This is a genomic window from Corynebacterium sp. AOP12-C2-36 (genome assembly GCF_052379185.1).
Taxonomy (GTDB): domain Bacteria; phylum Actinomycetota; class Actinomycetes; order Mycobacteriales; family Mycobacteriaceae; genus Corynebacterium.
Window position 1 is genome coordinate 56,593 of sequence record NZ_JBQSYJ010000002.1, and the last position, 54,096, is coordinate 110,688.

Consider the following 54,096-nt stretch of genomic DNA (forward strand, 5'->3'; position numbering starts at 1 on the left):
CTCCAGCAGACGGTCGCGGTGGGCGTCGATGCGTGCGGTGACGTTCTCGTTCATGGGTGCTCCTGGGCGGTACGGCGGTGGGGCGGTGTTACGGGGCTAAGGTAGTGAACACGATCAATTCTGGCGGTACGGGGCAGGGAAGTGACGAAAATGGACGACAACACGCAGGAAATGGGTCTCAGCACCCTCGACGAGCGCATTGTTCACGCGCTCCAGGTCGCCCCGCGCGCACCGTGGGCGGCGTTGGCGCCGGTGGTGGGCGCGGACCCGGTGACCCTGGCTCGGCGGTGGGCACAGCTGCGCGCCGACGGGGTGGTGTACGTGACCGGCTACGGCGGCGACGCGGACGCGGTCATCGCCCTGATCGAGATCGAGTGCCGTCCGGAACGCACCGTCGACGTCGCCGACGCGCTGGTCGCCGAGCGCAGTGCGTTCACCATCGACTTCACCGCCGGCGCGCGCGACATCATGGTCACCCTGCAGACCCAGGGCACCACGGGCCTGGCGGACTGGACGCTGGACCGGGTGCGCCGCCTCGACGGGGTGCGGCGGGTGCGCACCCACCTGGTGTCGCAGATCGTCACCGATGCGCGCGAGTGGCGGCTGCGGGCACTGTCGAAGGACGAGGTCGCCGAGATCCACCGGCGGGTGCGTCCGGCGAGCTCGCCGACGATGCCGCGGCTGAGTTCCGCCGAACGCGCCGGCGTGCTGGACGCCCTGGCGGTGGACGGCCGGGCGTCCACCGCCGACATCGCCGCGGCGGCGGGCATCACCGCGCGCAAGGCCCGCGAGGCCGTCGCCGCGCTGACCTCGACCGACCGCTACATCATCCGGGTCGACGTGGCCAGGGCCCGGACGCCGTGGCCGGTGTCGGTGTGGTACTTCCTGCAGGTCTCCGCGGACAAGCTGGCGAAGGTCGGCCCGCTGCTCAGCCGGATCGACGAGGTACGTCTGGTGGTCACCGCGACAGGTGAGTACAACGTGATCATGGCGGCGTGGCTGCGGTCCCTGCTGGACGTCAACCGGCTGGAGGCGGTGCTGGAGGAGCGGCTGCCCGGGGTGCGCATCGTGGACCGGTCGGTGGTGCTGCGTTCGCTGAAGCATCTCGGCCACGTGCTCGACGCCGACGGTGACGCGACAGGGCGTACCGTCCCCGTCCCGTGAGGAGTTTTCCGCCTGATCCTGCATATGGCCCCAGATTGGTGGTCATATCCTGCATGACGGACGCATGCGGGGGCATGGTCGAGTACTTTCGCGCCATCCCCGCGCGTCGGGGACGGGCGGCCGCAAGGATGACGACCACGGCCCTCACACCGCAGGAACTCACCACGAGAAGAGACCGAAGCCATGAGCGAGACACCACCGACACCACCGGTAGGCACGACGACGCAGGACACCACGCAGGACGCCGCGGCGCCGCCGCGCATCATCGCCCCGGGGCTGCGAGACCGCGGCCTGTGGCTGGTCGGCGGGCTGATCGTGGTCATCGCCGCGCTGACACTGCTGCCGATGATCTGGGCGCTGGCGATGGGGGTGGTGGTGTCGGTGCAACGTGTGCGCCCGCTGCCGGTCGACCTGCAGCACGTGGCGAACGTGATCATGGGTGTGGCGGTACTCGTCCTCGTCGCCCGGTTGTCCTTCACCCTGGGCCCGAACATCCCCTTCCTGCTGGACGCCGGCCCGGCGCTGCTGCTGCAGGAGGTGGGCAACATCATCGGCCCGATCTGCCTGGCCCTGCCGCTGGCGGTGATGCTGCGCATGGGTTCGGCGACGGTCGGGGCCACGTTCTCCATCGACCGTGAGGGCGCCTTCGCCATGGTCACGGAACGTTTCGGAACGAACTCGCAGCAGTACCGCGGCGTGCTGTCGATGTACATCTTCGGCTCGGTGTTCGGTGCGGTGATCATCAGCATGATCGCCTCGTTGGCGTCCTCGCTGGGCATCTTCGACTGGCGGGCGCTGGCGATGGGCGCGGGCGTGGGGTCGGGCTCGATGATGGCCGCCGGGTCGGCCTCGGTGACCGCGGCGCACCCGGAGTTCGCCGACCAGATCCTGGCGTTGAGCACCACGGCGAACCTCATCGCCTCGATCGCCGGGGTGTACCTGGGGATGTGGGTGGCCCTGCCGCTGGCGGACCGTTTCTACCGCTTCCTCACGCGGCGCCAGGGTGACGGGGAGACCGGCGCGACATCGGCGCCGTCGTCGAAGGCCCTGAAGTCCTCCGAGGTGCTGTCCACCGCGGTGACCGACGCCCCGCTGGTCAAGCTGCCGTTGTGGGTGTCGCTGCTGATCATCAGCGTCGCCGGTGTGGTGGTGTCGGTGGTGTCCTCGGGGAGTTTCTCCTGGGACATGGTCCTGACCTTCGTGGCGATCAGCCTGTTGACCGCCGCGGGTATCGGGGTGGCGAAGCTGACGCGCGGCAAGCTGTCGGCGATCATCGTGGTGATCACGGTGGGCACGTTGCTGACCGTGCCGGCCTCCCCGGTGGCACCGTGGTTGCTGGAGGTGTCCTCCAGCGTGGACTTCCTGTCGGTGATCACCATGATGCTGGCGGTCGCGGGCCTGAGCATCGGCAAGGACATCCCGCTGCTGCGCCAGATCGGCTGGAAGATCATCCCGGTGGGCATCGTCGTGATCGTCTCGACCTACCTGGCCTCGACGATGATCGCCGAGGGCGTCCTGCGCTTCATCGGGTAGGGAAGGACCCCCGTCAGCCCCGCGCCGTGACCACCACGTGCGGGCGTGACTCGTGTCCGGGCGCGACCCCGAAACGCCGGTCGAGCTCGGCAACCTCGGGCAGCGGGTCGACCTCCACGGAGGTAAAGCCGGCCTCGCGGAAGACCGCACCGATCTCGGCGGTGTCGGCGGCGGTGGCCAGCGGCAACGCGTCCAGGGTGGTGGGGGAGTAGGTGCGGGTGAAGGCGTCCTCCCCGTCCGCGGAGGGGACCTTCATCGACGGGTCGACACCGTGGGGGAACCAGGTGGCGTCCACGGCGACGACGACCCCGCCGGGGCGCAGCATCCGCCGCCACGCCCGGGCTGCGGTGACCGGGTCAGGCAGCGTCCACAGCACGTAGCGGCTGACCACGGCATCAAGGCGCGCAACGCCGGCAACTCCTCCAACCTGTGGGTCGTGGGCGTCGCCGACCTCGAACCGCGCACCACCGCCGGACGCCGCGGCCACCGCGATCATCCCCGCCGAGCTGTCCACCCCGGTCACCCGGTGCCCGTCGGACGCCAGCAGGTTGGCGAGGTACCCGGAGCCGGTGCCGACGTCCAGCACGTCCAGCACGCCGAGCGCACCACCATCCTGAGCGTCTCCCAGGCGTGACCCGAACACCGTCGACCACAGTTGCCGGTCCAGCGGCGCGCGCGGCCCACTGACCTGGTGGTCGTGGTAGTCGGCGGCGCGGCCAGACCAGTACGAGTCCAGGTGGGACTGCAGGGTGGAGATGCTCACGGCCGACCCACCAGTCCGCGGTCGGTGGCACGGTCGGTGCTGCGGGGGAAGATCAGGGTGATCTCGCCGTCGATGTCCACCCGTGTCACGCGCCGGCCGTAGACGGGTTCCAGGACGGCGGGCACGAGCACCTCGTCCGGAGTCCCCTCGGCGACGACGACGCCACGGTCCAGGACCACGATGTGGGTGCAGTAGCGCGCGGCGAGGTTGAGGTCGTGCAGAACGACCGCGCAGCCGGGCAGTCCGGCGACGAGTTCGAGGATCTCGTGCTGGTAGCGCACGTCGAGGTGGTTGGTGGGTTCGTCGAGCAGGATGTGGCGGGTCTGCTGGGCCAGCGCGCGGGCGATGAGGGCGCGTTGGCGTTCGCCGCCGGAGAGTTCGGCGAGGTCGCGCCGGGCGAGGTCGGTCATGCCGACGGCGTCGAGGGCGCCGGTGACCACGGCACGGTCGTGGTCGCTGGTGCGCGGCAGGCGTCCCTGGTGCGGCAGGCGGCCGAGGGTGACCAGGTCGGCGACGCTCATCGGCATGCCGGAGGACGTCGCGTCACGCTCCTGGGCGACGACGGCGACCGCGCGCGCGGCGTCCGTCTGTCGGCTGCCGTGCCGGCCGCCGCGTAGGTCGGCGCCGTCGAGCAGGACACGCCCGCTGCTCGGCGTCACCGAGCCGTAGAGCGCGCGCAGCAGGGTGGTCTTGCCGGAGCCGTTGGGCCCGACCAGGCCCACTGTGCCCTCGTCGGGCACGGTGAGGTCCACGCCGGCGAGTGCGCGGGTGGCGCCGAAGTCGACGTGCACGTTCTCGGCGGTGATCACGGGTTCTCCTGCAGGTAGGTGGTGAGTTTCTCCAGGCCGTCCACGGCCAGCGGGGTGGGCGGTTCGGCGTAGTTGAGCAGCATCGGCAGGATGTTCTGGGAGCGCCCGGCCGTGGTGCGGTCGATGCCGGGGATCTGGTTGACGGCGTCGAGCACCTGATCCTCCCCACCGTCGGAGTGCAGCGCGAGGATCACGTCCGGGTTGCGTTCCACGATGTCCTCGGCGGTGACCTCGAAGACGCGGTCGGCCTGGTCACCGTAGACGTTGGACGCCCCGGTGGAGGCGACGATCGGGGCGGCCATGGACCCGGCGCCGTAGGCGTAGGTCACGCCGCCGCCGACGGTGGGGTACAGCACGGCGACGCTGCGTCCTGCCGCGGCGTGGGAGGCGGCCTCCTCCTCGACGGCGGCGAGGCGGGCGCGCAGGTCGTCGACGGTGGACGCCGCGGCGTCCTGCCGGTCGAAGACGGTGCCGTAGAGCCCGACTTGGTCCCAGACGTCGTCCCAGGTCACGGGCCCGTCGATGGCGTCGCAGAAGGCGGGTTCCTCGATCAGCGGGATGTCGGAGCTGGCCAGGGTCTGCCGGTTGACGGTGTCGGTCTCCCCGAGCACGAGGTCGGGGGCGGCGGCGACGACCACCTCGCGGGAGATCTGCAGGTGGCCGGACTCGTCGGTCTTGTCGGTGATCGAGGGGATGTCGGCCAGCGCCCGGTTGGTGGCGTCGTCGAAGTACTCCTCGGGGTACTGGCCGGCGCGGTTGGCGACCCGGTCGAGCACGCCGAGGTCGGCGAGGGTGGTCACGGCGGCGGGTTTGAGCAGGGTGACGTTCTCCGGCGGGCCGTCGAGGGTGACGGTGTCGCCGCAGTTCTCCACGGAGATTGCGGCGTCCCCGGCGGCGTCGGTGCTGCCGTTGACGCCGCTGCCGCAGGACGCGAGCAGCAGGGAGGACGCCAGGACCAGCGTGGTGGTCACGGTGGGCGCAGTGGTTGCGGGACGTTTCATGGGGCGACTCCGTGGTGCATGCGGCGGACGAGGATGAGCAGGAAGGGGCCGCCGACGAGGGCGGTGATGATGCCGACGGGGATCTCCTGCGGGGCGAGCAGGGTGCGCGAGCCGATGTCGGCCCAGCACAGCAGGACCGCGCCGAGCAGTGCGCAGACCGGGATCACGGCGCGGTGGGCATCGCCGACGAGGCGTCGGGCGAGGTGCGGGACGACCAGGCCGACGAAGCCGATGGATCCGGCCATCGCCACCACGGTCCCCACCAGCAGGCACGACAGCACGAGCAGCAGGATGCGCATGCGCTCGGGGTTCACGCCGAGGGTGAGGGCGGTGTCGTCGCCGGCGGTGAGGGCGTCGAGGCGGGGGCCGAGGACGAGCAGCAGTGCGGTGACCACCAGCACGACCACCACCACGGCGGCCAGAGGGCCGGACCAGGACGCCAGGCCGAGGGAGCCGAGCAGCCAGAACATCACCGAGCGCGAGGACTCGGCGGAGTCGGAGGCGAAGATCAGGAAACTGGTCAGTGCGGACAGGGCGTAGCCGATGGCGACGCCGGCCATGATCAGGCGGGTCGGGGTGATGCGCCCGCCGGAGCGGGCGACGCCGAAGACGACGAAGGACGCGACGACGGCGCCGAGGAAGGCGCTGGTCTGCAGGACGTAGTCGCCGAGGCCGGCGCCCATCCCCGTCCCGACGCCGGTGAGGATGGCGGTCGCGGCGCCGACGGAGGCGCCGGAGTTCACGCCGAGGACGTAGGGGTCGGCGAGGATGTTGCGCACGGTGGCCTGCAGGACGACCCCGGCGACGGCGAGGCCGGCACCGACGGCGGCCCCGAGGACGGCGCGCGGGGCGCGGATCGTCCAGATGACGGCGTCGTGCCGGGCGAGATCCGTGCCACCCTGCACCTCCAGCCCGGTGCCGAGCAGGTGGTGGGCGAGGATGCGTGCGGAGTCGGCCGGGGAGACGGACACCGAGCCGAAGCAGACGCTGAAGACGAGCGTGACCAGCAGGGCGAGGGTGAGTGCCGCGGTCCAGGAGAGCGCGCGCCGACGTGCGGCGGCGTGGCCGAGGACGTCGGTGCCGGCGTGTGCGGCGCGTCCGGCGCGTCCGGTGGCATCGCTCCCGGGGGATTCTGTGGTGGTCACGGGGGATCACGCTACCGGCCGGGAAGCCTCATTCGCACATTCAAGGGACTATTTGAATGAAGGTTTTACCTGCGGGAAACACGGTGGGTCAGATACCCCGTGGGGTATGTTTGTTCTGTGAGCGAAAATCCATTCAGTGGTGACGGGCGGGGAGCCCACGGTGCGTCGGGGATCTCCCGGAGGCAGGCGAGGGCGATCATCGCGCTTCTCGGCGCGATCGTGGTGCTGGCGGTGGCGGGTCTGGGGGTGTGGTTCGTCCGGCAGGGCGGAGGTGGGGACGACACGTCCGCAGGGGCGGGCGCCGACGCGGGCACGGTCCGTGTCGATGAGGTGGAGGAGGTGGACGAGCGTACCGAGCCGCCTGCTGAACCGGAGGTGGACTCGGTGGCGCTCCTCGAGTCGGCGGGTGTCGAGAGCGTCAACCCTGCGCCGGTCCCGGAGGCGGTCGAGGCCTGGGGCGACTACACGACGTACCGGTCGTGGTCGGGGACGCTCCGAGTCTTCGAGAACGGCGATCCGACACCGCTGCCCGACGAGGACCACGGACGTTTCCCGGCGACGATGAACGGCTGTGGATTGGCGATGTACCTGGTGACCTTCCGCTCGGTGAACGAGGACATCCTGCTCGACGCCCAACTGCTCAACGCCGCCAACACCGTCAGCGCGAGTGAGACTCTCTCCGACGGTTGGATCCTCGCGACGAACTGCATGACGCCCCAGTTCGCCTTCTCCTCCTCGACGGACATCTCGAACCTCGGTGACGTGGCCTACGACGTCACCGAGTACCGGCAGTCGTCGGTGGCGCAGCCTGCCGCGGACGCGGCCACGGTGGATGAGCCGGTGGCCGCCGAGGTGCCGGTCGTCGCGGAGCCGACTCTCGTCGAGTGCGAGAACGGTCTGACGATCATGGGGCTGTACAGCGACGGGATCTGGCGTTCGACACCGGAGTGCGACACCCCGGAGCACAGGCGGTCTGCACAGGCTGAGGGGGTCTGTGGTGGTCTCTACGGCAGGGAGGAACAACCGGAGCTCTGGGCGGAACTCTGCCAGTGAGGCGCCCGGCGCTCTTTATGACTCTTCATGACTCGCCAACTCATAAAGAGTCATAAAATCACCCACTTAGGGGGCTGATGGTCGCCTGTAACGCCGGGGCGTGGACGGCGACGACGGCATCGACGTCCGCCTCCGCCAGTGGTGCGGCCCGGACGACGTAGCGCATCAGGCCGAGGCCGATGAGCTGACTCGCAACCGACGATGCCCTCAGGGCCGCGTCCGGACCATCCAGTCGTGCGGCGATCCGCCCCGTCACCACGTCCTCGGCGAAGTTCAGCAGCGGGGGAGAGGTGGTAGCGGCAGTGCCGGCAGCGCCGCCGAGCGCGCTGCGCACCGCAGCGGTGAATACGTCGCGGTGCGGGTCCCAGGACTCACATAATGTGCGCACCAGCCGCGCACCGAGGTCCTCCAGCGGCCCGTCCAACGCTGTCTCGATCCGGTCCACCGGGTCGAACGGCAGGGCCATCGTGGCCACGAGGAGCCGGGCCTTGTCCCCGAAGTGGTGGTTGATCAGGCTCGGGTTGACCCCGGCGTCACGCGCGATGGACCGGACGGACGCGCCACGGAAACCGTGCGCGGCGAACTGCCGCCGGGCGGCGTCGACGATGTTGCGGCGTGTCTGCCGCGTCCGCGCGGCACCGCCACCACGGGGACGGCCGCGACCGCGGCGTACCTCGGGGCGTCCCTCCTGACGTCCTTCGCCGCTCATGCGGTGCGACGCCGCAGCGTGAGGGCGGCGAGCGCCACCGAGACCACGGTGAAACCGAGCACCACGGCGAGGTCCACGGTGAAGTCGGCGTTCCAGCCGGACACGTGGGTCAGGCGGGTGAAGGAGTCGGCGGCGTAGCTCAACGGCAGGACGTCGGAGATGCGGGTCAGCACCACGGCCATGCTGTCGCGCGGGGCGAGCAACCCGCACAACAGCAGCTGCGGGATCACCACCAACGGCATGAACTGGACGGCCTGGAACTCCGTCCGGGCGAAGGCGGACGCCAGCAGTCCCAGTGAGGTGCCCAGCAGGGCGTTGGCGACGGCGAACACGACCAGCACCCACGGGGAGTCGACCTCCAGCCCGAGGAACAGGATGCCCACGGCGGAGGTCACCGTGGCCTGCACCAGCCCGGCCGCACCGAAGGCGAGGGCGTAGCCGGCGATGAACTCCCCGCGACGCAGGCGGGTGGTCAGCAGGCGTTCCAGCGTGCCGGAGGTGCGCTCGCGGACCATGGTCACAGAGGTCAGCAGGAACATGAGGATGAAGTGGAACAGTCCGAGCATCTGCGGACCCACCTGCTGGAAGGTCGCCGGGCTGTCGTCGAAGACGTACCTGAACAGGCACAACAACACCGACGGCAGGACGAGGACGAGGGCCAGCGTGCGTGGGTCGTGCAGCAGCTGCGCGGCCACGCGTCGCGCGGTGGCGAGGGTGCGTGTCATGGTGCGGTCCTTCCTGTGTCTCTTGTGCCTTCGGTGCCTTCGGCGAGTGCGAGGAAGGCCTGCTCGAGGTCGTCCTGCCCGGTGCGTCGGCGCAGTTCGTCCGGCGTGGCGTCGGCGATCAGCTGTCCTTCGCGCAACAGCAGCACGCGGTCGCACCGGGCGGCCTCGTCCATGACGTGGCTGGACACCAGCAGCGTTCTTCCCCGGTGGGCGAGGTCGGTGAACAGCGCCCAGAGGTCGCGGCGCAGGACGGGGTCCAGACCCACGGTGGGTTCGTCGAGCAGGTACAGCTCGGCATCGCCGAGCAGGGCGGCCGCGAGGGAGACGCGCGTGCGTTGGCCGCCGGAGAGGCTGCCGGTCAGGTCGCCCTCCCGGCCGGTCAGTCCCACGCTGGCGACCGCCGCGTCGACGGCGTCCTGCCCGACCCCGCTGAGCCGGGCGAAGTAGCGGAGGTTCTGGGCCACGGTGAGGTCCGGGTAGACGGAGCTGGCCTGGGTCACGTACGCCACGCGTGCGCGGTTCGTGGCGTTGCCCGCCGGCTCCCCGAGCACGGTGACTGAACCCGATTGGATGATCTGGATACCGGCGATGGCCCCGATCAGGGTGGTCTTCCCGCAGCCGCTGGGGCCGAGGATGCCCGTGATGGTGCCGGCCGGGAGTGTGAGCTCGAGGCCGGTGAGGACGCGGTGCTTCCCGCGGGTCACGTGGAGGTCGGTGACGGTGACGGCTGGTTTATTCACCATGTGTTTAATATATGGCACTCATTCATCCGGGGCAACGGTTCTTGCTGTGTCTTCTCGGTGTCTTCCCTGCGTGTACTCCGCCGGGTTTCGCTACAGTACGGAGTCATGAGCGGGGCACAGGAGAGCAGGGACACAGGCGACACCGGTGTTGCCCGCATGCGCGAACTCTCCGACGACTGGGCGGAGACCTTCCGCCTGCTCGGCGACCCCACCCGGCTGCGGCTGCTCACCGTCCTGCACTACGAGGGGCCCGGCACGTTGAGCATGTCGGAGCTCGCTGAGCGCGCCGGGGTGCGAACCGCCACGGCCTCGGCGGCGTTGCGGCTGCTCACCACGGCCGGCATCGTGACGGCCACGCGGGACGGAAGGATGATGCGCTACGCGCTCACCGACGAGCGCGTCCACCGCCTGCTGCACCACCTCGGCGGCACGCACGCGCACCACACGCACGAGGAAGACTGAGCACCTGCCGTGAGCTGGCTGCTGCTCCTCGCCGGGTTCGCCGTCCTCGTCGTGGGCGGCGAGCTTCTGGTGCGTGGGGCCTCGGCACTGTCCGCGCGTATGGGGATCTCCCCGATGGTCGTCGGGCTCACCGTGGTGGCGATCGGCAGCAGCCTGCCGGAGCTGGCCGTCGGCGTCGACGCCGCGGTGCGTGGCAGTCCCGGCCTGGTGACCGGCAACATCGTGGGCACAAACATCGTCAACCTGCTGCTCGTGCTCGGGTTGGCCGCGGCGATCCAGCCGATCATCACCGCACGCCAGATGCTGCGCCTGGACCTGCCGGCCGTCGCCGCGGCGGCGGTCCTGCTGCTCGTGCTCTCCCTCGGCGGCTCGCTGACCTGGCCCGCCGGCGTCCTCCTGCTGCTCGTCGGGGTGGCGTACACCGCCACGATCCTCTGGTACACGAAGCGGTCGCGCGCGCAGGAACTGTCGCGGCAGGCCGCCCAGGTCCAGACGGTGGAGACGACAGACACACAGGACGCGCCGCCCGCCGGCTGGCGGCGCGGCGCGGTGGACGCCGTCCTGCTGCTCGGGGGTATCGTCCTGGTGATCCTCGGTGCGGACTGGCTGGTCACCGGTGCCGTCGACATCGCCTCGGAGCTCGGGGTGTCCGACGCCCTGATCGGCCTGACGATCGTGGCGGTCGGCACCTCCGCCCCGGAGCTGGTGACCACGGTGGTGGCCACGCTGCGCGGTCAGGCGTCCATGGCGGTCGGCAACCTCATCGGATCCAGCGTGTACAACATCGTGTTCATCCTCGGCGCCACGGTGCTGGTCGCCCCGGACGCCATCCCGGTGCCGGACGAGGTGCTGCGGGTCGACATGCCGGTGCTCGTGGTGGTCTCGCTGCTGGTGGTCCTGATGTTCCGGACCGGCCGCAGGATGAGCCGCTGGGAGGGGCTGCTGCTGGTGGCGTTCTACGCCGTCTACCTGACCTACCTGCTGCTCGCAAGGGTGTGACCGGCACGGGCACACGCATGCCGGCACAGTCCGTATCCTCGAACCTGCACATCATTCTCGTACCGAGGAGGTCGAGCACCATGAGCACCATCACCACACGTGACGGGGTGAACCTGCACGTCGACGACAGTGGGGAGGCAGGTGACCTGGGACGCACCGTCGTGCTGATCCACGGTTGGCCGTTGTCCGCGGAGTCCTGGTCGGCGCAGACGGAGGTCCTGCGCAAGGAGGGCTACCGCGTGGTCGCCTACGACCGTCGCGGGTTCGGACGCTCCGGCAAGCCGGACGACCCGGAATCCGCCTACGGTTACGACACCCTCGCCCGCGACCTCGAGGACGTGCTCACCGCCCTCGAGCTCACCGACGTGACGCTGGTGGGCTTCTCGATGGGTGGCGGCGAGGTCGCCCGCTACTTCAGCGTGGGCGACCCCTCGCGGATCCGCAGCGTGGTGTTCGCCGCGGCGGTGCCGCCGTTCATGATGAACGGCGACGACAACCCGGACGGTCCGCTTACCCAGGACGCCGCGAAGGGCATGGAGGACGGCCTGCGCGCCGACCGCGACGCCTTCTTCGAGGACTTCACCACCGGTTTCTACTCCGTCGGCGACGACCTCAAGGTCAGCGAGGCGACCAGGAAGGAGGCGGTGCGCCTGGCGCAGCAGAGCGACCAGGACGCCGCCCTCGGCTGCATGGAGGCGTTCGGCACCACCGACTTCCGCGATGACCTGCCGAAGATCGAGGTGCCGGCGTTGATCATCCACGGGGACTCCGACGACATCGTGCCGTTCGAGGGGTCCGGCAAGCGCACCGCCGAGGCCGTCGCGCACAGCAGGACGACCGTGATCCAGGGCGCGCCCCACGGGTTGAACGACAGCCACGCCGCGGAGTTCAACGCCTCGTTGCTGGAGTTCCTCGCCGACTGAGCTACGCGAACTGCCGCTCCACCGACTCGACGAGCCAGCGGGTGTACTTCTCCATCGACCATCCCGAGCCAAGGACGAGCTGGCGGTGGGCTTCCGGGGCCCACAGGAAGGACAGCTCGTCGGCGAAGTCGTCGAGTTCTCGTTCGTTGGCGCGCCAGGCGACCAGCCCTCTGCTGATGAGGGAGGTCGCGAGCGCACGGTAGTCGTCGCGCCGACGGGCGAGCAGCTTGCCCACCGAGTCGGCGATCTTGTCGTCCGAGGTGGCTGCGCTGAGGAGTTCGCCCCACAGCATGCTGGTGCGTGCGTTCGCTGCGGCCACGAGGGAGGCGGCGGCCTCCAGGTACTTTCCCTCGTCGGGGTCCGCGGCGATTCGGGGTGCGTCCTCGTTGTCTGCGGGGGAGCGCTGGCCCTCGCTGCCCGCGTAGGCCTGTTGGAAGGACGCCAGAAGGAGTTCCCTCTTGCGGCCGACGCTCAGCACGGCGTCGATGGAGACCTTGGCCTCCCTGGCGATGTGCGTCAGGGTGGTTCCTGGGTAGCCGTTGGTGGAGTAGCAGGCTGCCGCGGCATCGAGGATGCGCCGCCGGAGCCTGGCTACGCGGTTGGCACGAAGGGCCGAGCCGAAACTGCGGATGCTGGGAGACAAATCGATTCACCTCAGTGGTCAATCCGGCGGGATGGTTGATTCACGAGAACGCCATCCGACGCTAGCACCGCGGAGTTACGTGCGGCGCCGCTCATCCTTTCCGCTACCCCCCTCAGCCGAGGCTTTTATACCGGCGGTCACCGCCGGGGAGTTCCTCCGGTACCTCTCTCGACGGGGCCTCCCACAGCACACCGAAAGAAGCGTTTAATGGAGAGGGCACTTAAGTTTCCCGACACAACAGGAGCTGACATGACCGACAACACCGAGAACACCGAGAACACCGAGAGCTCAGCGAACACCGGCTGGACCGGCGGGCAGAACGCCTTCGGCGACTTTGCTCCCGGCATGGTGCACTACACCGACAAGGTGCTGTTCGACGAGGTCTGGGAGCGTGAGGGGCTGTCCAAGCGCGACCGCAGCCTGGTCACCATCTCCGCGCTGACCGCGCTGGGCAAGATGGACCAGCTGCAGTTCCACCTCGACTTCGCGCGGCAGAACGGGGTCACCGACGAGGAGCTCAAGGAGGCCCTGCTGCAGCTGTCGTTCTACGCGGGCTGGCCCAACGGCATGGGTGCGACGGGCGTGCTGAAGAACATCATCGAAGGGGACAGCTGACCGCGTCCCCCGTGTTTCCGGGGGGTTAAAATTCGGCGGCCCCGTCCCCGCCGACGGCAGTGCGCCGCTACCGTTGGGTGGGTACGCAGCACGCACTGACCCCCGCATAAACCCCCGCATAAACCCCAAGGACGCACCGTGGATCTCACCCCCCGGGAGCAGGACAAGCTCCTCATCTTCACCGCCGCCGAGGTCGCCCGCAGGCGCCGGGGCCGGGGGCTCACGCTCAACGTCCCGGAGGCGACGGCGCTGATCAGCGAGGCGGTCATCGAGGCCGCGCGCGACGGCCGGACCGTCGCCGAGGCGATGGAGGTCGGCACGCAGGTGCTTGGGCACTCGGACGTGCAGGACGGGGTGCGCGAGCGCCTGTCGTTGATCCAGGTGGAGGCCACCTTCCCGGACGGGACGAAGCTGGTCAGCGTCCACGACCCGATCGGCCTGTGAGCGTGGGGATGCATTCCGTCACCGTCCTCTACGCCGGCGCCGAGGCGCCGTCCCCGGCCGTCCTGCAGGACGCCACGGGCGTGCCGGTGGTCACCGGCCCGCGCGAGCTCGCGCGCCATGCCGAGCAGGCCAAGACGCAGGACGCCGCGCTGGTCGTCGTCCCGGCGGGGACGGGCCGGGCGCTGACGTCGGTGACGCAGGCGGCGCAGGCGTTGGCGTGGGAGCGCCGCTCCGGCACGACGGTGGTGCTCGGCCCGTCGTTGATCGACGGCACGCGGGCGATCGCCGAGATGCGCCGTCACCTGCGCGCCTCGGCCAAGGACCACGACGCGGTGCTGTTCACCGCCAACACGGTCGACCCCTTCGCCGACGCCGAGCTGCTGCGCCGGGTGCGTCTGGCCCAGCAGTTCTCCGAGGACCTGCTGGTGGAGGTCGCCTTCGAGGGCTCGTGGCCGTCGGTGGACACCGCCCGTGAACGGCTGCGGCTGCTCGGGGCGACACGGGTGGCGAAGGTACGCGCGGACCTGGGGCAGGACGACTCGGCGACCCCGCTGTTCCGCTCCTCGTCGTTGGCCACGGCCGCATCAAGGGCCTCGCACACCGCGCTGCACCAGTTGGTCGACCACCACGACGACGGCGTCGCCGCCGGACTGCTCGCCGACCACGCCACCGGTTTCGCCCACTCCCACGGCGACGAGGACGGCCATTCGCACGGCCACTCCCACTCGCACGGCCACCATCACCATCACTAGGAGACCCACATGTCCGGATCCGCCAGTTACGGCCTGGCCCCCGACCAGCCGGCCACCGTCGAGCTGAACGCGGGGCGCCGCACGACCACCCTGCGGGTGTCCAACACCGGCGACCGTGCGGTGCAGGTCGGCTCGCACTACCACTTCCTCGAGGTCAACCCGGCCCTCGAGTTCGACAGGGAGGCCGCCTGGGGCATGCACCTGGCCGTGCCGTCCGGCCTGGCGGTGCGTTTCGAACCCGGCGACACCCGCGAGGTCGAGCTCGTCGACTTCGGCGGCCGGCGCGTCCTGCACGGTTTCGCCGGACTCGTCGAGGGCCCGCTGGACGACCCGGCGGTGAAGGCCCGCGCCCTGGCGGACCTGCCGGGGTTCCTCGCCACCAACGACGAGCTGGAGACACACCCATGAGCAGCATCGACCGGTCCCGCTACACGGAGATCTACGGCCCCACCACAGGCGACACCGTGACCCTGGCGGACACCTGCCTCACCGTGCGCATCGAGCACGACCACCTGGCCGGCGCCTACGGCGACGAGTCGGTCTACGGCGGCGGCAAGGCCGTGCGCGACGGCATGGCGCAGGACCCCACCGCCACGGCGGCGTCCGGTGCACTCGACACCGTGATCACCGGCACCATCGTGCTGGACGCCGTCGCCGGGGTGGTCAAGGGCGACGTCGGCATCCGCGACGGCCGCATCGTGAAGATCGGCAAGGCCGGCAACCCGAACACCCAGGACGGGGTCGACCCGGAGCTGGTCATCGGCCCGGGCACCGAGGTCATCGCAGGTGAGCACCGCATCCTCACCGCCGGCGGGGTGGACACCCACATCCACTACATCACCCCGCAGCAGGCCGAGCACGGTCTGGCCAACGGCGTCACCACCTTCTTCGGCGGCGGCACCGGCCCGGCCGAGGGCACCCTGGGGACCACGTGCACGCCCGGGCCGTCCGGCGTGCAGTTCATGCTGCGTGCCGCCGAGGGGATGCCGGTCAACACCGGTTTCCTGGGCAAGGGGTCCGGCTCGCTGCCAGAGGCCCTGGCCGAGCAGGTCCGTGGCGGGGCGGCGGGCCTGAAGATCCACGAGGACTGGGGCGCGACCCCGGCCACGATCCGCAACGCCATGGACGTCTGCGACGAGTTCGACGTGCAGCTGGCCATCCACACCGACACCCTCAACGAGGGCGGCTTCTTCGAGTCCACCGCCCGGGCCTTCAAGGGCCGCCCTGTGCACACCTTCCACTCCGAGGGTGCCGGCGGCGGGCACGCCCCCGACATCCTGCGCGTCACCGGCATGGCGAACGTGCTGCCGGCGTCGACCAACCCCACGCTGCCGTACACGGTGAACTCGGTGGAGGAGCTGCTGGACATGGTGATGGTCTGCCACCACCTGTCCCACGACATCCCGGAGGACGTCGCCTTCGCCGACTCGCGCGTGCGCGCCGAGACCATCGCCGCGGAGACCGTGCTGCACGACCTCGGCATCATCAGCATCTTCAGCTCCGACTCGCAGGCCATGGGCCGGGTGGGGGAGTCGTGGATCCGGGCCTTCCAGACCGCCCACCACTGCCGTGATCAGCTCGGCGCGCTGACGGAGGACGCCGGCAGCGGCGCGGACAATGCCCGCGTCCTGCGCTACCTGGCGAAGATGACGATCAACCCGGCCATCGCCCAGGGCATCGGCGCCCACGTCGGCAGCATCGAACCGGGCAAGCTCGCCGACCTGGTGCTGTGGCCGGTGGACTCCTTCGCGGCGAAACCACGCCTGGTGCTGCGGCAGGGGCGCATCGCCTACGCGCAGATGGGCGACCCGAACGCCTCGTTGGCGACCCCGCAGCCGGTGGTCTACCGCCACCAGTTCGCCAACTACGGCACCGCCCTGCAGGACACCCGGGTGACGTTCATGTCCGCCGCCGCCATCGAGGCCGGCGTGCCCGAACAGCTCGGCCTGACCTCCACCGTCCTGCCCGTCGCCGGCACCCGCGACATCGGCAAGAAGGACATGGTGCGCAACGACCGGCTCGCCGAGATCGTCGTGGACCCGGACACCTACGAGGTCACCGTGGACGGCGAGCCCGCCACGATCGCCCCGGCGACCGAGCTGCCGCTGGCGCAGCGGTTCTTCCTGTTCTGATGGTCGCGGTGCAACCGTTTCTGCAGGCGTTGACCTACGCCGACTCCGCCTACCCGTCGGGACGCTACACCCTGTCCCACGGGCTGGAAGGGCTGGTGCAGGCCGGACGCGTGCGCGGGACGGCCCAGGTCTCCGACGTGCTGGCCGAGCACCTGCGCCACACCGCCGCCCCGGGCGACGGGGTCGCCACCGCGGTGGCGGTGCTCACCGACGACCTTCCCACCCTGCTCACCGTCGACCACGAGCTCTCCGCGACGAAGGTCACCGGCGAGCTGCGCCGTGCGTCCACCCGCGTGGGACGCCAGCTGCTGCTGGTCACCGGCCAGGTCGAGGAGCAGCTCGGCGGAACGCAGCCGGACGTCCTGCGCGCCTACGCCGCGGCCGTCGCGGCGAAGGAGGCGCCCGGCAACCAGGCCGTCGCCGCCGGGGTGGTACACGCGTCCCACGGCATGGACGCGGTCACCGCGGTGGCCACCGAACTCACCGGCCTCGCCGTCGGCTGGGCCGGTGCCGCCCTGCGCCTGCGCCAGTGCGACCACGTGGGTGCGCAGGTCGCGATCACCGCCGCGCACCCGGTGATCGCCGAGCTCAGCGCACGCTGCGCCGACACCGCCGCCGGGCTGCTGGCGTCCGGCGACTGGCGGCTGCTGGGACGCGCGAGCCCCGGCAGCGACCTCGCCTCCGCCGCGCACGAGTCCGCCCCCGCCCGACTGTTCATGAGTTAGCAAGAGTTAGCAAGAGTTAACAAGGAGACCCACATGAGTACACCCGACCCCGTCACCGGATCCGGTTCACCGCTGCGTATCGGCATCGGCGGCCCCGTCGGTTCCGGCAAGACCGCCCTGATCGAGGCGCTCGTCCCACGGTTCGTGGCGACGGGGCGCAACGTCGGGGTGATCACCAACGACATCTACACCCAGGAGGACGCGATGCACGTCCGCCGGGAGCTCGCGGGCGTGATCGACCCGGACGTGGTCGTCGGTGTGGAGACCGGATCCTGCCCGCACACCGCGGTGCGCGACGACCCGACGATGAACCTGATGACCGCCGCGGACCTGCTCGACGAGCACCCGGAGATCGACACCTTGTTCTTCGAGTCCGGCGGCGACAACCTCACGCTCACCTTCTCCCCGGCGCTGGTGGACGTGTTCGTGTTCGTGCTCGACACCGCCGAGGGGCAGAAGATGCCGAAGAAGCGGGGCCCGGGCATCACCGAGTCCGACATCCTGGTGATCAACAAGACCGACATCGCCCAGTACGTGCGCTGCGACCTGACGGTGATGAACGCCGACGCCGTCGACGTGCGCGACGGCAACCCCGTGGTGCTCACCGACTGCTTCTCCGGGCAGGGTGTGGAGGAACTCCAGCAGAAGCTCGAGGGCTTCAGGGCGTGACACAGGGTTTGTCTCAGGGCGTGAACAGGTCGCTGGACCCGGCGGACCTGACCCCGCCGGTGCCGCACGAGGTGGCGGCGGTCGCCGGGGAGGTCAGCTCCGGCGGCGTGATGCCGGTGGGACGCCCCGGCAAGGTCGGCGTGCTCGACGTGACCTTCGGCGTGCGGGGTGGCGGCGACGGTGTCACGGGCGTGACCTCACGGTTCGTCAAGGCGCCGATGCAGGTCACCCGCCCGCTCCACATCGACCCGGGCGACCCCGGTGAGGCGTTCCTCTACGTGCGTACCACCGGTGGTGGGCTGGCCCAGAACGACCGGATCCGTCAGACCTTCCGGCTCGAACCCGGTGCGCGGGCCACGGTGACGACGCAGGCGGGCACGCCGGTGCACCGGATGAACGCCGGCATGGCCTCGCAGTGGGTCAGCCTGCACGTGGCCGACGGTGCGGTGTGCGAGTACCTGCCGGGGCAGACGATCCTCTTCGGCGGCTCCCGCCTGCTGCAGGTCACCGACGCCGAGGTGGCGCCCGGGGGCACGCTGCTGGCAGCGGAGGTGATGCTCACCGGACGCCTGGCGCGTGGCGAACGCGACGGTTTCGACGTCCTCGCCCAGGGTTTCCGGGTGACGCGGGACGCCCGGCCGCTGCTCTCTGACACGTTGTGCACCACCGGCGCGACCGCGCGCTCGGAGATGCTGCTGTCACGCTGGCCGGTGTGGGGCACGGTGCTGGTGGTCCCGGCGGAGGGGGAGGACGTCGCGGACCTGCTCACGCAGATCCGCGACGACCTGCCGGCGGCCGGCGAGGAACTCACCGCCGCGGCGTCCACCATGGTCGGTGACGCGGGCATCACCGTGCGCGTGGCGGGGGAGGACCCCGTCAGCGTGCGTGCGCTGGTGGAGCGGGTGCACAGCCGGACGCGGGAGCGTCTGCTGGGGCGTCCGGCGGTGGACCTGCGACGGATGTGACGCCCGCCAGCGCCTCCAGCAGCGCGTCGATCTGGGCACCGGTGTGCGTGGCCATCACGGTGACCCGCAGGATCGCCTCGCCACGCGGGACGGTGGGGTAGCGGATCGCCGGCACGTGGAAACCCGCCTGCCGCAGCTCCGCCGCAACGGCCATGGCCGCCCGTTCGTCGCCGACCGGCACCGGCACGATCGGCGTCCCCGGGTGTCCGACGAGGCCGAGCCCGTCGGTGAGGCGTCGGACGTTGTCCTGCAGCCGCCGCACGAGCGACTCGTCGGCACGCACCAGGCGCACCGCCGCCAACGCGGCGGCGACCGTCGGGACGGGAGAGGACGTCGAGTAGATGAACGGGCGGGCCTGGTTACGCAGCAGTTCGCAGGTGTCGCGGTCGGCGCAGATGAAGCCGCCCTCCGCGCCGAGCGCCTTGCTCAGCGTGCCGACCAGCACGTCCGGAGCTTCCGGAGCGTCCTGCGCCCCCGGTGCGGCGCAGCCGCGCCCGTCGCCGACGGTGCCGATGCCGTGGGCGTCGTCGACCATGACCGCGCACCCGTTGTCGTGGGCCAGGGAGACGATCTCGGCCACGGGTGCCAGGGTGCCGCCCATCGAGAACACCCCGTCGGTGACGACGAGTCCGTGTTCGGTGGTGCGCCGCTCCAGCAGCCGGGCCAGGGCGTCGGCGTCGCGGTGCGGGTAGACCTGCAGCCGGGCGCCGTTGGTGCGCGCGGCACGGCAGCCGTCGATGATGCTGGCGTGGTTGTGGGCATCGGAGAACACCGTCACCGAAGCGTCCGCCAGCACCGTGAGCGCGGCGAGGTTCGCGGCGAACCCCGTGTTCAGTAGCACGCAGTCCGGGTAGCCGAGCCAGTCGGCGAGCTCCTCCTCGAGTGCGCGGTGCACGGGTGTGGACCCGGTGGTGAGCCGGGACCCGCCCGACCCGGTGCCGTAGGTGAACGTGGCCTCGACCGCGGCCTCCACCACGGCGGGGTGGTGGGACAGGCCGAGGTAGTTGCTGGAGGAGAAGAGCAGCCGCGCGCCACCGTCGGTCTCGATCACGGGGTGCTGTCCGGTGGCGATGTCGGTGGTGTGGCGGCCGAGCCCGGCGTCTCGCCAGACCTGCAGGCGGGTGGCGGTGGGCAGGTGCGGTGCGCTCACGGTTGTCCCTTCATTGAACGGTGTATAGCCTGGTGTGATGACTATCCTAGAGCACTCCCCGGACGTGTGGGACGCCAACCGGGTGGCCGACGCCGACCGGCGGCACGTGTGGCACCCCTACGCCCCACGCCACGGCGCGACCGGGAACCTCGTGGTCGAGTCCGCGTCCGGCACACGCCTGCGGCTGGCCGACGGGGACCGTGAGGTCATCGACGGCATGAGTTCCTGGTGGGCGGCGTGCCACGGCCACGGTCACCCGGCGCTGCGCGAGGCCGCCCACGGACAGGTCGACCGGATGAGCCACGTGATGTTCGGCGGGCTCACCCACCGCCCGGCCGCGGAACTGGCCGAACGCCTCCTCTGCCTGATCAACAGCCCAGAGCTCACCGGCGATCCGCTGACCTCGGTGTTCTTCTCCGACTCCGGCTCGGTGTCGGTGGAGGTCGCGTTGAAGGCCGCGCTGCAGTACCAGCGGGGTGTGGGCCACCCGGAGCGCACCCGCTTCCTGACCTGGCGCGGCGGCTACCACGGGGACACGCAGGGGCCGATGGGGGTGTGCGACCCCGACGGCGGCATGCACTCGCTGTGGACCGGGGTGCTCACCCCGCAGGTCTTCGTGCCCGCCCCGCCACCGCGCGGCAGCACCCCGGAGGTGCTGGAGCGCTACCTCGCCGACCTGCGCGCGGCGGTGGAACACAACGACGTGGCCGCCGTGATCGTGGAACCGGTGGTGCAGGGCGCCGGCGGCATGCGCTTCCACGACCACGCCCTGGTCACCGGGCTACGTGAGGTGTGCGACGGGACCGGCGCACTGCTCATCCTCGACGAGATCGCCACCGGCTTCGGACGTACCGGCGACGTGCTCGTCGGCGCCGCCGCCGGGGTCACGCCCGACATCCTCTGCCTGGGGAAGGCCCTGACCGGCGGGTTCATGAGTTTCGCCGCCACGGTGACCACCGACCGTGTCGCCGCGGCCGTGGACTCGCCGGACGGCGGAGGGGCCCTGATGCACGGGCCCACGTTCATGGGCAACCCGTTGGCCTGCGCGGTGTCCCTGGCCGCACTGGACCTGGTGGAGTCCGGCTACTGGCGTCCGCGTGTGGCCCGCACCGAACAGCTGCTGCGCGAGGGGCTGGAACCCCTGCGCGGGCACCCCGGCGTGGCGGACGTGCGGGTCCTCGGCGCGATCGGCGTGGTCGAGACCGTTGACCCGCTGGACTCCCCGGCGGTCACCGCGGCCCTGGTGGAGCGCGGCGTGTGGCTGCGCCCCTTCGGCCGGCTGCTCTACACCATGCCGCCGTTCACCTGCACCGACGAGGAGATCGTGCGCATCACCGACGCGATGGTCGCGGCGGTGGACGCATGATCCTGCTCGTCACCGGCACCGGCACGGACGTGGGAAAGACCGTCGCCACCGCGGCCCTGGCGGTGAACGGGCAGGGCACAGGACGTCACGTCACCGTGGTCAAACCCGTGCAGACCGGCGAGGCGCCCGGCAACGGCGACCTGCGTACGGTCACCGCCCTCACCGGCATCACCGACACCCACTGCTTCACCTACTGCCCCGAACCCCTGGCACCGGTCGCCGCCGCACGGCGCGCGGGCGTCGTCCTGCCCGGTCTGCAGGAGACGACCCGCCGGATCCTGGCGCTGGACGCCCCGGACCGTCTCGTGCTCGTCGAGGGCGCCGGCGGCGTACTCGTCGACCTCGGCGGATTCACCGTCGCCGACCTCGCCCGGCGCACCGACGCCCCGGTGGTCGTGGTGACCACCACCGGACTGGGCAGCCTCAACCACCACGACCTCACCCTCGAGGCCCTGGCCCACCGGGGCGTGGCCTGCGCCGGCGTCATCGGCGGCTCTGTACCGGACGCGCCGGACGCCGCGACGTCCACCACGCTCGACGTCCTGCGTGGCGGTCCCCGCTGGCTGGGCGGCATCCCGTCCGGCGCGGGCGCCCTCGACACCGCGGCGTTCCGCGCCGCGGCGTGGCGGTGGATCGCCCGGCCGCAACCGTAACCTCGACGAAACGCCACGGGGAGGGTGCCGGAAAAACGGCGACCGTAGCGTCCTGTCCCATGACCCAGACAGCGACCACACCCACCACCGCGGAGGCGCAGGGCCCACAGGGCTCACCGGGCACCCCGTCGGTACAGACCCCGTCGAGCCCTGTCGGCACCGAGGACTTCTCGCTGCGCTTCGCCCCGCGGCACTACCGCAAGTGGACGCCGGCGGCCGTCGCGGCCAGTGCCCTCGGCGGCATCGCCTACCTCGCGGACTTCTCCATCGGCGCGGCCATCGGCGTGGAGCACGGCACCACCAACGCCGTCGGCGGCATCCTCATCGCCGCCGTGCTGATCTTCGTGTCCAGTGCCCCGCTGGCCTACTACGCCGCGCGCTACAACGTGGACCTCGACCTGATCACCCGCGGCTCCGGCTTCGGCTACAAGGGTTCGATCATCACCAACCTCATCTTCGTGTCCTTCACCTTCATCCTCTTCGCCACCGAGGGCGCGATCATGGCGCAGGGGCTCAAGGTCGGCCTCGGCATCCCGCTGTGGGCCGGCTACGCGGTCAGCTCGCTGATGATCATCCCGCTGGTCATCTTCGGCATGAAGCTGCTGTCCAAGCTGCACTCCTGGACCAACCCGCTGTGGCTGGTGATGATGTTCGTGCCGTTGGTGGTGCTCATCGTGCAGGAGCCCTCGTCGGTGGGCACCTTCCTGGAGTACACCGGTGAGAACGACTCGCCGGTGTCCTTCGCGGCGATGATGCTCGCCGCCGCCGTCTGCCTGTCACTGACCGCGCAGATCGCCGAGAACATCGACTACCTGCGGTTCATGCCGCCGAAGACGGACGCCAACCGCCGCTCCTGGTGGGCCGCGGTGATCTGCGGCGGGCCCGGCTGGGTGGTGCTCGGTGCGACGAAGCAGATCATCGGCGTCTTCCTCGCCGTCTACATGATCTCGGTGGTGGGGCAGGGCTCCGACATCGCCGTGGAGCCGGTCAACCAGTTCATGACCGAGTACCGCCAGATGATGCCCGGCTGGCTCGCCGTGACCCTCGCGGTGGTGCTGGTGGTCATCTCCCAGATCAAGATCAACACCACCAACGCCTACTGCGGCTCGCTGGCCTGGACGAACATCTACTCGCGCACCACCAAGCGCTACCCGGGCCGGGTGTGGTTCGTGGTGCTCAACGTGTCGATCTCCCTGGCGTTGATGGAGTTCAACATGTTCAGCGTGCTGAGCTTCGTACTGAGCTTCTACTCCAACCTCGCCATCGCCTGGATCTTCACCGTGGCCGCCGACATCGTGGTCAACAAGTACCTGCTGGGGATCTCGCCGAAGCGTCCGGAGTTCCGCCGCGGCATGCTCTTCGACTACAACCCGGTGGGCATCGTGTCGGTGCTGCTGTCCGGCGGGGTGTCGATCGCCATGTTCTTCGGTGCCTTCGGCGACACCGTCGCCCCGTTCTCCCCGCTGTTCGCCGCGGTCATCGCCGTGGTCACCACCCCGCTCATGGCCGTCGTCACGAAGGGTCGCTGGTACCTGCGCCGCGACTCCGACGGCATCGACCTGCCCATGGAGGACGCCGACGGCAACCCCTCGGACGCCCGGCTGACCTGCGCGGTCACCGGCGAGTCCTGTGAGCGCCCGGACATGCTCGCCTCCGCGGTACCCGGCCCGGACGGACGTACGCAGTACATCTCCTCGCTGGCGCTGACCCTGGACGCCTCCGGAGAACACGTCCTACCCTTGGAGCATGAGCCTGGCACAGACCGTCCGTGACGCCCGACGCATCGAGGTCTTCACCGGTGCCGGCATGAGCGCCGACTCCGGACTGGACACCTTCCGCGACGCGACCACCGGACTGTGGAGCCACGTCGACCCGCAGGCCATGGCCAGCGTGGACTCCTGGTCGCGTGACCCCGACCCCATGTGGGCGTGGTACCTGTGGCGGGCGGCGAAGGCCCGCGCCGCCGCCCCGAACGCCGGTCACCGTGCGGTGGCCGCCTGGCAGGACGTCCCGGGCGTGCAGGTGCACGTCACCACCCAGAACATCGACGAACTGCACGAACGCGCCGGTAGCCGGGACGTCTCCCACCTGCACGGCAGCCTCTTCGACTTCCGCTGCGCCGGCTGCGGTGCCACGGCCCCCGAGCCGGAACTGCCGTCACCTCAGGAAACCTCCACCGAGCCCACCACGCGCCTGCACCCGCCGCACTGCGCCACCTGCGGTGACCTCGTGCGTCCCGGCGTCGTCTGGTTCGGCGAGGCACTGCCGCAGGACGCCTTCGCCGCCGCCGAGGAGTCCATGGAGACCTGCGACTTGCTGGTCATCGTCGGCACCAGCGGGGTGGTCTACCCCGCGGCCGGACTGCCGCACGTCGCCGCGGCACGCGGCGTACCCGTCGTCGAGATCAGTCCGGCGGACACCGACCTGACACCGCTGGCGACCCGGTCGCTGCGCACCACCGCGGCGGTCGGGCTGCCTGACCTGGCAGACTTGCTTAGCTGAAGCGCACGTCGTCGATGTCGACCGCCTGCCCCGGCGACGCCTGGCCACGGGCGATCTCCACGTAGTGCCCGGCGTGGGTGACCAGGCCGGCGCGCTCCTCGTCGGTGAGCTCGCGGCGCACCTTCGCCGGCAGCCCGGCGGCGAGGACGCCGTCCGGCACGTCCTGCCCCTCCAGGACGGTCGCCCCGGCGCCGATCAACGTTCCCGCACCCACCGTGGACCCGCTGAGCAGGGAGGACGACATGCCGATCAGGGTGCCGTCGCCCACGCTGGCGCCGTGTACCAGCGCCTGGTGGCCCACGGTGACGTCGTCGCCGAGCACGTTGGAGACCCCCGTGTCCACGTGCAGCACGGAGTTGTCCTGGATGTTCGTGCGCTCGCCGATACGGATCGACCCGACGTCGCCGCGGATCACCACGCCGTAGAACACCGAGGAGTCCGCGCCGATCTCCACGTCGCCGATGATCACCGCCGTCGGCGCGACGTAGGCGGAGGCGTGGATGCGCGGCACCCGGCCGTTGAAGGGGAGGATCAGTGGTGAGTTCATGTTCCCCACTGTAATCAGTCGATCAGCCCCACGGTGCGTAACCAGCCCAGCACCATCCGGCGCGAGGGCTCGACCAGCCCCGGCCCCTCCTGCGCGGTCGCCCTGCGCAGGACGTCGACGTCCACACCCTGTTCCTGCAGGTCGCCGTGGTGGCCGATGAGCCACCGCTCGAAGGTGTCCGGGTCGACCTCCGGGTGGAACTGCAGGCCGAGGGCGTGGTTGGAGCGGAAGGCCTGCACCGGGGTGTCCTCGTCGTGGGCGAGGCGTTCCACGCCGGCGGCCGCGGCCGCCCGCCCGACGGGCAGTTCGATGCGGTCGCCGTGCCAGTGCAGGACGGGGAGTCCCTCCAGGGCGCGCAACGGGCCGGAGGCCCCTGCGTCGGTGAGCGTCACCGGCGACCAGCCGATCTGCATCGGAACCCCCTCCGGGGCGGGGACGACCCGCCCACCGAGCGCCAGCGCCAGCAGCTGCGCGCCGAGGCAGACGCCCAGCACGGGGCGTCCGGCGGCGTGACGGGCGCGGATGAGCTCGATCTCGTCGGCGAGGTACGGGTAGTCGGGGTCCTCGGCGTTGACCGGCCCGCCCATGACGACCAACAGGTCGGCCTCCAGCGGGCCCGGCGGGAAGTCCACGCCGGCGTCGACGTGGCGGGGCTGCAGCAGCTGCTCCCACGTGCCGGCGTCCTCGAAGGAGACGTGCCGCAGGACCACGGTGCTCAGGGTGTCGTCTGTCGTGCCTGTCATGTCCCCGAGGATACGTGCATCATGGGGTCCATGGCCTACCTTCTGATCGTGCACCACAGTCCGACCGGGAAGCTGCGCACCATCGCCGACACCGTGCTCGACGCCGCACGCGCGGCGGCGTGCGAGGCGTCCGGCGAACTCGACGAGGAACTGGAGGTGCGCGAACGCGAGGCGCTGGAACCCGACGCCGGCGAACTCCACGACGCCGCCGCGGTGATCCTGGGCACCAGCGCCAACTTCGGCTACATCTCCGGCGCGCTGAAGCACTACCTCGACTCCACGTTCCTGGAGAACCAGGACCGCGAGAAGCCCTTCTCCTACTGGATCCGCGGCGGCTACGACACCACCGGTGCCGAGAATGCGCTGGAGAAGATCGCCTCCGGTTTCGGCTGGACCCCGGCCGCCGACCCGGTGACCTTCACCGGCGACGTGGAACCGCACCTCGACGAGCTACGCGCCCTCGCCGAGAACACGGTGGGTGCCTACTTGCTGTCCGCCAGCAGGTAGGACGCACCGGCGACGCCGGCGGTGACGGTCAGCACGGCCGGCCAGGCCCCCATCTTCTTGGCCAGCGGGTGCGACAGGCCGAAGCCGGCGACGTAGGCGGTGCTCAGCCCGGCGGTCAGCGCGGGGCCGCCCTTGGCCAGCCAGGTACGTCCGGCGTACACGCCAGCCGCGGCGAGCAGCACACCGCCCAGCGGGCGGACACCGGTCTCGCGCGCGCTGACCCAGCCCCCGATCAGGCCGAGGGTGGTGACGGCGGCGGTGTTGACGTCCTTGGCGTTCTTCAATGTCATGTCCATTGCCGCCAGGCTACCCTGGAGGGAACAACGCGACGTAAGGAAGGACCACCGTGACACAGCTACCGCACACGCTGCTGACCCGACTGTGGGGCATCGACCTGCCGGTCATCGGCGCACCCATGGCAGGACGTGCCGGTGGTGAGCTGGCCGCCGCCGTGAGCCGGGCCGGCGGGCTCGGCATGATCGGGGTGGGGGCCTCGACGTCGCCGGAGTGGATCCTGGAGCAGGCCGAGATCGCCGGGGAGGGCGGCAACTTCGGCATCGGCCTTATGGTGTGGGCGCTGACCGACGAGGTCTTCGACGCCGCGGTGGAGGCCAACCCCACCGTGATCTCCCTGGCCTTCGGCGACCCGTCGCCGTGGGTGGCGCGGGCGCACGCCGCGGGGATCAGCGTGGTCGCGCCGGTCAACGACATGCCGCAGGTGCGCCAGGCCCTGCAGTCCGAGGTGGACGTGCTCTGCGTGCAGGGCACCGACGCCGGCGGGCACACCGGGCGCATCGGCACGATGCCGCTGATGCAGCAGGTGCTCAACCACACCGCCTCGCACGCCCCGGGCGTGCCCGTCGCCGTCGCCGGCGGGATCGGCACCGGACGCGGCCTGGCCGCCGTGCTCGCCGCGGGTGCGGACGCCGCCTGGATCGGCACGGCGCTGCTGGCGTCCCCCGAGTCGATGGGTTCGACGGACCTCAAGGCGGCCGCCGTGGCGGCCTCGGCGCGCAACACCGTGCTGACCGGCATCTACGACCGCGCCGAGCAGGTCGGCTGGGACACCACCACCTGGCCCACGCGCACCGTGCGCAACGACTTCGTCGACCGCTACGCCGACGACCGGACGGTGGACGACGCCGAACTCGTCGCCGCCCGCGCCCCGGGCGGACACCACGCCGACGACCTGAAGCTCCACGCGGGGCAGGGCGTGGGCCTGGTCCGGCAGCAGGAACCGGCGGGCGAGGTCATCGCCCGCATGGCACAGGAAGCCTACGACCTGCTGAAACGGTTCTGAATCTGTTCTAGCCCGGCAGGTCGGCGACCATCGCGGCGACGGTGGCGCGCGCAGCCTCCTCGGTGACACGTCCGGCCATCAGCAGGGAGCCGTGGCCGTGGCCGAGGGCCATCGCCGTGTCCACGATGCTGCCGGCGGTGTCCTCCCCGAGTTTCGGGATGGCGGTCAGGCAGGCGTCGGTGAACTCCGTGCCCGTGGCCGCGAGGTGACGGCGGTACGCCGAGGCCGCCGGCTCGGTGCCGGTGACGGCCATGAGCTCCATCGACACGCTGATGCGGTGGAAGGCGCAGGTCTCCTCGTCGACGGGCAGGGTGGCGGCGAAGTAGCCCTCGATGACCGCGCGCAGGGAGTCGTCCGGGTGGCGTCGCTCGCGCCACCGTCGGATGCTGCGGTCGGAGAGACGCTGCAGGGAGGCGGCGACCAGGGTGTTCTTGTCGGTGCCGTAGTACTGCACCAGGCGCAGGGACACGCCGGCCTCGGCGGCCACGGTGCGCATGCTCACCGCCGTGATCCCCTCCCGGCCGATGAGCCGGTCCACGGCGTCGAAGATCTGGTACCGGCGGGTCGTCGTACGCATGTACCAGATCGTATCCTGTGACTGGTGGGACGGGAGAGCAGGGTTGGCGTAGGGTGGAGGTTGTCATGACTGCTGCACCTGAGCACGCGCCCTGCCTCGACGTCGACCTGACCGCCACACCGTGGCTGTACCCCGGACCCTGGCCCACCGCCTCCGGGACGCTGACCGCCGAGGGCTACTTCCCCGGTGAGGTCGGCATGGTCGGCATCGCCGACGACCTGGGATTCACCCCCGTGGTGGCGGTGGGGTCGAACGCCTCGCCGGGGGTGATGCTCACGAAACTGGAGTCGCACGGCGTCTCGCCGATGGTGCCCTTCATCCGGGCGTGCGTGCCGGACACCACCACCGCCTTCACCGCGCACGTCAGCCCCCGGGGTTACATCGCAGCCGCACCGTACCGGCAGCCCGGGGCGCAGACCACGATGTGGGTGAGCTTCCTCGACGAGGAGCAGCTCGCGTGCGTGGACGGGACGGAGTCGCCGAACTACGACCGGATCCACGTGGCCGACACGGTGACCCTCGACAACGGGGAGGAGCTCGAGGGCTACGACATCTACCGCAGCTGCTGGGGGCTGATCCCGGACGTGCAGCACCACACCGGGCGCGACGTGGAGCCGGTGCCGTTCGTGCACCGTGAGGCACAGTGCCGGGTCTTCCGCCATGTCCGCGAGGGACTCGTCGGCGGGGTGCCGTCACTGCCGGACGGGGACAGTGAGTCCGTGGTCCGGATGATGTGGGAGGACCGGAACCTGGCGGGGCGCGTGTCGGAGGAGTTGCACGACATCGCCATGGCCGATGGGTTCTCGGGGTAGCTCTTCGCTGCTCTCCGGGCCCGCGCGTCCGGCCCCTGCACCTTGGTGGTGCGGGGGTTTTCGTGTGCGCGGGGGTCAGTCCTCGTCGGGAGGGTCCTCAGTGTCGGCGTCTGTGTCGTCTGTGTCGTCGAAGCTGGGGGCAGGGCCGGTGTCCTTGACTTCCGGGCCGTAGACCTGGGCTAACGGGCCGGTCGCGTGCGTGGTGTAGCGCACCCCGCCCGGGCCTTGCCAGTGGATGGTGAAGCCACCGTCGGGGGAGGAACACCGCCAGGACCCCTCGGTCTTCAGCCGGTGGTGCGGTCGGCACAGCTTCTGCCCGTTGCTCGGATGCGTGGCCCCGTCACTGGTGGGGTCGGTGTGCGGGGAGTTGACGATATGGTCGTTGTCGCACAGCGTGGCCGGCACGTCACAGTTGGGGAACCGGCAGGTCGCGTCGCGGCCTTCCATGTAGGTGCGGTGGCCCAGCAGGAACGGGTAGCCCGGCGACTCGGGGTAGTCCTGCGGGTCGATGGGGATCTCCTTAACCTTCTTCGGGTCACAGGCCCCCTCAAACCTCTGCGCGGTGGCGGGGTTGACCCAGCCGACCCCGGCGACATAGCCCGCCCCGGTACCGTGCACCCCGTCGATCGTCGCGCGGTAGAGATGCCCCCGGATGTCCATCGAGTTCGGGTTGTCGCCGAGCTGTTCGAGCATGACCTGCGCTTTGAGCTGGGAGCGGGTCGGTAGCTCGGAGCGTTCGTCGTCGGGGAGGTTTTCCTGAAGACGGCGGGCGTCGGCCAGCATGACGCGGGCTTTCTTGTCGAGTTCGTCGTCGATGGCTGCCAGGGTGATCTCGTCGCCGCCGGTGAGGATCATCTTGTTGCCCCGGCGCTTGAGGGTGACGGTGTCCTCCTGGGCCTGGGCGGTGTTGTCTGCCAGCACCGGTGCGACATCCAGGATCACCGCGCGCACGCGGTCGCGGAGCTCTTGCAGGGTGACCAGGCGGGTGGTGTCGCGCAGCCACGGGGTGACGTGGGTGTTGACTGCCGCGTCGAGGCAGGCGGTGATCTCGTCGTGGCGACCCTTGGGCACGGTGGATAGTTGGGCGTGGATCATCCGGCGGATCAGGGCGAGGTGGTCGGCGGCGAGGATGCCGGTGGTCACCACGGCGCAGAACAGTTCGAGGTTGCGTGCGGCGAGTTCGCCTGCGTGTGCGAAGCGGGTGGCGTCGTTGCGGGAGCGTCCGCGTAGGGCCAGGGCGGCGCCGAGGCGTTCGCTGGCCGGTAGTTGACGCAGGTGGATGATCAGGCCCATCTCGACGATGTTGATGTGGCGCTGCAGTGCGTCGATGTCGACAGGGGCTGGTTCGTCGGTGGTGGTCATGTCCCCGGTTCCCCCTTTTCCGTTTGTGCGGTGAAGTGTACACTGGGGTCCGGACACGAGTCAACAGCATGTTCGAATAGGATGGTGGATGATGGGCAGGATCGACATAGCCAGGGTCTACGACGTGCAGGGGGACGCACCGCGTTTCCTGGTCGACCGGCTCTGGCCGCGCGGGGTGTCGAAGGACAGCCTCGGGCTCACCGGCTGGCCGAAGGAACTCACCCCGTCGACGCGGCTGCGCAAGGACTTCCACGACGGCACCCTGGGCTGGGAGGAGTTCAGTGACGCCTACCGCGCCGAACTCGATGATGCAGATACAGAAGCCGCCGTCGCTGCCATCGGCGAGGCGCTGGCACAGGGCGACGTCGTGCTCCTCTTCGCCGGCAAGGACACCGAGCACACCCACGCCGCCGTGCTGCGCGACTGGCTGGAGGACCGGCTGGAGGATCAGCTCAGTGCGACGGCAGGCGGGTGAGCAGGTCCGCCGCCACACTGACCGCGATCTCCGCGGGGCGGCTCCCGCCCAGGTCAGGTAGCCCCACGGGGCACTGGATCGCCGCGACCGACTCCGGGGAGTGACCGGCCTCGGCGAGCTTCGAGCGGAACCTGGCCCACTTCGCCGAGGAGCCGATCAGGCCCACCGAACCCAGGTCGTCGCGGGCGAGCGCGGCATCGCACAGGTGCAGGTCCTCGGCATGGTCGTGGGTCATCACCAGTACGTGTGCGCCGGCCGGCAGCTCGTCGACCACCGCCTCGCCCAGCACCGCCAGGCGGGTGGTCACGGTCGCCGGAGCGTCCTGCGTCACGGCCTCCGCCTCGGTCAGCTGTGCGGGGCGCGAGTCGCACAACCACAGGTCCAGGTCATGGCGCGACAGGATCCGCGCCAACTCCAGGCCCACGTGCCCGCACCCGAACACCGCCACGCACGGCGGCACGTCCAGCACCTCCAGCAGCACCGTCACCTCGCCGCCGCAGCACTGCCGCCCGTGGTCGTAGGGGACCTTGTCGTTCAGGGCGAAGTCCATCGTCTCCGGGGAGGACGCACCGGCGGCCAGCATCTCGCGGGCGCGCCGCACGGCCCCGGCCTCCAGGTTCCCGCCGCCCACGGAGCCGGACTTGGCGTCGGCGGTGACCAGCATCTTCGCGCCCGCCTCCCGCGGGGCGTGGCCGCGACGGGCCACGACCGTCACCAGCACCGACGGCACGCGACGGGCGCGAAGGTCCGCGGCGTCCGACAACCAGCTCATACCCGAACCCGGGACCGGGCCCGCTCGACCGCCCAGTACACCGCCTCCGGCGTCGCCGGGGACGGCAGCTCCACCTGCTCGGACAGGCCCGCGCCGAAGGCGGCGACGGCCTGGCGTAACGCCTCGCGCACGCTGAAGGCCAGCATGAACGGCGGCTCACCCACCGCCTTCGAGCCGTACACCGCACCGGACTCGTGCGCCTTGTCCAGCAGCTCCACCCGGAAGTCGCCGGGCAGCTCGGAGAGCGAGGGCAGCTTGTACGTGGACGCCCCGGCCGTGGCCAGGCGTCCGGTGCCGCGGTCGCCGGGGCGCTCACCGGTGTCCCAGCGCAGGTCCTCCAGGGTCAGCCAGCCCAGGCCCTGCACGAACCCGCCCTCGATCTGGCCCAGGTCGATCAGTGGTGAGAGGGAGTCGCCCACGTCATGGACGATGTCGACCCGGCGCACCTCGTAGGAGCCGTCGAAGCGGCTGACCTCGACCTCGGCGGCGGCGACCCCGTAGGCGAAGTACTTGAACGGCTCGCCCTGCATCACAGAGGCGTCCCAGTGCAGGCCCTCGGTGCGGTAGAAACCGCTGGCGGAGAGCTGCACGCGCTGCATGTACGCCGTGGACACCAGGGACTGCCAGGTCACGGACTCCTCGCTGCCGAGGGCGGTGACCAGGCCGCGGCTGAAGCGCACGTCGTCGGCGCTGACCCCCAGCACGGAGGCGGCGACGACGCGCAGGCGCGACACGATCTGCTCGCAGGCGTCCTTCACCGCCCCGCCGTTGAGGTCCGCCCCGGAACTCGCCGCGGTGGCGGAGGTGTTCGGCACCTTGTCGGTGCGGGTGGGGGACTGGCGGACCAGCGTCATCGGCACGCCCAGCGTGGTCGCGGCGACCTGCATCATCTTGGTGTGCAGGCCCTGGCCCATCTCCGTGCCACCGTGGTTGACCAGCACGGAACCGTCCTTGTACACCAGTACCAACGCCCCGCCCTGGTTGAAGGCGGTGAGGTTGAAGGAGATGCCGAACTTCACCGGCGTCATCGCCAGCGCCCGCCGGCGCGAGGGGTGCGTGGCGTTGAAGGAGGCGATCTCGGCCTCGCGGGCCTCCACGTCACCGTGTTCGAGCACCTGGTCCCACGCGGCGACGGCGCGCTCGGGGTGGCGCACCGGCATGGAGTAGGGCGTGGACTGCCCGGCGGAGTAGAAGTTGCGTCGGCGCACCTCACGGGCCGGCAGGCCCAGCACCTGGGCGATACGTCCCAGGATGTCCTCGATCACGAGCATGCCCTGCGGCCCGCCGAAACCGCGGAAGGCGGTCTGCGAGGTGCGGTGGCACTGCGCGATGCGCCCGTGCACGGCGATGTGCGGGATCCAGTAGGCGTTGTCCACGTGGCACACCGCGCGCGCCAGTACCGGCTCGGAGAGGTCCAGCGACCAGCCACCGTCCGCGGTGAGGGTGGTGTCCAGCCCGGTGACCAGGCCCTCGTCGGTGAATCCGACGGTCCAGGTGGAGTGGAAGCCGTGGCGTTTGCCGGTCATCGTCATGTCCTGGGTGCGGTTGAGCCGGACACGCACCGGACGCCCGGTCAGCGTGGCACCCAGGGCGGCGACCGCAGCGTAGCCGTGCGGTTGCATCTCCTTGCCGCCGAACCCGCCGCCCATGCGCAGCGACTGCACGGTGACCTCGTGCGCGGGCACGCCGAGGACGTGGGACACGATGTCCTGGGTCTCGGTGGGGTGCTGGGTGGAGCAGTGGACGAGCAGCTGGCCGTTCTCGTCGAGCAGCGCCAACGACGCCTGCGTCTCCAGGTAGAAGTGCTCCTGCCCGCCGAACTCGAAGGTGCCCTCGAGCACGTGCTCGGCGTCGGCCAGGGCCGCGGCGGCGTCGCCACGCAGCATCGTCGGTTGCGCGCCGTGGAAACTGCCGGCCTCGATGGCGTCGGTGAGGCTGAGCACGGCGGGCAGTTCCTCGTACTCCACCTCCACCGCGGCCGCGCCCAGCCGGGCGGCCTCGTGCGACTCGCCGAGCACCCAGCACACCGCGTGGCCGTGGAACATCACCTCGCCGCCGGACGCCTCGGGGAACAGCGGCTCGTCGTGCTTGGTGCCTGCGTCGTTGACGCCGGGCACGTCGGCGGAGGTGAGCACGCGCACCACACCGTCGAGCGCCAGGGCGGCAGTGGCGTCCAGCGAGACGATGCGCGCGTGCGCGTGCGGCGACTGCACCGGCTCGGCGTGCAGGACGCCGGGGTACCGGTTGACCAGGTCGTCGGTGTACAGGGCGGTGCCGGTGACGTGCAGGGACGCCGACTCGTGCGGGTGGGACTCGCCGACCACGGGGTCGGCGGGACGCTGCGAGAGGACACTCATCGCGACACCTCCGCTGTTTCTGCGTGCTCTTCGTAAAAGCGTTCCAGCGAGGTCGCCAGCATCGCCGAACGGTAGTCCGCACTCGCGCGGTGATCGGACATCGGCGGGCCTTCGGCGCGCAGGACGTCCGACACGGCGGCGACGGTCTGCGCTGTCCACGGCGCGCCGACCAACGCGTCCTCCGTCGCCAGCGCGCGCAGCGGGGTGGCGGCCACCCCGCCCAGGCCGATGCGGGCGCGCGTGACCGCACCGTCCTCCACGGTGAGCGCGAAGGCGACGGCGACGGAGGAGATGTCGTCGAAGCGTCGTTTCGCGATCTTGTGGAAGGCCGTCAGCGGTGCCAGCGGCAGCGGGATCCGCACGCGCGTGATCAGCTCACCGGGCCGGCGCACGGACTGTCGGTAGCCGGTGAAGTAGTCCGCCAACGCCACCTCGCGCACGCCGTCCGCACTGGTCAGGACCAGGGAGGCGTCGAGGGCGAGCAGGGCGGGTGCGGCGTCGCCGATGGGAGAGCCGGTGCCGAGGTTGCCGCCGAGGGTGGCGCTGTTGCGGATCAGGCGGGAGGCGAACTGCGGCAGCAGCTGGCCGAGCAGCGGCACCTCGTCACCGACCTGGCGTTCGATCTCGGTGAGCGTCTGCGCCGCGCCGATGTCCACGCAGGTGTCGGTGCGCAGAATGCCGCGCATCTCCGGAACGCGGTCCACGGTGATGACGTCCGCCGGACGCTCCCCGCGCAGGTTCACGCCCACGCCGTGGTCGGTGGAACCGGCGACGACGGTGGTCGACGGGTCCTCGGCGAGGATGCGACAGGCCTGCTCCAGGGACTCCGGACGCCGGAAACGCGCCGTGCCGCCGGTGAGGTCGGTGCGCGCCGCGCAGGGCGCGGGGGTGTCGCGGCGCTGCGCGAGAGCGTCGGCGGAGCCGGGGGAGTCAGGCGTGCCGAGCGCGAGGGCGGCGTCGCGGATCGGACGGTAGCCGGTGCAACGGCACAGGTTGCCGGACAGCGAGTGCAGGTCGAAGGGCTTGTCGGCATCCGGGCGGTAGTACTCCGCGGTCATCGAGCAGATGAAGCCGGGCGTGCAGTAGCCGCACTGCGAACCGCCGCGCACCGCCATCTCGTGCTGGACGGGGTGCAGGTCACCGGCGGTGCCAATGCCCTCGGCGGTGACGACCTCCTGCCCGTCGAGGGCGGCCGCGGGCAGCAGGCAGGCGTTCACCGGCGTCCAGCGGGTCGTGGTCCCGTCGGTGGCGGTGTCAGGGCGGGCGACCATCACCGCGCAGGCGCCGCACTCGCCCTCGGCGCAACCCTCCTTGCAGCCGGTGAGGCCGTTGTCGCGCAGCAGGTCGAGGAGGTTGACGTGGGGGTCGGTGCCGTGGAGAGTCGCTCCGTTCACCGTCACCGATATGGGTGCTGAAGTCTGGGCTGAAGTCACTGGTGGATCTCCTGGTGACTCGCGGTGGGCAGGTCGCCTGGGTCCGGACGCCCCGTCACGGGGCCGTATAGCGACCGGCTGTCCACCTGTTGTCGCACAGATTATTGCACCGGGAGATTTCGCGCAGGTTTCACGGATTCTCCGGCCACGGATGCTTCGGGTAGCGCCCCCGCATCTCGGCACGGACCTGCACATACGCCCCGGACCAGAAGCCGCCGGGGTCGTCGGTCACCGCCACGGGGCGCCCGGCCGGCGAGAGCAGTTCGAAGCGGACGCGACGTCCGGCGACCTCGGGGGAGTCGTGCAGGCCGAAGCAGTCCTGCAGCCGGGTCGACACCACCGGCGGGGTGTCGGGGGCGTCGTCGACCTGCGGGTAGGTCAGCCGCACGGTGCGCCCGGACGGCAGGGTCAGCGTGGTCGGCGCGTACGTGTCGACGGGACGGTCCCAGGGGATCAGCCCACGCAGCAGTCCGGCGAGGTCCGGGCGCCGGCCCGCCGCCAGGTCCGGAACCACGAAGTCGAGCAACTCACTCTCCCCGCCGCGCATGTCCGGGTAGCCGTCGACCCCGTTGACGTGCAGGTACTGGATGCGCCGGCGCAGACTGCGCGCATTCTCCGACCAGGTCAGCACGTCCATGCCGTGGGACGCCAGGCCACGTCGCACCGCCGCGGCACGGGTGGCTTCGGAAAGGTCCGCGGTGGCCACCGGGGTGGACGACAACTCGATCGCCCCGAGACCGCGCACCCGCCGGGCCTGCAGCTTCCCGGCGGGGCCGCCGGGGGTCCAGGTGCAGGTCAGCTCGTCGGTGAGCAGCGGGGAGGCGGCCTGGAGGGCGAGCTGGCGTGACAACGGCACCGCCGTGTGCACCAGTGCCTCGGTACTGCTCGTGTTGCCGCTGTTGCGTCCCAGGTCGGCGATGGCGATCCACGCCGACGAGTGCGCCTTCGCGTCGCGCCACACCACCCCGGTGCCGGACGCGGTGAGGTAGCGGTTGGAGTCGCCCACCCGGTGCGCCACCAGGCCCGGGAACGCGCAGGCCACGGTGTACGCCACCGCGTCCTCACCACGCAGGTCCGGGGAGGACGTCCCGGCGTCCAGCAGCCGTTCGAGCCGGCGCGCGCCCTGGGAGCCACGCGCCTGACGCACCGCCGCCGGCAGGTCGCTCACACGCGACCCCTCGTCGACGACGTGCAGCACCGCGGCCACGGTGCGCACGTCGACCCGCCGGGACGCCACCGTCGCCCCGCGCGCGAGCCGCGGGTCCGTCGGCACCGCGGCGAGGCGGCGTCCGACGTCGGTCACCCGGCCGTCGGCGTCCACCGCACCCAGGGAACGCAACGTGGCCTCGGCGGCGTCGGAGGCGGGGCCCGGGAAGGCGTCCGGCAACGGCAGGTCCGCCCCGCGCGGCGAACCCCAGCACGCCACGTCCAGCATCGCCGAGGTCAGGTCGCTCGTCGTCACCGCCGGCGGGGCGAACGCGGGGGCCTTCGCGAACTGCTCGGCGGTGATGCAGCGGTACACCGTGCCCGGCCCCTCACGTCCGGCACGCCCGCCGCGCTGCGTGCAGGACGCCTGGCTCGCCACCTCCGTCACCAGCACGGACATGTCGCGGGAGGTGTCACGCCGGGCGGTGCGCGCCAGACAGGAGTCCACCACGACCCGCACACCGGGCACCGTCAGGGAGGACTCCGCGACGTCCGTGGCCACGACCACGCGCCGGGTGTCACCGCCGCCGCGCACCACGGCCGCCTGTTCGGCGGTGGACAACCGGCCGTGCAGGGCGAACGCCTCAACCCCGTCACCTGCCAGCCTGTCGGCCAGGGTCGTGCTGTCGCGGATCGTCGGCACGAAGACCAGCACGTCGCCGTGCGTCTCCGCCAGCGCCCGACGCACCGTGGCCAGCACCACGTCCTGCACGGCGGTGCGCGACCGCCGGTCCCGGTTCACCATCGAGGCGGCCGACTCGGCGTAGCGCACGTCGAGGGCGTGGATGGGGGAGGGGACGTCCACCACCGGTGCCGGCGGGTCGGCGAGCAGCCCGGCGAAGCGGGCGCCGTCCACCGTCGCCGACATCGCCACGACCACCAGGTCCTCGCGCAGTTCGCGCAGCTGGGCCAGCATCGCGAACACCAGGTCGGACTCCAGCGCACGCTCGTGAACCTCGTCGACGACGACCGCCGCCACCCCGTCGAGGTCCGGGTCGCGCAGCATCCGGCGCAGCAGCACCCCCGGCGTCACCATCTCGATCAGGGTCGACGCCCCGGCCTTCCGGTCCCCGCGCACCGTGTAGCCGACCTCGTCGCCGAGCCGGACGCCGCGTAGTTCGGCGACACGCGTCGCCGCCGCGCGGGCCGCCACCCGCCGCGGCTGGGTCACCACGACCTTGCCTGTGCTCCCCTGCATCCCCTGCACCGCCTCGGCGACGTACTGCGGCGCCAACGTGGTCTTGCCGGTGCCCGGCGGGGCCTGGACCACGGCGGTGCCGCGGGTGCGTACCGCGTGGATCAGGGCGTCGCGTCCGGCGGCGAAGGGGAGGTCGGTCACCTCACCACCGTAACCCCTCGCGCAGTCCCTCCTGCAGGGTCATGGCCAGGTACGGCACCGCGACGGCGAGGTAGCAGACCGCGGACACCGCCGCGCCGGACAGCCACGTCCACGCGTCGCCGGCGGTGTCGGCATCCTGACCGGTGTGCAGCCTGTTCAGGCCGATGGCCGCCTGCACCAGCGCGCACAGCAGCAGCACGACCTGCACGAGGACCACGTAGCCGCGCGCCGACGGGGCGCGGGGTCCGTCGTCCAGCCACTCCGGTCGCACCAGGTGCGGACGCGAGCGCGTGGCGAACAGGAACACCAGGATGATCTGCCCGACGAGCGGGATGAAGCCGTACAGCAGGCATGCCGCGGGGTAGCCCGCGTCGTGCAGGCGCCGACAGCTCAACGCCAGCACCGGGATCACCACGAGCAGCCAGGTGAGGCCGGCGACGGTGGAGTAGACCTCGTCCGGCGGTGTCCGGAGGTTTTCGCGCAGCAGGCGGTAGGCCAGCGTGACCAGGACGTACGCCAGCATGATCCACCAGAAGCCGCTCCGGGAGGTCAGCCCGCTGAAGCGGTTCCAGCGCACGAAGAAGTCGACGAGAGCCTGAAGGAGGGTGTGGGGGTGGGACCGGTGAGGGAGGGGTTCCTGAGTTTTATCTTGGAGAGAGGAAGTCGAGGATGTCACGGTCGTCCATGCTAGGTCACGACCCCCGGGGCACGGCAGGGTTCCCACAGGAGGGCTACAGTGGCCTCCTATGGGACTGAAGGAGAAAGCGGTCTCCGTCGCCGGCAGGATCACCGACGCGGTACGCATAGGAAACGGACTTGACCAGCGAGACCTCGCCCCGGTGGGGTGGTTCGCCCACGAGCAGGCGGTGCAACGCCTGAAGGACAGCTTCGACGCCGTCCCACCCGGCAGCCGGGTACGGCTGGCGAAGAAGACGTCCAACCTCTTCCGGGGACGCTCCAGCGACGCCGTCGGGCTGGACGTCTCGGGCCTGCACGGCGTGATCGCCGTGGATCCGGTGGCGTGCACCGCCGACGTGCAGGGCATGTGCACCTACGAGGACCTCGTCGACGTGCTGCTGCCCTACGGGCTCGCACCGACGGTGGTGCCGCAGCTCAAGACCATCACCCTCGGCGGGGCGGTCACCGGCATGGGCGTGGAGTCCACGTCCTTCCGCAACGGGCTGCCGCACGAGGCCGTCCTGGAGATGGACGTGCTCACCGGCACCGGCGAGATCCTCACCTGCTCGCCCACGCAGAACACCGACCTGTACCGCGGCTTCCCCAACTCCTACGGGGCCCTGGGCTACAGCGTGCGGCTCACCGTGCGGTGCGAGCGGGTGGAACCCTACGTGGACCTGCGGCACGTGCGCTTCGACGACGTGACGTCGCTGACCGAGGCGCTCGACCGCATCGTGACCGACAAGGAGTACGACGGCGAGCGCGTCGACTACCTCGACGGCGTGGTCTTCAGCCTTCAGGAGAGCTACCTGGTGCTGGGCCGCGCCACCGACGAGCCCGGTCCGACCAGTGACTACACCCGGGAGCGCAGCTACTACCGCTCGCTGCAGCACCCGGCCGGCGTGCTGCGCGACAAGCTGACCGTGCGCGACTACCTGTGGCGCTGGGACGTCGACTGGTTCTGGTGCAACCGGGCCTTCGGTGCGCAGAACCCCACGGTCCGCACCCTGTGGCCCCGCGACCTTCTGCGATCCAGCTTCTACTGGAAGATCATCGGCTGGGACCGTCGTTTCGATCTGGCCGACCGTATCGAGGCACACAACGGGCGTCCGCCGCGTGAGCGGGTGGTGCAGGACATCGAGGTCACCCCGGAAAACCTGCCGGAGTTCCTGACCTGGTTCTTCACCACCTGCGAGATCCAGCCGGTGTGGCTGTGCCCGATCCGCCTGTCGGACGATGCCTCCTGGCCGCTGTACCCCCTGTCACCGGGGGAGACGTGGGTGAACGTGGGTTTCTGGAGTTCGGTGCCGGCCGACCAGATGGGGCCGGACGCCCCGGAGGGCGCCTTCAACCGCGAGATCGAGCGCGTGGTCTCCGACCTGGGCGGGCACAAGTCCCTGTACTCCGAGGCGTTCTACACCGAGGAGAAGTTCGCCGAGCTGTACGGCGGTGAGCGTCCCGGGGAGCTCAAGGCGGTCTTCGACCCCGACGGGCGGTTCCCGGGACTGTACGAGAAGACCGTGCGCGGCGTGTGACCGGCACGGAAGACAGATACACGAAGACGAAGAAGACGCAGATGACGCAGAGGACACAGAGGAGAGAAATGAACAGGGGTTTCACGCCGCTGACGGTGGGAGAGATCGTCGACAAGGTCATCACGCCGCCGGCGCCGTTCCGGGTGACCGCCTTCGACGGGTCGACCGCCGGGCCGGCGGACGCGGAGCTGGTGCTGGAGATCACCTCGCCGGACGCGTTGGCCTACATCGTCACCGCCCCCGGTGACCTGGGCCTGGCCCGGGCCTACATCACCGGCAGCCTGCGCATCAGCGGGGACGAGCCGGGACACCCGTACCTCGTCTTCGACCACCTCCAGCACCTCTACGACCAGATCCGCCGCCCCTCGGCGAAGGAACTGCTGGACATCGGCCGGTCGCTCAAGGCGATGGGTGCGATCAAGCTGCAGCCCGCCCCGGAGCAGGAGACGCTGCCCGGCTGGAAGCGCGCCATGCTGGAGGGGCTCTCCCGGCACTCCCCGGAGCGGGACAAGGAGGTCGTGAGCCGCCACTACGACGTGGGCAACGACTTCTACGAGCTCTTCCTCGGCGACTCCATGGCCTACACCTGCGCCTACTACCCGGAGTTCGAGGGCGAGGACCAGGTCACCGGCCCCGACGGCGGCTGGGGTTACGCCCAGTGGGAGAAGGGCGCGGTGGCCAACGGGCCGCTGACCCAGGCCCAGGACAACAAGCACCGGCTGGTCTTTGACAAGCTGCGGCTCAACGCGGGCGACCGGCTGCTGGACGTGGGCTGCGGCTGGGGCGGCATGGTCCGCCACGCCGCGCGCAACGGTGTGAAGGCCGTGGGCGTGACCCTCTCCCGCGAGCAGTACGAGTGGGGCAAGGCGAAGATCGAGGAGGAGGGCCTGCAGGACCTCGCCGAGGTGCGCTGCATGGACTACCGCGACGTGCCGGAGTCCGACTTCGACGCGGTCAGCGCGATCGGCATCCTGGAGCACATCGGTGTGCCCAACTACGAGGACTACTTCTCGCGCCTGTACGCCAAGCTGCGCCCGGGCGGCCGGATGCTCAACCACTGCATCACCCGCCCGCACAACCGGAAGACCAAGACCGGCCAGTTCATCGACCGCTACATCTTCCCCGACGGCGAGCTCACCGGCTCCGGCCGGATCATCACGATCATGCAGGACACCGGCTTCGACGTGGTCCACGAGGAGAACCTGCGCCCGCACTACCAGCGCACCCTGCACGACTGGTGCGAGCTGCTGGCGTTGAACTGGGACGACGCCGTCCACCTCGTCGGCGAGGAGACGGCCCGCCTGTTCGGCCTGTACATGGCCGGTTCGGAGTGGGGTTTCGAGCACAACGTGATCCAGCTCCACCAGGTCCTGGCGGTGCGCCCGGACGAGTCCGGCCATACCGGGGTGCCGGTCCGCCAGTGGTGGAGGTCCTGACGGTAACCTCGTCACGATGAGAACGATCACGCGAGGTGCCGTCCGGGCGGGTGCTGCGGTGGTGCTGTGCACGCCGTTGCTGCTGGGGGCCTGCACCATCGGAGACCCGGAGCCCGACGACGACGCCCCCGGCGGGTCCGTGGGCACCGAACCGCCGCCGGACAAGCCCGTTCCCGAGTCCGACGCCGCCGGCGAGGAGGACGGCGCAGAGGACGGCGAGTCAGACGCCGTGCCGGACGACGAGGACCCGGACCAGCCGGACGTGGACCCGGCGGAGACCGACCCGGGCTCCCCGGGCGCCCGCGGTCTGGCCATCGGCGACTGCGTGGCGGACATGGGGCAGCTCGAGGGCACCGGCGACATCGACCTGGTCGACTGCGCCGAGCCCCACGCCGGTGAGGTGTTCGCGCAGGCGGACATCGCCGGCAAGACCCTCTTCCCCGGCAACGAGCAGCTCGGCGAGGAGGCCGGCGGCATCTGCGGCGGTGATGCTTTCACCACCTACGTCGGGGTGGGGTACGCGGACTCCGCGCTGGACGTGGTCACCATGATGCCGTCGAAGGAGAGCTGGGCGCAGGAGGACAGGACGGTGACCTGTGTGGTCACCGACCCGAACATGGACGGGATCGACGGCAGCCTAGAGCAGAGCTGGCGCTAGCGGGGACGAGGGAACAGAACCCGGGTACTGCAGATTTCGCACCTCATAAGCATCTGACTCTTGCAAAAGGCCAGGTCAGATTTAAAGAGGCTTCTTATGAGGTGCGAAATCTGCTGTGGGCCGGGTGCTGTCGGGGGACACCCCGTCCAGGAACGCGACCCTACCGCTCCAGCAGGGTCACCAGTTTCTGACGGTTGGACTCCACCAGGTGCGCGACGGTGAACTCCCACGCCTGCGTGGACGGCAGCCGCAGCCGCCGCTCGACGTCCTCGAGGAGGGCGTCCACCAGGGCGGGGACGGCCGGGGCGGTCGTGCCGTCCTGCGCGGGGATCATGGTCACCGCCTCCGGTGAGCCCCACACCGCCGGGTCGGCGATGAAGAGGTGGCCCTGCGCCGCGGCGTAGCCGAGGGCGGCGTCGCGCAGGTCGGAGAGCTGGTCGTCGGTGATCTCACCGGCCGTCCAGGCGTCCTCCACCAGCGGGACGCGGTCGACCGGCTGGTGGGCGTCCACGATGCCCTCGACGAGCTGCGTGGGCAGGGTGACCAGAGCGCGGGAGGCGGCGGAGTAGACGTCCGCGGCGTCGAGGTAGGGCCGTCCGGCCACGATGGTGCGGGCCAGCTCGCGGCTGGCGGTCATGAAGGACAGCAGGGTGGTCAGCTGCTCCGCCGGGGCGGAGTTGAAGCTGCGGACGTCGCGCACGGCCGGCGAGGACGCCGGGCGGGTGGCGAACAACGGGGAGAAGGATGGCGTGTACATGACCCCATGCTGGACGCCCGGTGTTTCCGTGTAGTTACCGTTCCGGGAAGAACTCGGACGCCAGGGCGTCCAACGCCTGGACGACCACGTCGGTCTCCGCCTCGTCGGTGATCGTGATGCGCACGCCCTCACCGTCGAAGCAGCGCACCGCCACGCCGAACTCACCGATGGCTTCCTCGAATGCGGCGGCACGGTCGTGCAGGTCCAGCCACACGAAGTTGCCCTGGGAGGGGATCCGCCAGGCCTCGGGGATGTGCTCCAGCACGCGCGTGCGCTGGGTCACCGTCTCCTCCGTGCGCTGGAGCAGCTCGTCCCGGGCGGCGATGCTCGCCACCGCGGCGGCCTGGGCGACGGCGCTGACGCTGAAGGGGATGCAGACCTTGTTGACCGCCTCGATGAACTCCGGGCGCCCCACCAGGTAGCCCACCCGCAGGCCGGCCAGCCCGTAGGCCTTGGAGAAGGTCCGCGCGATCGCCAGGTTCGGGAAGTCCGCGAGCAGGCCCAGGCCGTCGGGGAAGTCGTCCTCGCGGACGTACTCGATGTACGCCTCGTCCAGCAGCACCTGGACGTCCTCCGGCACCGCGCGCAGGAACGTGATGAGCTCCTCGCGCGACACCGTGGTGCCGGAGGGGTTGTTCGGGTTGCACACGATGACCAGCCGGGTGTGCTCGTTGATGGCCGCGGCCATCGCCGGCAGGTCGTTGCTGTGCCCGGCGGTGAGCGGCACCTCCACCGGCGTCGCGCCGGCGACGCGCACCAGGATCGGGTACGCCTCGAAGCTGCGCCACGGGTAGACGACCTCGTCCCCGGCGTCGCCGCCACGGCACGTCGCCAGCACGGCCTGCTCGATCAGGGAGGACGACCCGGCGCCGACGGCGACGTTGTCGGCGTCCAGCAGCAGCGAGGACGGCCCGGCGAGCCACTCGGAGATGGTGGTGCGCAGCTCGTGGGAGACGATGTCCGGGTACCTGTTGGCCGTGGCCAGTGCCTCGGCGGCGGCCCTGGTCACCCCGGGGAGCGGCCCCTGGGAGGACTCGTTGCTCGAGAGCTTCACGGGGTGGCCGTGGAGGCTGCCGGGGACGTACGTGGGGAGGGAGGTGAGGTCGGCGCGGATCATGCGGTCAAGAATAGTCTCCGGCAGGTTTTGATCTGGTGCGGGGGGCTGATGTATGGTTCGAGTCGTCCGTCACGCACGTGGCGGCATGGAGGCGTGCCAGAGCGGCCGAATGGGACTCACTGCTAATGAGTTGTCTGCTTAACGGCGGACCGGAGGTTCAAATCCTCTCGCCTCCGCCACTTCAGTTTCCTCAGGCTTTTCGTGAGGACGTGTCGTCAGCCGTCCGGTTCTTGTGGTGAGTTACCGGACATTCAGGGCGTGGTCCCGCTATATGGGGTGTGTGGTGTACCCCGGGATCGCGTGACACGTCCCGTCTGGTGGTGTGCCGAGGAATCTGGAGTCGCTGGAAACAGCGTCGCGCCCGTAGCTCAACGGATAGAGCATCTGACTACGGATCAGAAGGTTGGGGGTTCGAATCCCTCCGGGCGCACGCTTTTCTTGGGTGAGCCCCCGCTCACGGTGTTCTTCACCGTCGGCGGGGGCTCACTCGTTTCCGCCATAAGAGTCGTGACGTGCTGATACGGTCGGCTCATGACCTTCACCACGCTCATCACCGGCGCGAGCTCAGGCCTCGGCGCCGAACTCGCCCGCCAGTCCGCCGCCGCCGGCCACGACCTCGCGCTCTGCGCCCGCCGGACGGAGCGCCTGGACGCCCTCGCCGCGGAGATCGCGGCGTCCTGCCCTGCGGTCACCGTGCGCACCTACGCGCTGGACGTGACCGACCCCGACGCGGTGCGCGAGGTCTTCCAACGGGCGGACGCCGAGGCACCGCTGGACCGCGTGGTGGTCAACGCGGGGTTGGGCAAGGGGCGCAAGGTCGGCTCCGGCAAGCCGGAGGCCAACCGCGAGACCGCCACCACCAACGTGCTCGGCGCGCTGGCGCAGGCGGAGGCGGGCATGGAGATCTTCCGGGCCCGCGGTGCCGGGCACCTGGTTCTGGTGTCCTCTGTGACGGCGCTGCGCGGCAACCGCAAGGCGATGACCACTTACGGTGCCACGAAGGCCTTCGTGGCGAGCCTGGGTGAGGGGCTGCAGTCGGAGCTGCTGGCGTCGGGGGCTGGTGGTATTGACGTGACGGTGCTGCTGCCCGGCTACATCCGCTCGGAGATGAACGAGAAGGTCGAGCAGAAGACCCGGTTCATGGTCGACACCGAGACCGGGGTCCGCTCGATGATGGCGGCGATCGAGGCGCGGAAGCGACGGGCGCTGGTGCCCGGGTGGCCGTGGCGGCTCATCGGCCCGCTGCTGAAGGTGCTGCCGTTGAAGGTGGTTTCGAAGCTGGTGTGATCGGCGATCTACCAGGCGCTTTGCTGCTTTCCGGGGTGGCGTGTAGGCTATGGTCTCGTTGCAGAGATGCAACGGCGCGCCCGTAGCTCAACGGATAGAGCATCTGACTACGGATCAGAAGGTTGGGGGTTCGAATCCCTCCGGGCGCACCATTCAAACGGCCCCGTCATCTTCCCGGATGGCGGGGTTTCGTGCTGCGCGGGCGATCCCGCGTCGCGTGCCGGATTCGTCCCGTCGTTGACAGGGGGTCGGACGGGGCGCGGGGTTCGCGGGAGTCGCGACAGGATGGGCCCGCCGGAACCTCACCGCCGGAACTTGGCCGCGGTGTGGATGAACGCGCCGATCATGTCCGGCCAGCGCGCCACGTCCTGCGGGGAGTAGGCCGTGGCCAGCTGGGAGCCCGGCAGCAGCAAGTGCAGTTCCTCGGCCACCGCCACCGGATGCGCGGGGTCGCCGATCCAGGCCAGGATCAATGTGGGGATCCGGCGTTCCCCGAGGGCGGCGATACGCTCCCGGGAAGGCAGGTCGTTGCCCGCCGCCCCGCGGAACACCGTGGGCAGCAGATCCTCCGCCACGTCCGGCATGGTGAACGGCACCTCGGTGCTGCGTGCCGGCGGCGCGGGCTCCGCACGGGTCGTCTCGGCGAAGGCGGCCAGGCCGTGCTCCTCGACGAACTGTGCGGAACGCTCGTACATGCCCGCCCGGTCCCCGCGCAGCTCCCAGGCCGTCGGCGGGATGCACAACGTCATGGACGCGTAGTCGTGCCCGGCCGCCGCGGAGGTCAGGATCGTCGCGGCCCCCATCGACTGGCCGACCACGTGCACCGGCGCGTCCGGGGAGAACTCGGTCGCCACGTCCTCCAGGTCGCGGGCCAGGGAGGTCCACCGGTAGGCCGCCGGGTGCTCGGGCCCGGACGACCGGCCGTGGCCACGGGCGTCGTAGCGCAGCACGCGCAGTGCGTCCTGACCTGCGGTGAGGTCGAGGCCGAGGGCCACGTCGCGGGCACGGCTGGAGGTCAGCCCGTGCAGCTGGACCACCGGGGTGCCGTCCACGGGACCCCAGATGTCGTGAGCGAGGGAGGAGAGGGCGTCTGTCTTGTCAGGTGTGCGACTCATGCAGGAAATCCGTGTGTAATCCCACGGCCCTATCGTCCGTGGGTATGAGACTGACAACTGTAGCCCGTATGGAGCTCGCCGCAGGACAGGTACACGTCTTCGACCAGACGGTGTCCCCCGTGTCTGCTGTCGCGCAGGACGGCCACGCCCCGTCCTTCGACCAGGCGCGCCACGCCGCCGCGGGCTCGCGCCCGGGCAGCTGGATGGCCGTCGCCTTCGCCGTCCCGCCCGTCGGACGCGGACGCCTCGCCGCGGCGTGGGACCGGGTCGTGGCACGTCACGGCACGCTGCGCACCGTGCTCACGCAGGACGCAGGACGCATCCGCGTGCAGGACGTGCAGGTCACGGCCGGCCGTTGGCGCCGTGCGGGCGATCGCACGCAGGATCCGCGCGCCGTGCTGCGCGGGGTCTTCGACGAGGCGTGCGAGCCCTTCGGCTCCCCGTCGCACCGGCTCAGTGTGGTCGACCACGGCGACGGCACGTGCACCGCCGTCATCGGCCTGGACCACAGTCACACCGACGCATGGTCGCTGCTGGTGCTGGTGCGCGACATGCTCGCCGCACTGGAAGATGCTCCACTCCCGCCTGTGCCCTCCTTCGGTGATCACGTCCGCGCGCTTGCGGGCCGCGACGCCGCCCCGGCGCACGTGCGTGAGCGGTGGCGCCGGATCATGGAGGAGGGCGACCGCGACATGCCGGTGTTCCCCCTCGACCTGGGCGACGTCTCCGAACCCCGCGACGAGGTCGTCGAGGTGCTCGACGTGTTGGACGCCGCGGGCGTGGCGCGTCTGGAACGCGCCGCCGAGGCCCGCGACGTCCGGTTGCTGCCGTTGGCGGTGAGCGTGCTCACCCAGGTCAACCGGGACATGGGGGCGGGGCGGCTGCGCGCGGTGTTCCCCGTGCACTCCCGGCGCGGACCGGCCGACGACCCGGCGCGGTGGGCGGACTCGGTGGGCTGGTTCATCACCAACTCCGTGCTGGACTGCGACTCGGTCGACCCGGCCGCGTGCGCCACCGCGGTGCGCGACGCGATCACCCTGGGCTCCTACCCGTTGGAGCCGTTGCTGCGCCCGTGGGGCGGGATGCCGAACACGCCGGGCATGTTCGCCCTGTCGTGGCTGGACAACCGTCGGCTTCCGGTGCAGGTGCCGGACGCCGCACACCCGCAGCACGTCTCGGCGTGGATCCGCACCGACGGGGTGATGGTGTGGTTCGTCCTCAACGACGACGGCATGCACCTGCGGGTGCGCTACCCCGGCACCGCCCAGGCGGTGGCGACGGTGGGGCAGTGGGCGCGGCGGGTCGCCGACGGGCTGCGCGCGCTCGGCTCAGACGACCCCGTTCTCGTAGGCGAAGACCACGACCTGAGCCCGGTCGCGTAGGCGCAGTTTCTGCAGCACCTTGCGCACGTGGGTCTTCACCGTCTCCTCCGAGATGAACAGCACCTCGGCGATCTCGGCGTTGGAGCGACCCGTGGCGATCTGTTCGACGGTCTCGCGCTCCCGCGGCGTCAGCGAGGCCAGTTCGGTGGACGCCCGGCGTGGGGCGGAGCGCGGCGAACGCGCCACCGCGTCGGCGATGAGGCGTCGGGTGACGGTGGGGGCGAGCAGAGCCTCGCCGGTGACGGACAGGCGCACGGCGCGGGCGAGCTCGTCGGCCGGGGCGTCCTTCAGAAGGAACCCGGAGCAGCCGATGCGCAGCGCCTCGTAGACGTAGTCGTCGAGGTCGAAGGTGGTGAGCATGATGATCCGTGGGGCGGGGTCCAGCCCGGAGGACAGGATGCGCCGGGCCGCCTCGAGCCCGTCCATCACCGGCATGCGCACGTCCATGAACACCACGTCCGGGTGCAGGCGGGTGGCCTGCTCCACGGCCTGGGCACCGTCGGCGGCGTCGCCGAGCACGGTGATGCCCTCGCGTGAGTTCAGCAGCGCGGCGAAGCCCTGGCGCACCATCGCCTGGTCGTCGACCACGAGCACGGTGGTGGGTGCCGTGGAGGACGCAGGGGTGGGTGCCGGGTTGTCGGTCATGGGGGTCACGTTACCGGGTGGGTGCGGGCACGGCGGCGGTGACGGTGAAGCCGCCGTCGGCGGCGGGCAGGGCGGTGAACGTGCCGCCCACGGCGCGCACCCGGGCGGACATGCCCTGGATGCCGGCCCCGCCGCTGTGCTCAGGGGGGACGATGGCGTCCGGTGCGGCCGGGCCGTTGTCCACCGTCAGTGTGACCCAGACTTGGTCCCCGCCGTCACCGTCCAGCTCCAGCCCCACCAGCACCGCGGACCCCGGGGCGTGGCGCGAGGCGTTGGACAGCGACTCCTGCAGCACCCGGTGCAGCACCACGCCGGTGGTGTCGTCGAGACGGGCGGACACCGCCGTGACGTCCTGCGGCGACCAGGACACGTCCACCCCGGCGCGCCGGGCGGCCTGCAGCGTGGGGCCGATCTGGTCGGTGCCCACCGGGGTGGTGGCCCCGTCCTCGGCGTCGCTGCGCAGCACCCCGAGCAGTTCGCGCACCTGGTTGAGGGCCTCGCGGGCGGTGTCGGAGAGGGAGTCGAACTCCGCGTGGATCGCCGGGGTCACCCCCTGCAGGCGGTAGGGGGCGGACTGCGACTGCACCACGATCATCGACATCTGGTGGGCGACGACGTCGTGCAGGTCGCGCACCAGACGGTTGCGTTCCTCGGCCATCACCCGCATCTCCGACTGCTCGCTGGTGCGGGTCTCCTCCAGGCGCAGGTCCCGGCGGGAGGCCAGCAGCCAGCGCACCAGCAGGAACAGCACCGTCCACACGGTCACGCCCACGACCCAGCCGACGCGGGCACCGTCCGGGTTGGTGAGCATCAGGACCCCGGTGGCGGCCACGGCGAGGATGACCGAGTTGCGTGGGGCGCGCACCACCACGACCGCCAGGGTGAACGCCAGCGCCAGGTGGAAGGGCACCGGCCAGCTGAGCATGTAGGTCTCCTCAGTGCGCAGCGGGGCGCTGATGAGGCAGGCCAGCACGACCGCCAGCCAGGACGGCACCGGGTGCCACAGGCTGGTCAGCACCGGCAGCGTACCGACGGCGGCGAGCAGCGGCACGATCGCGGCATTGAGTCCGTGGGTGACGAAGTAGGTCGGCCAGGCCACCGTGAACAGGACCGCGGTGAACAGCGCCACGAGCAGCAGCACCTGCGGGGTCACGCCGGCGCGCGAGGCGGGACCGGACACGGCGCGCACCGTCGAGTCGGTGGCACGCGCGATCGCGCCGCGAAACGGTCGGGTGGGCTGGTCGCTGCGTCTCATGCCTGTGACGCTAGTCGGCGGTGCGGCCACCCGGATCCCCCTGGAGAGTGAGATCCACAATCACCCTGCGGAGGGATCCGCGCGGGGAAGGACGCTGCCTAGCGTTCCGGGGCATGTCACGTCGTAGAAGAGTCGCCGCCACCGTCCTGATGTCCGCCGCCGTCGTGCTCCTCACGGGGGCCACGTCCACCCCGACCGCCGGGTCCACGGCGGTGACCCCGCAGCCCGTGGGCGCGGTGGCCGCCGCCGAGACGCTCGCCGCGGGGGAGCCCGGGACGTCCTACCTCCCCGCCGAGCTGGTTGCGGAGCTCGGCTACCGGCCCGGGACACAGGAAGGTACGCAGGACAGCACGCAGGACAACGCCGGCTCCGCCACGAACCCCACCGGCGACTGTTCCTCGCCGGTGCCGTTGCCGGAGTCCTTCGAGCCGGCGTGCATGACCCACGACCTGGGCTACGACCTGCTGCGAGTGGCCCACCGCACCGGCGAGACCATCCCGGAGCACACCCGCGCCGCACTCGACCGGCAGATGGCCGCCCAGATGGCGGCGTCCTGCGACGGGGCGACCGCGTGCCGGGCGGTGGCGGGTGTCGCCTACGCCGGCGTGGCGGTCAACACCGTGCGCCAGCACAACGGCGCACCGGTGGAGGAGTGGTTCCCGTGGTGAACCGGGGCAGGACGCTGCTCACGGCGGCGGTGGTGCTGGCGGCGTTGTCGCAGTCCGTGGCGCCGGCCGCGGCGGCGACGTGGTGGGCCTTCGACCGGGGGCCGCTGGCCCAGCACCCGCGCGACGTGCTCACCGAGCCCGCCGCGTCCGGCGCGGTGCGTGTCTACGGCGACCACCCGGGGCAGGACGCCACGGCCGCCGCGCGCGACACCGTCGACGAACTCGTCGACGCCGGTGGTCTGGAGCGTGGCATCGTGCTGGTCACCCTGCCCACCGGTTCCGGGTGGGTGGACCCGGTGCAGGTGGAGGCCGTGGAGGACTGGGCCGACGGGGACGTGGCGAGCGTCGCGGTGCGTTATGCGCGCACCCCCTCGGCCGTGGCGTACCTGATGCGCCCGGAGCTCGCCGAGCAGTCGGCGACGGCGCTGTTGCGTGAGGTCACCGAGCGCGTGGAGGAGCTGGACGCCGCGCGGCGTCCGGCGGTGGTGGTGCAGGGGCAGAGCCTCGGCGTCGGCGCGGGGCTGGCGGCGGTACGGCAGCTGGCGCAGGACGGTGCGGCCGCGCCGGCCGCCCAGCTGTGGCAGGGCCGTCCCGGTACCGTCGCCGCGCCGGCCGAGGACCGGTGCACCGTCGACGAGATCAACGACGACGACCCGGTGGCAGCCCTCGGCCCCGGTCTGCTGCTCGACCCCGTCGCCGCGGTCGGGGTGCTGGCGGACCTGCCCGGCTCGGCGTCGTCCACGGCCGGCACGCGGCACAGCTACCGTCCGGTGCTGCCGCCGCAGGGGTGCGTGGGGGATCAGTCCCCGGACACGTCCCCGGACACGTCCCCGGACACGTCACCGAGGAAGGCGAGCTGGTCGGCGACGACGGCGTCGAAGTCCGCCCCGGAGTAGATGTCGAAGTGGCCGGCGTCGTATTCCTTGACCACACCCTGCGGCGCGCGGGCCACGTGGCGACGACTCGCCGCCACCGGGGCCACGGAGTCCACCCGGCACAGGCAGAACAGGGCGGGCACGGTCAGCTTCCGGGCGTACCCGCCGGGCCGGGAGGTGAGGATGCCGGGCACGATCCGGGCGGCCACCTCGTTACGGAAGGTGGAGTCCGGTGGGACGAGGCCGAGGTAGCCGTCGATCACGTCGTCGGCGGTCATCAGGGCGGTGTCGCCGGCCCCGCCGGCGGTCGCCACCGTCACCGGGTCACGGCCCAGCAGCGACGCGGCGATGTCGCGCACCGCCCGCAGCGTCAGCTTCGCCGAGACCACCGGCGGGATGCGCAGCACCGAGGCCACCCCGTCGGTGAACGGGCACTGCGCGATCACGGCGTCCACGGTGCCCGGCGAGCCCGGCTCCGCCGTGGCCCCGACGTGGATCGCGTGCCCGCCGGAGAAGGACGCCCCCCACGCGACCACGGGGGCCTCGCCGGGCAGGGTGTGGGCGAAGGCCACCGCCGCCGCCCAGTCCTCACGCTGACGCCGCACACTGAGCAGCTGACGGGGACGGCCGTCGCTGGCGCCGAAGTACCGGTAATCGAACACCAGGCAGCGGTAGCCGTGCGCCACGAATCGCTGCGCGAAGGCGTCCAGCCCCATGTCCCGGACCGCGCCGAGCCCGTGGGCCATCACCAGCGTCGCCCGCGGTGGTGTGTCTGGTGCGGTGTCTGGTTCGTAGAGCCAGGCCGCACAGTTCACCTGGCCGGACAGGAAGGTCACGTCGGTGCGTTGTCCCATGAAACAAGGGTGCACGGCGCAGGCCGGATCCGCAACGGTGTTCTACACTCAATAACGGACAAGAGGATCATGTGAGGAGAGCTAATGACTGACAGTGACGGCTGGGGCCGCGGGCCCGGTGACCGGGACCAGACGCCGCAGTGGGGACAGGCCGCCGGTGGTCAACCTGACTGGGGACAGTCGTTCCAGCAGCAGCCGCCCCAGTACTCTCAGCCGCCGCAGGAGCCGCAGGGTCCGCAGGGTTCCGGCGCGGGACGCATCCTCCTGGTCGTCATCCCGGTGTTGATCATCGTCCTCGTCGCCGCGTTGCTGGTCTGGAAGTGGGACGACCTCTTCGGCGGTGGCGGCGACGACTCCGCCCAGTCACCGACGATCAGCCGGCAGACCACGCAGGCCGACGAGACCTCTTCCTCAGCCCCCTCGAGTTCCTCGGCGCCGTCGACGACGTCGAGTCAGAGCCGTCCCGACCGTGCGGACCTGCCCGCCGGTGCCGAGCCGGTCAACGCCGCCGCCCGCGCCGGCGAGCCCACCGGTGACTTCAACTCCGTGTACAAGTCCCCGCCGTCGGGCGACACCTACACCAGTGACGAGTTCGCCCAGGCCGTGCGCGACGCCTTCGTGGAGGCCTACCTCGACAACCGCGAGACCGACCAGGATCTCACCGTGACCAGCCCCGTCAACGGCACGTCCTACCGGATGAGCTGTACCGACGAGGGCAGCTACGTGCACTGCTCCGGCGGCAACGACGCGAATGTCTACATTGCGTAGCCGGGCCGGGGGCGTCAGGGGCGCCAGGGGCCTTGCCGCGGTCGTGCCCGTGACCGCGGCGCTGCTGCTCGGCGGCTGCGTGATCGGCGACGTCGACCGTGACGGGGAGACGGCCCAGCAGACGGCCCAGCAGACGGCAGGGGAGAGCACCACCGCACAGACCCCGGACCCGACGACTGGCCCGACGAGCCCGGCGCCGACGTCTTCGGCGTCATCCTCACCGCAGGTCGGCGCCCTCGAGGTCCCGGAGGGATCCGGCAGCGCCGGGGTGGCCCTGCTCGACGACGGTGACCTGCGCACCGGCGGATCCCTGGCCGACCTCGCCGACGCCGCCTGGTCGACCAGCAAGGTCCCCGTGGCCGTCGCCGCACTCACCAACGCCGGTGCTGACGACCAGAACGGGCTCGACGGGCTGATGCGTCAGGCGATCACCGTCTCCGACAACGACGCCGCCGAGGCGCTCTGGGCCTCCCTCGGTGACGAGGCGGCCGCGGCCGCCGCCACGCAGGACGTCCTGCGCCAGGGCGGCGACACCACGACGACCGTCCCGGCGCAGAAACGCCGCGCGGAGTTCAGCACCTTCGGCCAGACCACCTGGGCGCTGGGCGACCAGGCCAGGTTCGTCGCCGGACTGCGCTGCGTCGCCGGCTCCGCCCCGGTGCTCGAGGCGATGGGGCAGGTCGCCGCCGGCCAGGACTACGGTCTCGGCCGGCTCGACGGCGCCCGCTTCAAGGGCGGGTGGGGACCCGGCGAGGACGGCACCTACCTGGTCCGCCAGTTCGGGCTCATCCCCGCCGACGACGGCACGATGGTGCCCGTCGCCGTCGCCGCGACCGCCCCCGACGGCAGCTACGCCTCCGCCCAGGTGGTGCTCGACGAGGTCGCCGGGTCCCTGCGCGACACCGTCGCCGGTGCTCACGGTGTGCCCGCCGAGGGTGGTTGCTGACCGGTCCCGGCCGGTGCGTGGATCGTCAGCGAACCGACAGCTGGC

57 protein-coding genes and 3 tRNA genes (1 of these 60 only partly in view) are annotated in these 54,096 nt (G+C 71.0%); 34 read left to right on the plus strand and 26 right to left on the minus strand.

Annotation, left to right across the window (positions count from 1 at the left end; genetic code table 11):
* A protein-coding gene (locus ACT3UN_RS01630) for an amidohydrolase (protein ID WP_441579026.1) crosses the window boundary here: on the minus strand, positions 1 to 54 show its 5' end (the start). 1,146 nt of this gene lie to the left of the window's left edge; the window shows 54 of its 1,200 coding nt (coding positions 1-54); it begins with the start codon at positions 52 to 54; its stop codon lies beyond the left edge, outside the window.
* Between the two features lie 96 nt (positions 55 to 150).
* On the opposite strand from ACT3UN_RS01630, the gene ACT3UN_RS01635 reads away from it, so the two are divergent.
* Positions 151 to 1,164, plus strand: coding sequence for an AsnC family transcriptional regulator (locus tag ACT3UN_RS01635; protein ID WP_444655928.1), 1,014 nt, complete (start codon positions 151 to 153; stop codon positions 1,162 to 1,164).
* 183 nt (positions 1,165 to 1,347) lie between these two features.
* Entirely contained in the window at positions 1,348 to 2,697 is a 1,350-nt protein-coding gene (locus ACT3UN_RS01640; RefSeq protein ID WP_444655930.1) for a DUF3100 domain-containing protein, read from the plus strand.
* Positions 2,698 to 2,710: 13 nt separating this feature from the next.
* Here the strand turns inward: ACT3UN_RS01640 and ACT3UN_RS01645 are convergent, their stop codons facing one another.
* The 4 genes from ACT3UN_RS01645 to ACT3UN_RS01660 are packed head-to-tail and all read right to left on the minus strand — an operon-like array spanning position 2,711 to position 6,415.
* Positions 2,711 to 3,460: a class I SAM-dependent methyltransferase gene (locus tag ACT3UN_RS01645; RefSeq protein WP_444655932.1), complete on the minus strand. Its 750-nt coding sequence runs from the start codon at positions 3,458 to 3,460 to the stop codon at positions 2,711 to 2,713.
* Entirely contained in the window at positions 3,457 to 4,269 is an 813-nt protein-coding gene (locus ACT3UN_RS01650) for an ABC transporter ATP-binding protein (RefSeq protein WP_444655934.1), read from the minus strand. The genes ACT3UN_RS01645 and ACT3UN_RS01650 overlap by 4 nt, the downstream gene beginning before the upstream one ends.
* Positions 4,266 to 5,270: an ABC transporter substrate-binding protein gene (locus ACT3UN_RS01655; RefSeq protein ID WP_444655936.1), complete on the minus strand. Its 1,005-nt coding sequence runs from the start codon at positions 5,268 to 5,270 to the stop codon at positions 4,266 to 4,268. The genes ACT3UN_RS01650 and ACT3UN_RS01655 overlap by 4 nt, the downstream gene beginning before the upstream one ends.
* A complete protein-coding gene (locus ACT3UN_RS01660) occupies positions 5,267 to 6,415 on the minus strand; it encodes a FecCD family ABC transporter permease (RefSeq protein WP_444655938.1) in 1,149 nt (382 codons plus the stop codon). Before ACT3UN_RS01660 ends, ACT3UN_RS01655 begins: the two co-directional genes overlap by 4 nt.
* Positions 6,416 to 6,532: 117 nt before the next feature.
* On the opposite strand from ACT3UN_RS01660, the gene ACT3UN_RS01665 reads away from it, so the two are divergent.
* Positions 6,533 to 7,468 (plus strand): hypothetical protein, encoded by a 936-nt coding sequence (locus ACT3UN_RS01665; RefSeq protein WP_444655940.1) that lies wholly within the window; start codon positions 6,533 to 6,535, stop codon positions 7,466 to 7,468.
* A gap of 58 nt (positions 7,469 to 7,526) precedes the next feature.
* Here ACT3UN_RS01665 and ACT3UN_RS01670 read toward each other — a convergent pair whose 3' ends face one another.
* From ACT3UN_RS01670 to ACT3UN_RS01680, 3 genes are read right to left on the minus strand one after another with little or no spacing between them, the layout of a single operon-like run.
* On the minus strand, positions 7,527 to 8,177 hold the full coding sequence (locus ACT3UN_RS01670; protein ID WP_444655942.1) for a TetR/AcrR family transcriptional regulator: 651 nt from the start codon (positions 8,175 to 8,177) through the stop codon (positions 7,527 to 7,529).
* Positions 8,174 to 8,902, minus strand: a complete 729-nt coding sequence (locus tag ACT3UN_RS01675; RefSeq protein ID WP_444655944.1) for an ABC transporter permease — start codon at positions 8,900 to 8,902, stop codon at positions 8,174 to 8,176. Before ACT3UN_RS01675 ends, ACT3UN_RS01670 begins: the two co-directional genes overlap by 4 nt.
* Positions 8,899 to 9,645 (minus strand): ABC transporter ATP-binding protein, encoded by a 747-nt coding sequence (locus tag ACT3UN_RS01680; protein WP_444655946.1) that lies wholly within the window; start codon positions 9,643 to 9,645, stop codon positions 8,899 to 8,901. The genes ACT3UN_RS01675 and ACT3UN_RS01680 overlap by 4 nt, the downstream gene beginning before the upstream one ends.
* Positions 9,646 to 9,750: 105 nt before the next feature.
* On the opposite strand from ACT3UN_RS01680, the gene ACT3UN_RS01685 reads away from it, so the two are divergent.
* The 3 genes from ACT3UN_RS01685 (at position 9,751) to ACT3UN_RS01695 (ending at position 12,029) form a co-directional block, all read left to right on the plus strand.
* Positions 9,751 to 10,107 (plus strand): ArsR/SmtB family transcription factor, encoded by a 357-nt coding sequence (locus ACT3UN_RS01685; RefSeq protein ID WP_441579037.1) that lies wholly within the window; start codon positions 9,751 to 9,753, stop codon positions 10,105 to 10,107.
* Positions 10,108 to 10,116: 9 nt separating this feature from the next.
* Positions 10,117 to 11,106: a calcium/sodium antiporter gene (locus ACT3UN_RS01690; RefSeq protein WP_444655948.1), complete on the plus strand. Its 990-nt coding sequence runs from the start codon at positions 10,117 to 10,119 to the stop codon at positions 11,104 to 11,106.
* An 80-nt stretch (positions 11,107 to 11,186) separates the two neighbouring features.
* Positions 11,187 to 12,029, plus strand: a complete 843-nt coding sequence (locus ACT3UN_RS01695) for an alpha/beta fold hydrolase (protein WP_444655950.1) — start codon at positions 11,187 to 11,189, stop codon at positions 12,027 to 12,029.
* A 1-nt stretch (position 12,030) separates the two neighbouring features.
* Here the strand turns inward: ACT3UN_RS01695 and ACT3UN_RS01700 are convergent, their stop codons facing one another.
* Positions 12,031 to 12,672: a TetR/AcrR family transcriptional regulator gene (locus ACT3UN_RS01700; protein ID WP_444655952.1), complete on the minus strand. Its 642-nt coding sequence runs from the start codon at positions 12,670 to 12,672 to the stop codon at positions 12,031 to 12,033.
* A gap of 249 nt (positions 12,673 to 12,921) precedes the next feature.
* Between ACT3UN_RS01700 and ACT3UN_RS01705 the strand changes: the two genes are divergently transcribed.
* The 8 genes from ACT3UN_RS01705 to ACT3UN_RS01740 all read left to right on the plus strand — a co-directional run bounded on the left by ACT3UN_RS01705 (position 12,922) and on the right by ACT3UN_RS01740 (position 18,974).
* Entirely contained in the window at positions 12,922 to 13,287 is a 366-nt protein-coding gene (locus tag ACT3UN_RS01705) for a carboxymuconolactone decarboxylase family protein (RefSeq protein WP_444655954.1), read from the plus strand.
* A 138-nt stretch (positions 13,288 to 13,425) separates the two neighbouring features.
* Complete coding sequence (locus ACT3UN_RS01710) at positions 13,426 to 13,731, plus strand: urease subunit gamma (RefSeq protein ID WP_441582387.1); 306 nt, start codon at positions 13,426 to 13,428, stop codon at positions 13,729 to 13,731.
* Positions 13,732 to 13,739: 8 nt separating this feature from the next.
* The gene (locus ACT3UN_RS01715) at positions 13,740 to 14,483 is read left to right on the plus strand and encodes a hypothetical protein (protein WP_444655956.1); all 744 of its coding nucleotides are present in this window, start codon (positions 13,740 to 13,742) and stop codon (positions 14,481 to 14,483) included.
* Between the two features lie 9 nt (positions 14,484 to 14,492).
* Positions 14,493 to 14,891, plus strand: coding sequence for an urease subunit beta (locus tag ACT3UN_RS01720; RefSeq protein WP_441579043.1), 399 nt, complete (start codon positions 14,493 to 14,495; stop codon positions 14,889 to 14,891).
* Positions 14,888 to 16,615: an urease subunit alpha gene (ureC, locus tag ACT3UN_RS01725; RefSeq protein WP_444655958.1), complete on the plus strand. Its 1,728-nt coding sequence runs from the start codon at positions 14,888 to 14,890 to the stop codon at positions 16,613 to 16,615. The genes ACT3UN_RS01720 and ureC overlap by 4 nt, the downstream gene beginning before the upstream one ends.
* A complete protein-coding gene (locus tag ACT3UN_RS01730) occupies positions 16,615 to 17,340 on the plus strand; it encodes an urease accessory protein UreF (protein ID WP_444655960.1) in 726 nt (241 codons plus the stop codon). Before ureC ends, ACT3UN_RS01730 begins: the two co-directional genes overlap by 1 nt.
* A 33-nt stretch (positions 17,341 to 17,373) precedes the next feature.
* The gene (gene ureG / locus ACT3UN_RS01735) at positions 17,374 to 18,009 is read left to right on the plus strand and encodes an urease accessory protein UreG (RefSeq protein WP_444655962.1); all 636 of its coding nucleotides are present in this window, start codon (positions 17,374 to 17,376) and stop codon (positions 18,007 to 18,009) included.
* A 20-nt stretch (positions 18,010 to 18,029) separates the two neighbouring features.
* Positions 18,030 to 18,974, plus strand: coding sequence for an urease accessory protein UreD (locus ACT3UN_RS01740; RefSeq protein WP_444655964.1), 945 nt, complete (start codon positions 18,030 to 18,032; stop codon positions 18,972 to 18,974).
* On the opposite strand, the gene ACT3UN_RS01745 is transcribed toward ACT3UN_RS01740, so the two are convergent.
* Positions 18,886 to 20,124, minus strand: coding sequence for an aminotransferase class I/II-fold pyridoxal phosphate-dependent enzyme (locus tag ACT3UN_RS01745; RefSeq protein ID WP_444655966.1), 1,239 nt, complete (start codon positions 20,122 to 20,124; stop codon positions 18,886 to 18,888). The genes ACT3UN_RS01740 and ACT3UN_RS01745 overlap by 89 nt on opposite strands.
* A gap of 37 nt (positions 20,125 to 20,161) precedes the next feature.
* On the opposite strand from ACT3UN_RS01745, the gene ACT3UN_RS01750 reads away from it, so the two are divergent.
* Genes ACT3UN_RS01750 through ACT3UN_RS01765 form a run of 4 tightly spaced genes read left to right on the plus strand, consistent with a single transcriptional unit; the run spans position 20,162 to position 24,645 of the window.
* Positions 20,162 to 21,490, plus strand: a complete 1,329-nt coding sequence (locus ACT3UN_RS01750; RefSeq protein WP_444655968.1) for an adenosylmethionine--8-amino-7-oxononanoate transaminase — start codon at positions 20,162 to 20,164, stop codon at positions 21,488 to 21,490.
* On the plus strand, positions 21,487 to 22,143 hold the full coding sequence (gene bioD / locus ACT3UN_RS01755; RefSeq protein ID WP_444655970.1) for a dethiobiotin synthase: 657 nt from the start codon (positions 21,487 to 21,489) through the stop codon (positions 22,141 to 22,143). Before ACT3UN_RS01750 ends, bioD begins: the two co-directional genes overlap by 4 nt.
* Positions 22,144 to 22,202: 59 nt before the next feature.
* Positions 22,203 to 23,915 (plus strand): purine-cytosine permease family protein, encoded by a 1,713-nt coding sequence (locus tag ACT3UN_RS01760; RefSeq protein WP_441588482.1) that lies wholly within the window; start codon positions 22,203 to 22,205, stop codon positions 23,913 to 23,915.
* Positions 23,890 to 24,645, plus strand: a complete 756-nt coding sequence (locus ACT3UN_RS01765; RefSeq protein WP_444655972.1) for an NAD-dependent deacylase — start codon at positions 23,890 to 23,892, stop codon at positions 24,643 to 24,645. The genes ACT3UN_RS01760 and ACT3UN_RS01765 overlap by 26 nt, the downstream gene beginning before the upstream one ends.
* On the opposite strand, the gene ACT3UN_RS01770 is transcribed toward ACT3UN_RS01765, so the two are convergent.
* Complete coding sequence (locus tag ACT3UN_RS01770; protein WP_441579847.1) at positions 24,638 to 25,192, minus strand: gamma carbonic anhydrase family protein; 555 nt, start codon at positions 25,190 to 25,192, stop codon at positions 24,638 to 24,640. The genes ACT3UN_RS01765 and ACT3UN_RS01770 overlap by 8 nt on opposite strands.
* Before the next feature lie 14 nt (positions 25,193 to 25,206).
* Positions 25,207 to 25,935 (minus strand): glutamine amidotransferase-related protein, encoded by a 729-nt coding sequence (locus ACT3UN_RS01775; protein ID WP_444655975.1) that lies wholly within the window; start codon positions 25,933 to 25,935, stop codon positions 25,207 to 25,209.
* A 30-nt stretch (positions 25,936 to 25,965) separates the two neighbouring features.
* On the opposite strand from ACT3UN_RS01775, the gene ACT3UN_RS01780 reads away from it, so the two are divergent.
* Complete coding sequence (locus ACT3UN_RS01780) at positions 25,966 to 26,442, plus strand: flavodoxin family protein (protein WP_444655977.1); 477 nt, start codon at positions 25,966 to 25,968, stop codon at positions 26,440 to 26,442.
* On the opposite strand, the gene ACT3UN_RS01785 is transcribed toward ACT3UN_RS01780, so the two are convergent.
* On the minus strand, positions 26,418 to 26,738 hold the full coding sequence (locus tag ACT3UN_RS01785) for a hypothetical protein (RefSeq protein ID WP_444615191.1): 321 nt from the start codon (positions 26,736 to 26,738) through the stop codon (positions 26,418 to 26,420). The two genes, ACT3UN_RS01780 and ACT3UN_RS01785, sit on opposite strands and share 25 nt — an antisense overlap.
* 50 nt (positions 26,739 to 26,788) lie before the next feature.
* On the opposite strand from ACT3UN_RS01785, the gene ACT3UN_RS01790 reads away from it, so the two are divergent.
* On the plus strand, positions 26,789 to 27,742 hold the full coding sequence (locus tag ACT3UN_RS01790; protein WP_444655979.1) for an NAD(P)H-dependent flavin oxidoreductase: 954 nt from the start codon (positions 26,789 to 26,791) through the stop codon (positions 27,740 to 27,742).
* Positions 27,743 to 27,749: 7 nt separating this feature from the next.
* On the opposite strand, the gene ACT3UN_RS01795 is transcribed toward ACT3UN_RS01790, so the two are convergent.
* Positions 27,750 to 28,319 (minus strand): TetR/AcrR family transcriptional regulator, encoded by a 570-nt coding sequence (locus ACT3UN_RS01795; protein WP_444655981.1) that lies wholly within the window; start codon positions 28,317 to 28,319, stop codon positions 27,750 to 27,752.
* A gap of 65 nt (positions 28,320 to 28,384) precedes the next feature.
* Here ACT3UN_RS01795 and ACT3UN_RS01800 point away from each other — a divergent pair, with 65 nt between their 5' ends.
* On the plus strand, positions 28,385 to 29,131 hold the full coding sequence (locus ACT3UN_RS01800; protein ID WP_444655983.1) for a hypothetical protein: 747 nt from the start codon (positions 28,385 to 28,387) through the stop codon (positions 29,129 to 29,131).
* Between the two features lie 75 nt (positions 29,132 to 29,206).
* Here ACT3UN_RS01800 and ACT3UN_RS01805 read toward each other — a convergent pair whose 3' ends face one another.
* Positions 29,207 to 30,493, minus strand: coding sequence for an HNH endonuclease signature motif containing protein (locus tag ACT3UN_RS01805; RefSeq protein WP_444655985.1), 1,287 nt, complete (start codon positions 30,491 to 30,493; stop codon positions 29,207 to 29,209).
* 91 nt (positions 30,494 to 30,584) lie between these two features.
* Between ACT3UN_RS01805 and ACT3UN_RS01810 the strand changes: the two genes are divergently transcribed.
* On the plus strand, positions 30,585 to 30,968 hold the full coding sequence (locus ACT3UN_RS01810) for a DUF488 domain-containing protein (protein ID WP_444655987.1): 384 nt from the start codon (positions 30,585 to 30,587) through the stop codon (positions 30,966 to 30,968).
* On the opposite strand, the gene xdhC is transcribed toward ACT3UN_RS01810, so the two are convergent.
* From xdhC to ACT3UN_RS01835, 5 genes are all read right to left on the minus strand, one after another.
* Positions 30,946 to 31,740 (minus strand): xanthine dehydrogenase accessory protein XdhC, encoded by a 795-nt coding sequence (gene xdhC / locus ACT3UN_RS01815; protein WP_444655989.1) that lies wholly within the window; start codon positions 31,738 to 31,740, stop codon positions 30,946 to 30,948. The genes ACT3UN_RS01810 and xdhC overlap by 23 nt on opposite strands.
* A complete protein-coding gene (gene xdhB / locus ACT3UN_RS01820) occupies positions 31,737 to 34,097 on the minus strand; it encodes a xanthine dehydrogenase molybdopterin binding subunit (RefSeq protein WP_444655991.1) in 2,361 nt (786 codons plus the stop codon). Before xdhB ends, xdhC begins: the two co-directional genes overlap by 4 nt.
* Positions 34,094 to 35,491, minus strand: a complete 1,398-nt coding sequence (locus ACT3UN_RS01825) for a xanthine dehydrogenase small subunit (RefSeq protein WP_444655993.1) — start codon at positions 35,489 to 35,491, stop codon at positions 34,094 to 34,096. Before ACT3UN_RS01825 ends, xdhB begins: the two co-directional genes overlap by 4 nt.
* Positions 35,492 to 35,660: 169 nt before the next feature.
* Entirely contained in the window at positions 35,661 to 38,075 is a 2,415-nt protein-coding gene (locus tag ACT3UN_RS01830; protein ID WP_444655995.1) for an ATP-dependent RNA helicase, read from the minus strand.
* Between the two features lies 1 nt (position 38,076).
* The gene (locus ACT3UN_RS01835; RefSeq protein ID WP_444655997.1) at positions 38,077 to 38,652 is read right to left on the minus strand and encodes a DUF805 domain-containing protein; all 576 of its coding nucleotides are present in this window, start codon (positions 38,650 to 38,652) and stop codon (positions 38,077 to 38,079) included.
* Positions 38,653 to 38,821: 169 nt separating this feature from the next.
* Between ACT3UN_RS01835 and ACT3UN_RS01840 the strand changes: the two genes are divergently transcribed.
* The 3 genes from ACT3UN_RS01840 to ACT3UN_RS01850 all read left to right on the plus strand — a co-directional run bounded on the left by ACT3UN_RS01840 (position 38,822) and on the right by ACT3UN_RS01850 (position 42,382).
* On the plus strand, positions 38,822 to 40,288 hold the full coding sequence (locus ACT3UN_RS01840) for an FAD-binding oxidoreductase (protein WP_444655999.1): 1,467 nt from the start codon (positions 38,822 to 38,824) through the stop codon (positions 40,286 to 40,288).
* Positions 40,289 to 40,356: 68 nt separating this feature from the next.
* Positions 40,357 to 41,724, plus strand: a complete 1,368-nt coding sequence (locus tag ACT3UN_RS01845; protein WP_441579633.1) for a class I SAM-dependent methyltransferase — start codon at positions 40,357 to 40,359, stop codon at positions 41,722 to 41,724.
* A 16-nt stretch (positions 41,725 to 41,740) separates the two neighbouring features.
* Positions 41,741 to 42,382 (plus strand): septum formation family protein, encoded by a 642-nt coding sequence (locus ACT3UN_RS01850; RefSeq protein WP_444656001.1) that lies wholly within the window; start codon positions 41,741 to 41,743, stop codon positions 42,380 to 42,382.
* Between the two features lie 160 nt (positions 42,383 to 42,542).
* Here ACT3UN_RS01850 and ACT3UN_RS01855 read toward each other — a convergent pair whose 3' ends face one another.
* The gene (locus ACT3UN_RS01855) at positions 42,543 to 43,139 is read right to left on the minus strand and encodes a hypothetical protein (RefSeq protein WP_444656003.1); all 597 of its coding nucleotides are present in this window, start codon (positions 43,137 to 43,139) and stop codon (positions 42,543 to 42,545) included.
* A gap of 34 nt (positions 43,140 to 43,173) precedes the next feature.
* Complete coding sequence (locus tag ACT3UN_RS01860; RefSeq protein WP_441588271.1) at positions 43,174 to 44,256, minus strand: histidinol-phosphate transaminase; 1,083 nt, start codon at positions 44,254 to 44,256, stop codon at positions 43,174 to 43,176.
* 87 nt (positions 44,257 to 44,343) lie between these two features.
* On the opposite strand from ACT3UN_RS01860, the gene ACT3UN_RS01865 reads away from it, so the two are divergent.
* The 4 genes from ACT3UN_RS01865 to ACT3UN_RS01880 all read left to right on the plus strand — a co-directional run bounded on the left by ACT3UN_RS01865 (position 44,344) and on the right by ACT3UN_RS01880 (position 45,695).
* Positions 44,344 to 44,435: transfer RNA gene (locus tag ACT3UN_RS01865), tRNA-Ser, on the plus strand.
* 178 nt (positions 44,436 to 44,613) lie between these two features.
* Positions 44,614 to 44,686, plus strand: a tRNA-Arg gene (locus ACT3UN_RS01870).
* Between the two features lie 101 nt (positions 44,687 to 44,787).
* Positions 44,788 to 45,543 carry an SDR family oxidoreductase gene (locus ACT3UN_RS01875; RefSeq protein ID WP_444656006.1) on the plus strand — a complete coding sequence of 252 codons (756 nt, stop codon included), beginning with the start codon at positions 44,788 to 44,790 and terminating at the stop codon, positions 45,541 to 45,543.
* Between the two features lie 76 nt (positions 45,544 to 45,619).
* A tRNA-Arg gene (locus ACT3UN_RS01880) sits at positions 45,620 to 45,695 on the plus strand.
* A 150-nt stretch (positions 45,696 to 45,845) separates the two neighbouring features.
* Here the strand turns inward: ACT3UN_RS01880 and ACT3UN_RS01885 are convergent.
* Positions 45,846 to 46,658 carry an alpha/beta fold hydrolase gene (locus ACT3UN_RS01885; RefSeq protein WP_444656008.1) on the minus strand — a complete coding sequence of 271 codons (813 nt, stop codon included), beginning with the start codon at positions 46,656 to 46,658 and terminating at the stop codon, positions 45,846 to 45,848.
* A 44-nt stretch (positions 46,659 to 46,702) separates the two neighbouring features.
* On the opposite strand from ACT3UN_RS01885, the gene ACT3UN_RS01890 reads away from it, so the two are divergent.
* The gene (locus ACT3UN_RS01890; RefSeq protein WP_444656010.1) at positions 46,703 to 48,040 is read left to right on the plus strand and encodes a hypothetical protein; all 1,338 of its coding nucleotides are present in this window, start codon (positions 46,703 to 46,705) and stop codon (positions 48,038 to 48,040) included.
* On the opposite strand, the gene ACT3UN_RS01895 is transcribed toward ACT3UN_RS01890, so the two are convergent.
* Together ACT3UN_RS01895 and ACT3UN_RS01900 are read right to left on the minus strand one after the other, a co-directional pair.
* Entirely contained in the window at positions 47,987 to 48,685 is a 699-nt protein-coding gene (locus ACT3UN_RS01895; protein WP_444656012.1) for a response regulator, read from the minus strand. The genes ACT3UN_RS01890 and ACT3UN_RS01895 overlap by 54 nt on opposite strands.
* Positions 48,686 to 48,695: 10 nt before the next feature.
* Complete coding sequence (locus tag ACT3UN_RS01900; RefSeq protein WP_441579542.1) at positions 48,696 to 49,940, minus strand: sensor histidine kinase; 1,245 nt, start codon at positions 49,938 to 49,940, stop codon at positions 48,696 to 48,698.
* A gap of 113 nt (positions 49,941 to 50,053) precedes the next feature.
* Here ACT3UN_RS01900 and ACT3UN_RS01905 point away from each other — a divergent pair, with 113 nt between their 5' ends.
* Both ACT3UN_RS01905 and ACT3UN_RS01910 read left to right on the plus strand, forming a co-directional pair.
* Positions 50,054 to 50,608, plus strand: coding sequence for a hypothetical protein (locus ACT3UN_RS01905; protein ID WP_444656014.1), 555 nt, complete (start codon positions 50,054 to 50,056; stop codon positions 50,606 to 50,608).
* The gene (locus ACT3UN_RS01910) at positions 50,602 to 51,504 is read left to right on the plus strand and encodes an alpha/beta-hydrolase family protein (RefSeq protein ID WP_444656016.1); all 903 of its coding nucleotides are present in this window, start codon (positions 50,602 to 50,604) and stop codon (positions 51,502 to 51,504) included. The genes ACT3UN_RS01905 and ACT3UN_RS01910 overlap by 7 nt, the downstream gene beginning before the upstream one ends.
* Here the strand turns inward: ACT3UN_RS01910 and ACT3UN_RS01915 are convergent.
* On the minus strand, positions 51,408 to 52,337 hold the full coding sequence (locus tag ACT3UN_RS01915) for an alpha/beta hydrolase (protein WP_444656018.1): 930 nt from the start codon (positions 52,335 to 52,337) through the stop codon (positions 51,408 to 51,410). The genes ACT3UN_RS01910 and ACT3UN_RS01915 overlap by 97 nt on opposite strands.
* An 84-nt stretch (positions 52,338 to 52,421) precedes the next feature.
* On the opposite strand from ACT3UN_RS01915, the gene ACT3UN_RS01920 reads away from it, so the two are divergent.
* Positions 52,422 to 53,105, plus strand: coding sequence for a hypothetical protein (locus ACT3UN_RS01920; protein WP_301441997.1), 684 nt, complete (start codon positions 52,422 to 52,424; stop codon positions 53,103 to 53,105).
* Positions 53,106 to 53,148: 43 nt separating this feature from the next.
* Positions 53,149 to 54,051, plus strand: coding sequence for a hypothetical protein (locus tag ACT3UN_RS01925; protein WP_444656020.1), 903 nt, complete (start codon positions 53,149 to 53,151; stop codon positions 54,049 to 54,051).
* Positions 54,052 to 54,096: the final 45 nt, after the last annotated feature.

Bases quoted from the DNA above. Each gene is read 5' to 3' on its own strand.
- ACT3UN_RS01635 (WP_444655928.1), top strand. From the start codon at position 151: ATGGACGACAACACGCAGGAAATGGGTCTCAGCACCCTCGACGAGCGC.
- ACT3UN_RS01640 (WP_444655930.1), top strand. From the start codon at position 1,348: ATGAGCGAGACACCACCGACACCACCGGTAGGCACGACGACGCAGGAC.
- ACT3UN_RS01655 (WP_444655936.1), bottom strand. From the start codon at position 5,270: ATGAAACGTCCCGCAACCACTGCGCCCACCGTGACCACCACGCTGGTC.
- ACT3UN_RS01670 (WP_444655942.1), bottom strand. From the start codon at position 8,177: ATGAGCGGCGAAGGACGTCAGGAGGGACGCCCCGAGGTACGCCGCGGT.
- ACT3UN_RS01675 (WP_444655944.1), bottom strand. From the start codon at position 8,902: ATGACACGCACCCTCGCCACCGCGCGACGCGTGGCCGCGCAGCTGCTG.
- ACT3UN_RS01680 (WP_444655946.1), bottom strand. From the start codon at position 9,645: ATGGTGAATAAACCAGCCGTCACCGTCACCGACCTCCACGTGACCCGC.
- ACT3UN_RS01685 (WP_441579037.1), top strand. From the start codon at position 9,751: ATGAGCGGGGCACAGGAGAGCAGGGACACAGGCGACACCGGTGTTGCC.
- ACT3UN_RS01695 (WP_444655950.1), top strand. From the start codon at position 11,187: ATGAGCACCATCACCACACGTGACGGGGTGAACCTGCACGTCGACGAC.
- ACT3UN_RS01705 (WP_444655954.1), top strand. From the start codon at position 12,922: ATGACCGACAACACCGAGAACACCGAGAACACCGAGAGCTCAGCGAAC.
- ACT3UN_RS01715 (WP_444655956.1), top strand. From the start codon at position 13,740: ATGCATTCCGTCACCGTCCTCTACGCCGGCGCCGAGGCGCCGTCCCCG.
- ACT3UN_RS01720 (WP_441579043.1), top strand. From the start codon at position 14,493: ATGTCCGGATCCGCCAGTTACGGCCTGGCCCCCGACCAGCCGGCCACC.
- ureC (WP_444655958.1), top strand. From the start codon at position 14,888: ATGAGCAGCATCGACCGGTCCCGCTACACGGAGATCTACGGCCCCACC.
- ACT3UN_RS01730 (WP_444655960.1), top strand. From the start codon at position 16,615: ATGGTCGCGGTGCAACCGTTTCTGCAGGCGTTGACCTACGCCGACTCC.
- ureG (WP_444655962.1), top strand. From the start codon at position 17,374: ATGAGTACACCCGACCCCGTCACCGGATCCGGTTCACCGCTGCGTATC.
- ACT3UN_RS01750 (WP_444655968.1), top strand. From the start codon at position 20,162: ATGACTATCCTAGAGCACTCCCCGGACGTGTGGGACGCCAACCGGGTG.
- bioD (WP_444655970.1), top strand. From the start codon at position 21,487: ATGATCCTGCTCGTCACCGGCACCGGCACGGACGTGGGAAAGACCGTC.
- ACT3UN_RS01760 (WP_441588482.1), top strand. From the start codon at position 22,203: ATGACCCAGACAGCGACCACACCCACCACCGCGGAGGCGCAGGGCCCA.
- ACT3UN_RS01765 (WP_444655972.1), top strand. From the start codon at position 23,890: ATGAGCCTGGCACAGACCGTCCGTGACGCCCGACGCATCGAGGTCTTC.
- ACT3UN_RS01770 (WP_441579847.1), bottom strand. From the start codon at position 25,192: ATGAACTCACCACTGATCCTCCCCTTCAACGGCCGGGTGCCGCGCATC.
- ACT3UN_RS01775 (WP_444655975.1), bottom strand. From the start codon at position 25,935: ATGACAGGCACGACAGACGACACCCTGAGCACCGTGGTCCTGCGGCAC.
- ACT3UN_RS01780 (WP_444655977.1), top strand. From the start codon at position 25,966: ATGGCCTACCTTCTGATCGTGCACCACAGTCCGACCGGGAAGCTGCGC.
- ACT3UN_RS01785 (WP_444615191.1), bottom strand. From the start codon at position 26,738: ATGGACATGACATTGAAGAACGCCAAGGACGTCAACACCGCCGCCGTC.
- ACT3UN_RS01795 (WP_444655981.1), bottom strand. From the start codon at position 28,319: ATGCGTACGACGACCCGCCGGTACCAGATCTTCGACGCCGTGGACCGG.
- ACT3UN_RS01800 (WP_444655983.1), top strand. From the start codon at position 28,385: ATGACTGCTGCACCTGAGCACGCGCCCTGCCTCGACGTCGACCTGACC.
- ACT3UN_RS01805 (WP_444655985.1), bottom strand. From the start codon at position 30,493: ATGACCACCACCGACGAACCAGCCCCTGTCGACATCGACGCACTGCAG.
- ACT3UN_RS01810 (WP_444655987.1), top strand. From the start codon at position 30,585: ATGGGCAGGATCGACATAGCCAGGGTCTACGACGTGCAGGGGGACGCA.
- xdhC (WP_444655989.1), bottom strand. From the start codon at position 31,740: ATGAGCTGGTTGTCGGACGCCGCGGACCTTCGCGCCCGTCGCGTGCCG.
- xdhB (WP_444655991.1), bottom strand. From the start codon at position 34,097: ATGAGTGTCCTCTCGCAGCGTCCCGCCGACCCCGTGGTCGGCGAGTCC.
- ACT3UN_RS01840 (WP_444655999.1), top strand. From the start codon at position 38,822: ATGGGACTGAAGGAGAAAGCGGTCTCCGTCGCCGGCAGGATCACCGAC.
- ACT3UN_RS01845 (WP_441579633.1), top strand. From the start codon at position 40,357: ATGAACAGGGGTTTCACGCCGCTGACGGTGGGAGAGATCGTCGACAAG.
- ACT3UN_RS01850 (WP_444656001.1), top strand. From the start codon at position 41,741: ATGAGAACGATCACGCGAGGTGCCGTCCGGGCGGGTGCTGCGGTGGTG.
- ACT3UN_RS01855 (WP_444656003.1), bottom strand. From the start codon at position 43,139: ATGTACACGCCATCCTTCTCCCCGTTGTTCGCCACCCGCCCGGCGTCC.
- ACT3UN_RS01860 (WP_441588271.1), bottom strand. From the start codon at position 44,256: ATGATCCGCGCCGACCTCACCTCCCTCCCCACGTACGTCCCCGGCAGC.
- ACT3UN_RS01875 (WP_444656006.1), top strand. From the start codon at position 44,788: ATGACCTTCACCACGCTCATCACCGGCGCGAGCTCAGGCCTCGGCGCC.
- ACT3UN_RS01885 (WP_444656008.1), bottom strand. From the start codon at position 46,658: ATGAGTCGCACACCTGACAAGACAGACGCCCTCTCCTCCCTCGCTCAC.
- ACT3UN_RS01890 (WP_444656010.1), top strand. From the start codon at position 46,703: ATGAGACTGACAACTGTAGCCCGTATGGAGCTCGCCGCAGGACAGGTA.
- ACT3UN_RS01895 (WP_444656012.1), bottom strand. From the start codon at position 48,685: ATGACCGACAACCCGGCACCCACCCCTGCGTCCTCCACGGCACCCACC.
- ACT3UN_RS01900 (WP_441579542.1), bottom strand. From the start codon at position 49,940: ATGAGACGCAGCGACCAGCCCACCCGACCGTTTCGCGGCGCGATCGCG.
- ACT3UN_RS01905 (WP_444656014.1), top strand. From the start codon at position 50,054: ATGTCACGTCGTAGAAGAGTCGCCGCCACCGTCCTGATGTCCGCCGCC.
- ACT3UN_RS01915 (WP_444656018.1), bottom strand. From the start codon at position 52,337: ATGGGACAACGCACCGACGTGACCTTCCTGTCCGGCCAGGTGAACTGT.
- ACT3UN_RS01920 (WP_301441997.1), top strand. From the start codon at position 52,422: ATGACTGACAGTGACGGCTGGGGCCGCGGGCCCGGTGACCGGGACCAG.